The organism is Alkalitalea saponilacus, assembly GCF_900168165.1.
Lineage (GTDB): Bacteria > Bacteroidota > Bacteroidia > Bacteroidales > Marinilabiliaceae > Natronoflexus > Natronoflexus saponilacus.
Genome location: NZ_FUYV01000010.1, coordinates 1 through 57,671, shown reverse-complemented (window position 1 = coordinate 57,671; position 57,671 = coordinate 1). Strand labels below are relative to the sequence as shown.

The following is a 57,671-nucleotide window of genomic DNA, read 5'->3' as shown; positions in this document are numbered from 1 at the left end:
ATTCAACACCAAACCAACTGCGCTCCGATGACAGGTTTAGATAAATAATAACATGAGAATCATACCCACCATATTGCTTTTGATTTTGTGCATAACCGGCCATGCACAAAGAGTACGAATTGCTGCCGCGGCAGATTTGCGCTTTGCCATGGACGAGATTGTGGCTGCTTACAAAAGCGAACACCCCAATGTCAACCTGGAGGTTATTTACGGCTCATCCGGCAATGCTTACACTCAAATTTCCAACGGTGGTGCGCCTTATGATATATACTTCTCTGCTGACATATCATATCCACAAAGGCTTTATGAAGCGGGACTAACCGTTCATGAGCCAACGTTGTACGCCATTGGCCGAATTGCTCTGTGGAGCTCTTCAATTGATGTTAGTAAAGGCTTTTCTGTATTGTCAGAAAATTCCAGAGCCAGAATTGCAATCGCTAACCCATCACATGCTCCATACGGCGAAAGAGCTGTGGAAGCTTTAACATATATGGGACTTTATGACAAAGTTAAGTCGCAACTCATTTACGGTGAAAACATATCGCAGGCAGCTCAGTTTTGCCTTACAGGAAATGCACAGATAGGGATATTGGCGTTAGCACTCGTTATGTCACCAAACATGCAAACTAAAGGAAATTATTATTTAATAGATGATGGCACTCACAACTCTTTACAACAGGGGTTTGTGATTTTGAACCGTGCCAAAGATAACGCTTTGGCACATGATTTTGCCAGATACATATCATCACCACCTGCCATCACAATTTTAGAAAAGTATGGCTTTGAATTGCCGGAACGAACAACACGACGATATATAAATCGTGAAAAGAGGTCATCCGATGACTTTATGTAATGGACGTAAGTCATGGAATGACTGTAAATTATGGAATAGCAGTAAACACTAAATTTAAATTATTATTGTCCTAATCAAATATATAGATTTCTCCCGATGGTAGAAATGACAAGGGATTTGGGATGTTCTCTGTGGTTAGTATTTTATTTTTCACAACAGGAAAATTTAGATATCAGGGCTACGCCCCTAATGCTCTATAAATAATTGTTTTTCTACGAAGATTACAGGGCTAACGCCCCTTAGAATCTGTTTAATTTTAGTTTTTGGAGGGTGTTTTTAAAGAATTGAGTTTTTCCCGCTAGGTGGGATTCTAGGTCCAAGTCAAAATGGGCGATAATAGCACCGCTATTTGAAGAGATTTTGACGAAATAGAATGGCTCAAGACAAAAAAACAGCCCAAAGAATGAAACTTAAACAGTTGCTTAGTAAGCTCATCACGAAGAAATAGGGGCGTAGCCCTAATATCTTCGTAGAAATAGATAATGCTATTGTTTTAAGGGGTGTAGCCCTGACATCTTAGCAACTGTTTAAATTTAGTTTTAAAATACGTCCCGATAAAATCGGGGTTATAATATACACAGATAGAGACGTTGAGAAAGACGACTATACATGCCAGATTTTCAGTTTAATCTTGACTATCGGTTTATCCGATAGAATCCGAGATAAAAATATTTAAAACAGATTAAAATTAAACAGTCTCTTAAAATGAACTGATAGTCTTGCGTTAATCTAAAAATTGAAAAATGAACAAAATACCAGCAAAAATTATAAACATCACCACCTCAGGTGGCATCGCTCTGGTTGATTTAGAAACAGGAGGTTGTTCCTTATCGGCCCTGATTGTGGATGCTGAGGAGCTGCCCGTATGGCTTTCGCCGGGAGCCGATGTCCTCGCGGTATTTAAAGAGTCGGAGCTTTCCATCGCTGTTCGGTTATCCGGAAAAATCAGTTTAAGAAACCGATTCCCATGCAAAGTGACCAACATCAACCTCGGAGAACTGTTAAGCGTAGTCGAATTAAGATTTGGTAGTTTCACCATACATTCAGCCATTACCACCCGTTCGGTAAAATCACTGGAACTTGAGATTGGAACTGAAGTCACAGCCCTCATAAAAGCCAATGAAATATCGTTAATAAAACAAACGGAAAGCGGAAAACGGAAAGCGGAAAACGGAAAGCGGAAAACGGAAAGCGGAAAGCGGAAAGCGGAAAGCGGAAAGCGGAAAACGGAAAGCGGAAAGCGGAAAGCGGAGGACGGTAGAAAAGGGGGAAGGGTGACAAGGTAATGGGGTTGAGAGTTTTGAGTTGATAGTTGATAGTTCCATAGACAAACCATCAACCACAAACCATCAACCCAGAACCATAAACCATAAACTATCAACTTAAAACAAAAACACATGCCCACACCATTCATAGAAACTCTCATTCTCACAGCCAAACTGGCTACCTACACAACCTGCATACTGCTGATTGTTGGATTGCCGTTGAGTTATTTTATGGCATATTCGCGATTCAGACTAAAACCGGTGTTGGAGGCTCTGGTGAGCATGCCGCTGGTATTACCACCATCGGTTATTGGTTACTACATTTTGGTAGCATATAGTCCAAACCACTGGTTTGGCGGGTTTTTAGATACGGTGTTTGATGTTCGTCTGGCATTTACTTTTGAAGGAATATTGATTGCATCGGTTGTTTTTAGCGTACCGTTTATGGTGCAGCCCTTAATCAACGGTTTTAGAGCAATTCCTCAGAATTTACGGGAAGCTTCCTACACATTGGGGAAATCAAAAACAGCAACTTTTTTCAGAGTGTTGCTACCAAACATAAAGCCCTCGCTGGTTACAGCCATTGCTCTTACGTTTGCACACTGCATTGGCGAATTTGGCATCATCCTTATGGTAGGTGGCAATATGCCGGGAGAAACCCGGGTAGCCTCCATTGCCATTTATGACGAAGTACAGGCTCTTAACTTTGAAGCAGCCAACCAATATGCATTGATTCTCTTTTTAATCTCGTTTATCGTACTGACTCTAATTTATACAATTAACAGAAAGCAAAACTCATGGAGAATCGTGTGATTGAAATAAATGTTCAAAAAAAACTGGTGTCGGCGCACGGAACCATGCTCCTCCACATCAAAGCCAGCATTTGCCAGGGCGAACTGGCAGTGCTTTTTGGTGAATCCGGAGCAGGAAAAACCACGCTGCTGCGAATGATTGCCGGCCTCACATCTCCCGATTCCGGTGTTATAAAAGTCGGAGACTCCATCTGGTTCCATTCTGATGTAAACATCAACAAAACACCACAGCAGCGAAACATTGGTTTCGTTTTTCAGGACTACGCCCTGTTCCCAAATATGAGTGTATATGAAAATATTATTTTCGGACAAAAGCAAAAAAACAAAGCTCATGCATTAGACTTAATCAACAAATTCGGCCTTGCCGAATTTACTCATCGCATGCCTGAGAAATTATCCGGTGGACAAAAGCAGCGCGTGGCTCTGGCACGCGCTTTGGCACGTAAACCCGACTTTCTTCTACTTGATGAACCTTTGTCGGCACTGGATTCCAACTTCAGAACATCATTGCAAAACGAAATATTAAAAGCCCATTCCATCACCAATGCCACAACCCTGTTGGTTAGTCACGACCTCACAGAAGTTTTTCGTTTGGCACAAAAGGTGATAAAAATAGAAAACGGAAAAATTACTGCAATTGGTAAACCCGACGATATCTTCCTTAATAATCAGATAAGCGGAAAGGTTCAAATCACCGGGAACATTGTAAAAATTCAGAAACAGGACACCTTTTACCTTCTCACAGTGGTTACCGGCATGAACCAAATAGTAAAAGTAACGGCTTACGATAACGAAATTCATGATTTGGCCGAAGGCGACAAAATCATGGTATTCTCAAAGGCATTTAATCCGCTTATCATGAAAGTTCAGAATTAGTTTTAAAAACTTTGTTGCCTGGTAAAACTTTTGAGATTTCTCCCTTTGACCGAAACAATAAGTCTTTCGTGGGTGTTTGCTTTGAATGGGGTTAGCAGAGGAGCACAAATAACCATGCAAGCAACAAAAGGAAATGTTTACATTGTAAAAACCAACGTAAGAGCTGTGAAGGTAGTGTTATAGTGAGCTACCTTCGAAGCCTTTAAGAGCATAACATAGAAACTTCAATAAATAAACATAGCCCGGAGGAGATTCCTCCGGGCTATGTTTTTATTAAAACTTATTAATTCTAATTATAAAAGCTGCAATATAACTCTGAATCCTCAAGATTAATCTTTTACGTTGCAAATCATCGAGATAATTCTATAAAAAAAAGCAAAAATTGATAAGTAACGATTTAATTTAAACCTCTAAATTTACACAAAGAGAAGCAACCTGGGTTTTATGAAACGAGCCACGAGAATCATCAGATAGACCAAGTCAATGTTCTTCTCACACAGGAACATGATTATGCGACGAGTTCTCGCGAAGCATCGGGAGTTGCTGAAAATCAAATTATAGACAGATGAAACCAATAACCTTTAATCATTACCAAAACAGCTTAAACAAAGCGATTGATTTCATAAACACCAATCTAAAACATGCACCCGATTTAGATACCCTGTCAAGTATAGCAGGAATATCATCATTTCATTTCCATCGGATTTTTAAAGCATACATTGGTGAGAGCCCCGGTGCCTACATCACTCGCATTCGTTTAGAGAAAGCTGCTCAGCTTCTACAAGTAAGTAAAGAAAACTTAACCGAAATTGCAGAACTAACAGGATATCAAAATCAACATGCCTTATCAAAAGCTTTTAAAAACCACTTTGGTATTAATCCTTCATCGTTTCGTAACATCCACAACTTTTTCACTTCGCATATTGCTAAGGATGAGTATCCTATTATTGAGGTACATCCTGAATTCAAGTATGAAAGCAATAAAAAATTGCTTTATATCAGAATAATTGACCAGTATGGAGCAGAATCATATAATGATGCTTGGGGAAGGCTGTTGCAATACGCTTCGAAAAAAGGATACCTCGATGGAAGTAACGAATTTATAGGCTTATGCTACGATGACCCGAACATAACTTCGCACGATAAATGTCGATTTTATGCATGTATTACACACAATAAAGAGATTAAGCCTGAAGCAGAGTTCGGGACAATTGATTTAAAAGAGGGAAAATATGGAGTATTTACCTTAAAAGGCTGCTATTCGGGACTTGCAGCAATGTACAATACAATATATCGACATTGGTTGCCATCGGCAGAGATAGAATTACGTGATGCCATGTCGTTCGAGAAATATCTAAACTCCCCAAGTAACGTTAAGGTAGAAGATTTACTAACAGAGATTTACATCCCAATAAAATAAAACTCAACAACTACTACAATGGAAAAAAACTACAAATTCTGCCAAAGCTGCGGAATGCCAATGAAACAAGACCCACAAGGAGGCGGATTGAACGCCGATGGATCCATCAGCCACAAATTTTGCAGCTACTGCTATGTAGATGGCAGCTATACATTTAACGGTACAGCGGCCGAAATGCAGGCGATCTGCATAAACAAAATGCGCGAAATGGGAATGAACCGATTCTCGGCATGGCTGTTCACCAGAGGAATTCCAAGATTGGAGAGGTGGAAAACAGTGTCATAGAAGAGTACTAAAACCACAGTGATCAACAAATTACTAAAGAACCGAATGTATGTGTTGTTGCCTACCACATGGCGAACTTAGTGATACTTTGTGTTCTTCTGTGGTTAATTTTTCTGCATTATATATCTTTGAGGGCAATATTTTTAAAATGAAGATTAAAATTCTCTCAACACCATTACAAGGTTTTACCGATTTTCGCTTTCGAAACAATTTCGACAGGTTTTTTGGTGGCATAGACACCTATTACGCGCCTTACATCAGACTTCAAAATGATTTTCTGATAAAATCATCCCAGCAACGGGATGTACTGCCTGAAAACAATAAGGTAAAAGAATTGATTCCTCAAATCATGACCAATAACGCTGAGGAATTTCTTTTTACTGCCAAACATGTTCAACAATTGGGGTACAATGAGTTGAACTGGAACCTGGGGTGTCCCTACCCCATGGTTACAAAACGTGCTTTGGGTTCGGGTCTGATAAAGGAGAAAAATCGAATTGATGAAATCCTTAAAAGGATTTCATCTGAGTCGGACATCAATATTTCCATAAAATTGCGATTAGGTTATGAAAACAACCGGGAAATTTTAGACCTATTACCAATTTTGAACCGCTACAAACTCACAAACCTCATCATCCACCCCCGGATTGGAAAACAACTTTACAAAGGCACCGTGGATTTGGACACTTTCAGGCAATGCACCGAAGACACGGATCATGAAATATGCTACAATGGTGATATTGATTCAACGGAAAAATTTTTAATACTTCAGGAGAAATTCCCGAATGTAAGTCAATGGGCCATTGGAAGGGGTTTGATTGCCAACCCATTTTTACCGGCAATGATTCGGAATAACGATTTCAACAAACCAGAAAACTGGATTGAAACCTTTGACAGGTTTCATGATGCACTTTTTCGGGAATATGCGGAATCCTTGTCTGGTTCAACCCACATCTTATTAAAGATGAAAAGCTATTGGGAGTATTTTTCGCAGATATTTTCGAATCCGCATAAGGTTCACAAGGGCATTCGTAAAGCAAAAAATGTCAACACTTATCATGAGACCGTAAAGTCTATCTGTAGAGACTATATAGACTGATTGTTACAAATCAGTCCAATAAATCATACACCTAACAGGCCTTCAATCATCCTATGAATAGTCATAAAGGGACTGGCAGATAAGATCATGAGTGCTGACTGTTAAGACAGCATAACTAGCTACCTGTTTATATCTCGTGATAAATCAAGAAAACTTCATTTGTCAAAAAAGGAGCACATCCCAAACGCCTCCATTGTATTCTCATCAATTAAACAGTAAAAAGATAACCAAAAAACAGTAAAAATTTATTAAATTTAGATAGCTTATAAAAGAAAGAGCCAACAAGGTTTAGTTTGGTTTTGACCCTTATTATAAAAAGCGGAAAATTTTCTTATTGGAGTCACAACAACGAATAGTTTAAATAAGATAGTTCCATATGGCCATATAACCAGACTGTTTACTCATGAAAACCAAAATTCTGGACTTGATAGACTTTGAAAAATTGAACACCCTCTTGGAAGGTTTCAACAAAACAACCGGCTTTGTTACTGCTGTTTTAGACCTTGAAGGAAACATTTTATCCAAATCGGGCTGGAGAGAGATATGTACCGAATTTCACCGAATCCATCCGGAAACATCTAAAAAATGTACCCTAAGTGATACCGAACTGGCCAACAAATTATCCGATGGCAAGAAGTTTCATTCCTATAAATGCTTAAACGGTTTGGTTGATTTAGCAGTGCCAATAGTCATCAATGGAGAACATATTGCCAATTTGTTTACCGGACAATTCTTTTTTGAGGAACCCAACCGTGCTTTTTTTAAAAAGCAGGCTCAAAACCATGAATTTGATGAAATAAAATATCTGGAGGCTTTGGATAAAGTGCCGATTGTCTCAAAAGAAAAAGTACAGGTAGTTACTGACTTCCTGACTAACATGACCCTAATGATCAGTGAGATGGCGTTCCAGAAACTGGAGCAAACAAAACTCTATAATGAAATAAAGGAAAGAGAAAATCAATATAAAAACTTAGCGAATTCAGGAATCGCACTTATATGGAAATCAGGAACCGACAAACTGTGTAACTACTTTAACGACCCATGGCTAAAATTCACGGGACGCACCATGGAACAGGAAGTGGGAAACGGATGGACTGAAGGCATTCACCCCGATGATTATAAAAGATGTATTGAAACTTATGTTACAGCATTTGACAAACAGGAACCCTTTGAAATGGAATACCGCTTGCGCCATGCAAGCGGCGAATACAGAATGATTCTGGATATGGGAACTCCAAATTTTGACAACAAGGGGAAATTTACCGGGTACATTGGACATTGCTTCGATATTACCATACGCAAACGAGCCGAAGAATCGCTTTTAATTAGTAATAAGCAACTTGAGCATTCTCATTACTTAATGGATTATGTTATTAAGCACAATAGAAGCGCTATTGCAGTTCACGACAGGGATTTAAAATACATCTATGTTAGCCAGCGATACATTGAAGATTTCAAGGTAAAAGAGTCCGATTTGATTGGAAAGCATCATTATGATGTGTTTCCCGATCTGCCACAAAGGTGGAGAGAAATTCATAAGAAAGCGCTTGCCGGTGAAGTGTCCAGCGCAGAGAAAGATCCGTTTTATCGTGAAGACGGGAGCGTTGTATGGACACGCTGGGAGTGTCGTCCGTGGTACGAATCAGATGGCGGTATTGGCGGTATAATAATATATACGGAAGTTATTACTGAGCGTATAAAGGCAGATGAAGAATTAAAATCCAATTATGATCTTCTTCAGATTGCCGGAGAAACCGCACGATTTGGAGGTTGGAGCGTTGACCTTGAAAAAAACATCTGCATCTGGTCAAATGCAGTGGCAGATATTCATGAAATGCCACATGGTTATGCTCCAAATTTGGAGGAAGGCATTAATTTCTATGCTCCTGAATGGCATGATAAGATTACTAATGTTTTCTCAAAGTGCGCGCAAGATGGCATTCCTTATGATGAACAGATGGAGATCATTACAAAGAAAGGGAATCGTCTCTGGGTGCGGACTATTGGCCGAGCGGCGAAAAATGAGAAAGGCAAAATCATTAAAGTACATGGTTCGTTTCAGGATATTAGCGAAAATAAAAAAGCGGAAGAAGAACTGCGCCAAAGCGAAGAACGTTTTAAAGCATTGCACAATGCCTCTTTTGGAGGAATTGCCATTCACGACAAAGGCCTTATTTTGGAATGCAACCAGGGTCTTTCGGAAATAACGGGATATGCTTTGGACGAACTGATTGGAATGGACGGATTATTGCTAATCGCACCCGGGTCAAGAGATATGGTTATGGAAAAGATATTGCAGGGTTACGAAAAACCTTATGAGGCGGTTGGTTTACGTAAAAATGGTGAATTATATTCAATCAGGCTAGAAGCAAGAAATATCCCATATAAAGGAAAAAAAGTCAGGACTGTCGAATTTCGAGATATAACCGAAAGCAAAAAAGCTGAAGAGGCGCTAAGGCTAAGTGAAAACCGCTTTCGCAGTTTACTTCAAAACATCCCTTCCATATCGGTTCAAGGCTACCAGATGGATGGAACACTGATTTACTGGAATGAAGCATCCGAGAATCTATATGGATATACCCATGAGGAAGCAATCGGAAAAAACATCCTGGATCTCATTATCCCCCATGAAATGCAGGATAAAGTGGCAGCTGAAATAAGAAACATGTCCAAAACCCGAAAAGCGATACCTCCATCCGAGTTGTCTCTTTTACGAAAGGATGGCTTGCAGGTACCGGTCTTTTCCAGCCATACCATCCTTAACAGCGAGGGAGATAATCCAGAACTTTTTTGTGTGGATTTGGATCTTACTAAAATTAAAAAAGCGGAGAGTTTAAACAAGTTACAATACAACATTGCACGTGCAACCATTACCACAAAGAATCTTAAAGAGCTTTTTGATTCTGTAAAAAATGAACTGAATAACATTATTGACGCAAAAAACATTTTTATTGCATTTTATAATGAAGAGACCGGGGTTTTGAGCGCAAATATAGATAAAAATGAAAAAGAAGAAGTACCTGAATGGACAGCTAAAAAGTCGCTTACAAGATATCTTATTGCTCAAAACCAGACTGTGCTTTTGCGAAAAATGGAAATTTTGCGCTTACATGAAGAGGGAGTCATTGAGATATCCGGAACCGCTGCCGAAGCATGGCTCGGCGTTCCTTTAAAAGTAGAGGAAGAAATTTTGGGGGCTGTTGTTATTCAAAACTATGAGAATCCAGAAATTTATGACCAATCGAGCATAGAAGTTATGGAACTGGTAGCACATGAACTGAGCATGTTTATTGACAGGCAACGCAGTGAAGAGAAGTCCTATAAACTCTCAAGAGCAGTTGAGCAAAGTTCTGTGTCAATAGTGATTACCAACAAAGAGGGCACTATTGAATATGTAAATCCGTTTTTCACAGAATTAACTGGTTACCATTTTGATGAGGTCAGGGGCAAACATCCCAATATTTTAAAATCCGGTCATCATTCCTCCGCATTTTATATGGAACTTTGGGACACAATTCTTTCTGGAAAAGATTGGGAAGGAGAAATGCTCAACAAGAAAAAAAATGGATGTTTATACTGGGTAAATGCGATAATCTCTCCCATCCTAAATAGTGAGGGAGAGATTACAAACTTTGTAAGCATTATGGAAGACATTACCGAAAGAAAGAAGATGCTTGAAGAGTTGGTTTCAGCTAAAGAAAAAGCAGAGCAAAGCGATCGACTGAAAACGGAATTCCTCAATAACATGTCGCACGAGATACGCACCCCGATGAACGGCATTATTGGTTTTTCCGACATGCTAGATGAACCGAACTTACCTGAAGAAAGAAGAAGGTATTACTCCAAAATCATCCAAAACAGCAGCCATCAACTGTTACGAATCATTGATGACATACTGGAAATAGCGACTCTGGAAACCAAACAAGAAAAAACACATAAAACGGAGTTTAACCTCAACGATTTTCTAATGGAACTGTTTTCAATTTTCAATTTGAAATCTAAAGAACGAAACATCCCTCTTTACTTAAAAAAAGCACTGCATGATGACCAAAGCTACATCATTTCAGACAAAACAAAATTGAATAAAATCATAAGCAATCTTTTGGAGAATGCGTTGAAATTTACCAGCAATGGATTTATTGAATTTGGCTACTGTGTTGAAAATGAACTATTTAAAATCTTTGTTAAAGATACCGGCATTGGAATTGCACCTAAAAACCATCAAATGGTTTTTGAACGATTCTCGCAGGAAGACGAAGAGGTTTCCAATAAACATGGCGGTTTGGGTTTGGGACTATCCATATCAAAAGAAAACGCACAACTTTTAGGAGGAAATATTACACTGGAATCGGAAAAAAGCAAAGGCTCTACATTTATTGTATCAATACCTTATATCCCTGGCAGAAAAAATGAGATAACTAATAATTCTTATGAACACTCAAAAGCAATTAAAAAACAGACCATTCTAGTAGCAGAAGATGAAGAAGTTAACTATCTGTTTATTCAGGCTTTGTTTGAAGCAGAAACAGACGGGAATTACAACCTGATACATGCAAAAAATGGTCAGGAAGTATTAGACATATGTCTAAAAAATAAGAATATTGACATTGTTTTAATGGACATAAAAATGCCCGTTATGAATGGGCTCAAGGCTACAGAAAAAATAAAATCTAAATTACCGAAGCTTCCGATAATAGCACAAACTGCATATTCAACAGAATATGATAAGAAGTTAGCTTTAGAACACGGTTGCGATGACTTTATATCAAAGCCCATTGAAAAAGCAAAGTTGCTTGAATTGATTAGTAAATACATGCACATTAAGAAATAAATAGTCCTTCTTTGACAGAATAAATAAAAACCAAGATTCATTTTTTTACGGAATCAGTTATTCCGTAAAAAATGCCCCTATAAGGCGATGAACCATAATAAAGGGCAACATCCTATGCAGACAGCAGAAATAAGATGCCGCACTGATAAAGGCAGAATTATTTACAAAAAAGCTTGCAGCGTTTATCATTAATCATCGCACTCAAGCTCATGCCAAACTTTAGGGTTAATCCAAAACAATTTTCCAATGTAAGATTAATCTAAAAAAAACAAGGATATCCTCAAATAGTGTTTTCTCATCTCTAAAAACAATTACAAATCTTTTCACTTTGTTATCTGTAGATAATATCCTACATTTGCAACACAGTTGCATTTAAAACAAAGTTGCACCCATGAATCCATCAGAAATTTTATTCAGTCACAATTTAAAACGAACGAGCTGTCGCGAGGGCATAATACAAGTGATTGGCTCAAACGAAACAGCCTTATCAGAGCAGGAAATCCGCCAACAGCTCGAAGGCAATTACGACCGCACAACCTATTTCCGCTCTTTTAAAACGCTTGAAGACTCCGGCATCATTCACAAAATAGTTGTTGACAACCAAACGATTAAGTATGCCCTTGGAGCTTACAATAAAGAAAACAGAAAACATGCACATTTTTATTGCAGTAAATGCCAGAAAGTAAAGTGCATGACTACCGTTTTAACGCCGGAAGTTCCCATGCCCGAGGGATACAGGATTTCAGAAACCAATTTAATCATTAAAGGAACCTGCAACAATTGCAACTGCTAAGAGTAACGTACCATGAATGAGAACGCAACACCAATTCCTGTGACCATCGTCACAGGATTTTTAGGAGCCGGGAAAACGACATTTCTAAATGGTCTTCTTAAAAAACATCCAAAAAGTAAATTTCTGATTATTGAAAATGAAGCCGGTAATATTAACATTGACGGCATGCTGCTGGAAAAAAACGACAACAATGTTATTGAGTTAACAGATGGATGCATTTGCTGTTCGCTCAACGCAGAGCTTGGAACGCTTTTGAACAGTCTGATACTGGCCGGGGCAAAATATGATTACCTGATTATTGAAGCCACAGGCATGGCCGACCCATCGGAGGTCATTCAATTGTTTATGGGAAACCGGGCGCAGCAATATTTCAGGTTGGATGCAGTGGTTGCACTTGTGGATGCCGGATTGTTCCTGTCGCAATTTACAAAATATGAAGAGATACGCCGACAGTTGGCTCAAAGCGACATCATCCTTATTAATAAAACCGATTTGGCAACAGAAGCGGACATTAAAAAGATAACCGGTAAGATAAAAACGCTTAATCCATTTGCGCGTTTGTTCGAAACCAAATTTGGAGAAACGCCTGATATAAACATACTGGACAGTTGGTCCTACCAGCCCGGAAAAATTGAAAAGTCAATTATTGACTTTTCCTCTTTCAAACCTGTTGCATCCAACACAAAAAAACGCCATGGCATTAGTACGTTCGGGTTCACCATTGAAGGGAATCTCAATGCAAAAAGGTTCTCCTTCTGGCTGGAAGATTTCCTGTTCACCAACTCCGATAAAATCCTTAGGATAAAAGGCGTACTGAGCATTCATGATATGAAACAAAAGATAATTCTGCAATCCGTTTCGGGAAATTTCCAGGTTTTAAACGGGTCTGCCTGGAGTGAGCCGGAAGCACGGAAAAGTCGTATGGTATTTATTGGCACAGGAATAGACGAAGTGGCTTTAGAAGAGGCATTACAAGCATTAACAGTTTAAATAGTCTTTATAAGAAAACGCCAAATACTGCGTTATTCTCGTTTTTGAAACAGTCATTTACGAAAAGTAAACTCCTTGGTTTCAAAAACTTCGAAAGTCTTGTCTTTGACGCTTTCTTACTAAAGACTGAGAATTAACAGTTTTCTTATTGACACTAAATAATATTTAGCTATGGATAGTAACAAATTACCGGTAACAGTGTTGAGTGGATTTTTGGGAGCGGGGAAAACCACTTTGTTAAATCATATCCTGCACAATAGAAATGGTCTGAGGGCCGCAGTCATCGTTAACGATATGAGCGAAGTCAACGTAGATGCTGCATTTATAGAGAACCAGGGAGGGTTATCGAGGACGGAAGAAAAACTGGTTGAAATGAGCAATGGCTGCATCTGTTGCACTTTGCGGGAAGATTTGGTGAAAGAAGTTGAGAATTTGGCCCGCCAAAATCGATTTGACTACCTCTTAATTGAGAGCTCGGGAATATCTGAACCCATTCCGGTTGCACAAACTTTCACTTATACCTTTGATGAACTGGGAATAGACCTGTCACGATGGGCAAAACTGGACACCATGGTAACAGTGGTTGATGCGGCCAATTTTGAGAAAGATTTTGAAAGCCTTCAAACCATTGCTGATTTGCAAACGGAGGAGGATGCCGATTATGACGACCGCTCCATAGTAAATTTGCTGACCGACCAGATTGAGTTTGCCAATGTGATTATTATAAACAAGATTGATCTGGTGTCGGCGTCAAAAACGGAGCAGTTGAAGGCCATTATCAAAAAACTCAATCCTGAAGCACGAATTATCACCTCAAATGAAGCCCGTGTAGATATCAATGAAATTGTAAATACCGGCCTTTTCGATTTTAACAAAGCTTCTTCGGCAGCCGGATGGATTAAAGAACTGGAAGGTGAGCATACACCGGAAACCGAAGAGTATGGCATATCCTCATTCGTGTTTCGTGACAGAAGACCATTTCATCCCTCCCGTTTTTGGAAATATGTAAATCAGGAATGGGACTCATCCATTCTGAGAAGCAAAGGTCTTTTCTGGATTGCTTCACGCCCGGCAGATGCACTGAACTGGAGCCAGGCCGGTGGCTCCTTAAGGGCCGACAAGGCCGGGGTATGGTGGGCTTCGCTCGGGATAAAAGAGAGAAATCAGAATCCGGTGTTTCAGCAAAATGAAGAACTCATTTTGCAAAAATGGGACAAAGAATTTGGCGACCGCATGAATGAATTGGTGTTCATTGGCCAAAACATGGATGAAAAAGAGATAAGAAAAGAGCTAGAGGCTTGCCTGTGCACGGAAAAAGAGATTATTGGCGTGCAGCTGGGGAATTACGAGTTTCTGGACAACTGGCCGATTTAACACTACCTGATTAAAACTTTTACCACCAATGATTATAACCAAAGAACTGAAATTCACATACCCCGGAACTGCCACTCTCAGCTTTAAAGACTTTTCTCTGACGGCAGGGCAGCAGATTCTTATAAAAGGGGAATCGGGTTCAGGAAAAACCACCTTGCTGCATCTGTTATCGGGCATTCTCACTCCTGATTCCGGGATAATAGAGGTTGATGAAGTGCGTGTTGACCAGCTTCGGGCTCATCAAAGAGACTCATTCAGAGCCAACCACATTGGGCTTATTTTTCAGCGAAATTTGTTTATCAAATCGATCAGCATGTATAAAAACATGCTGCTGGCTCAACACATTGCACAGAGCAAGGAAGACAGAGAAATACTTATGGAAATCCTTGAAGAACTCGGCATCAGCAATCTTTCCGGGAAAAAACCTCATCACCTCAGTCAGGGCGAACAGCAGCGATTCTCAATTGCCCGAGCACTGGTTAATAATCCAAAAGTGGTTCTTGCCGATGAACCAACATCCAGTCTTGATGATGTAAACTGCCATAGATTTTCACAAATGCTGAAAAGCATTTGTGAAAAATACAACATCACACTCTTAATAGCCACCCACGATTCTCGACTGGAACAACAATTCAACTGCGTCATAGAATTAAACGAAAGCAAATGAACATCATAAAATTAGCCTTTGCACAACTATCCGGAAAACCGCTTCAATCATTATTAAGCATCGCCCTTTTTGCTTTGGGCTTGTCGGTTGTTTCGGCGCTGTTGCATTTCGAACGACAAACGCAACTTCAGTTTCACAACAATCTGGCCGGAATTGATTTAGTCGTGGGAGCCAAAGGCAGTCCTATGCAATTGATTCTTTCGTCGGTATTGCATGCCGACAATCCAACCGGAAACATTCCTTTGCACGAAGCGGAAAAAATATCGCGCAATCCCATGGTGAGGGCAACGATTCCTATAGCCCTGGGCGACAATTATCTTGGATACAGAATTGTAGGTACTTCTTTGGATTATGCCGCACTTTATGATGCCGAATTGCAAAACGGAGATTGGTATCAACTCTCAATGGAAGTGGTGATGGGAGCCGTTGCAGCACAACGAACGGGACAAAAAACCGGCGATGTTTTTACCGGGGTGCACGGTTTTATGGAACACGGGCATAGTCACGATGACCACCCATACACAGTAACCGGTGTGCTAAAACCCACCGGCACCATCATCGACCGGCTGATTCTGACCCCCGTTGAAAGCGTATGGGAAGTGCACGAACACAATCATGATGAATGTGAAGATCCTCACTGCGAACATCATCATGAACATGGGCATGGGCATCATCATGAACATGATGAAGAAAAAGATGAAATGGCGATTATTCTGGGAAAGGTTGAAAATCAAAAGGAACTCTCAGCGCGTGAGCTCAACCTATACAACCAACATATGGGAGAACTCAGCATTGCAACCGATTCAGAACAAAAAATTACCTCTTTGCTTGTTTTTTATAACACTCCAATGGCCGCCGTAATGTTGCCGCGCATGATAAACGATAACACGTCCATGCAGGCAGCATCACCCGCCATAGAACTTAACCGGTTAATGGGACTTTTGGGTTTCGGGATGGATGTAATAAGAGGATTGGCCTGGATCATCACCCTCTTTTCGGGTATCAATATAATGATACTGCTTTGGAGCAGTTTAAGCCGGGAAGTGCACGAACTGGCTCTTCTAAGAAGTCTGGGAACATCCAGAACAAAAGCATTTATGCTTTTGTTAACTGAGGGTACCATGCTTGCAACCTGCGGATGGATAGTCAGCATGTTAATAACCCGCATTACAGGCATAATTGTTGCTGCAAATTCCGACTGGCTTGCATTGAGTGCAATGCAAACCATTTTGCCGGAAGAGATGTTGATGTTGATTTATGCAATTTTAGTGGGCATAACGGCAGCACTCCTACCAGCCATTAAGGCATACAGAACAGATATTCATTACCTATTGCAAAAATTATGAAACAAGCATGATTTATCAAACACGCGCAAAACTTGTCATCGTCCTCTTGTTAACAATCATACTGGGCAGCACTCCCGCATTCGTCCAGGCGCAGGACATGGCCTACCGCAAAGAGAACCTTTGGGACTTTTTAATGTACGATGTTAGGGTCAGATATGGCTATGCAGTAAACTACAATGCCTATTTTCCCCGCCCGCGTTTTGGCAGAGATTTGAAAACCATGGATGGAGAACCCGTTACTCTAAAAGGGTTTTTCCTGCCGGTTGATGTTACCGGTTCGGCATTTGTATTGTCCTATTATCCCATGAACATGTGTTTTTTCTGCGGAGATGCAGGCATTGAAACCGTTGTGGAAATACTCCCAAAGCAGGATCAGGTCAGGAGATTTCAACGCTTGCGCACAGACAACTACATCAGTGTCAAAGGAAAACTAATGCTCAATGAAAGAAATTACAATCATTTGATTTATATTATTAAGGATGCTGAATTGGTGGAGGTTTTAAAATAACCTCCATCATGTCGCACCATTCAAAGGATTCGACCACAGGAGGATCAACATATTTACACAAGGCCTCCTACCATTTGATGAGAATAATTTTCACATCGTTATTATTAGGTATTACCTGAGATAACTTACTGCACGCTAAATTACCTATCGTCTTATAAAAGACCTCATCCTCACCAAAAGGGATAAACTCCTGAATGGCATTGGCAAGCGTAAGCTGTGATATTTTTTCGACAATTACATCGTTATAACCGCAATCTTTAGCCAATTGCGCTGCAAAGGATGCATTGAAAGACGATACTGCACTGTGGGTGTTCAGATGCCCCTCGGCAAGCTTAATGGCTTTTCCGGGCATTATGCCAATGGTTATTTTATTGATGCCGTTTTTGATAGCCAACTTTACCGTATCGCCAATAAAGTTACCGTGATGAATAAATGCTTGCTGCGGAAGATGTGAGAACCTCTTCTTTATTACCTTTTCGCTGCGCAAGCCTGCTGTAGAAACAACCTCATCTATTCCCATTGCTGCCACTACTTTTATTTGCTGTTCAATGGCATTTATAAAAGCTGAATGCGATAAGGGTTTAACTTCACCTGATGTACCTATGATACTGATACCTCCAACCACTCCCACTCGTGGATTGAAAGTTTTTTGAGCCAACTCCTCGCCACATGGAACAAAGGGGGTAATGATAACTCCTCCATGGTAATCGTAGAAGAGTGATAGTTCTTCAATAACTTTTCTAATCATTTGTCGAGGCGTTTCGTTTATGGCGGGCTCGCCCGGACTAACCTTTAGTCCGGGTAATGTAACAACACCAACCCCAATGCCCTTGTCGAACGAAATGCCCGGCTCTTCAGTCAACTCAACGTTACATCCCATCAGTGCAGCATGAGTCACATCGGGGTCGTCGCCGGCATCTTTCACCACCAAACATGATGCTCTGTTTTCTGATAATCCATCAGAATATGTCGCCAGTTTAATGGTTTTCCCCGATGGAATTACAATCTCCACATCTGTAGGAAATCTGCCTGTGAGCAGCGCTTCAAAAGCAGCTTTGGCAGCAGCCGTTATACAAGTGCCGGAGGTATATCCCGACTTAAGATTGTTTTCATCTTTCCACACTTCTTTGCGGAATTTCAGTAACAATTGATGCAGGTCACGAATTTCATCTACGGTATGCGAATATTCTGGCATTTCAGGTTTAGTCACTACCCATAGCTTAATTCCGCACTCTTTGGCAATTTTTTGCTTTAAGTTGAAATAACCACTCTCTCCACTCTCTTTGGTTATTATTATTTTGGGATTTGTTTTTTCTATAAGATGAAGCATTGACTCTTCAGTGATATGAGCCGGCGAGGGATGAATAAACTCCTGGCTTATACCGGTTTTCAATGCCGATTGCATTGAAAGCTCTGTATTAAGAATCCTGAAATGCATGGGCATTTTATCCCACAATGATGGAAAATACTTTATTGTTTGAACACCTGTTAAAGCCAAAATCGGCATTGGTGATAGTGAATTGAGATGTTCTGACAACATTTCAAACGAATCAAAACGCTTTACTAGTGCCTCGTCTATTTTCGGGAATTTCCTCTCGAAACGAATTGAGGCGATTCTGCTAATAACCGATGCTTTAGCAACATTTCTGTGAAGCTCCTGTGCAAAAGGGTGGCCTGCATCAATAATTAGTTTAACAGATTGCTGCCTGCAAAAATTAACGATGCCTTCGGCTGTTAAAGTTCCATGCAGATGTTTACCTTCAACTTTTTGCGATGTTGATGTTTTGGTGTGGTATATATATGGTTCGTTGAGGATGTTCAACAACTTTGCCACCAACAGACCTTCTGTGGTTCCGCCAAAAATTAGTATCATTATTAAGTGATTTCGCCCCGTTGGGGCTTTGTTTTATTTATACGTTATATCCCGGGGCTACACCCCGGGCTGATGGATTACGCCCCTTTGGGGCTTATGCAATATCGCATGTTATTCTCTCTTTTACAATTACGTTTGAGACATCAAGCTACAAAAGTACGCAATAACATATCCCAAAGATAATTCTCTGGCATACAATAGACTCTGACCATCAAGCCCCAACGGGGCGCAATCACTTTATACGAAAAAACACTATTCCCCCTTGGGGCTTTATGCGATATCGCAGGGTGTTTTCTCTTTTGTAATTACGTTTGACACATCAAGCGCAAAAATAGCACAATCTCATAACTCTGGGATTGATTTCGCCCCGTTGGGGCTTTGTTATATTTATACGTTGCTCACAATTTGACGAAAATTACAAAAGCAGTAAACTGAATTAATTATATTTCCGAAATACGGAAACTTTGCATATCTTTGTTGAATGAGAATTATTGAGACATCGACTAAGAAGAAATATTCGGTAGAGATTCTACCTGTTGAGTCCGATGATTATAAGAACATAAAAAAGGATAGATACTTCTTTAATTGGAAAACTGAGAAAGAGGAGGAAGTTTACAAATTACGAATTATTGGGTCGAACGACATCTTAGGTCTTGTTTCAATTGAAAGAATTCCTCAAGAGTGGAGATTACATATTAGACTTCTTTCAGTTTCAAAAGAGAACAAGGGGAAAGAAAAAGAATTTGATAATATCACGGGCAACCTGATTGCGCACATTGCGAAAATTGCTGTTAGAGAATACGGAGAACTTGCGTGTGTATCTCTGAAACCAAAAATTCAAATAGCTAAACATTATATCGAAAAGTACAATATGAATGTAACAGGTGTAACATTGAGTATTGAAGTACCAGAGATAATTGATTTGATAAATAAGTATGATAAAGACTAAAAATTCAAATATTATGATAGTAGATACTGAATACGGTGTAGATTCAAGATATACATCGAAAAACGAACAAGAGAATCAGGCTACAGCACTAATGGAGGCACGTTTGAAGAGAATGAAAAATCTATCGAACGAGCAGATTGTGAAGGCAAAACTCATGCAGTTGAAACTAAAAATGGAAGAGTATCTTAAAAAACCTGTTTACGATAAACAAAACTATTTTTCTGAGTTCTTAAAATTATATATTGATTCGATTTATAGCAAGAGAAGTAATTTTGCACAAGATATTGATATTGCGCCGGTAAGTTTAAGCCAAGTGATAAATAAGCACAGGGAGCCGAAAGAGGAATTCTTAATGAAATTGATGATTCATTCTGAGAAGGCATATAAAAATGTATGCGAATTTCATAAAAAGACTTGGTATCAAGTTTATTACCACGAAAAGATTTGCGAAACAATGTCAAATCAAGAGAAATGGAGACCAGAAATTGAGAAGAAAGTAAAATTAAGTGCCGCTATATGATAAAAAAATGTGAGTTATGTCCCGGGGCTACACCCGGCGCTGATGGATTACGCCCCCTTGAGGCTTATGCAATATCGCATGTTATTCCCTCTTATACAATTACGTTTGATACATCAACTCCAAAGTAACTAAATCTCATAACCTATGGCAGAAAACCACTCCCCTACCTATATAAATGCTTAAACTCAGGTGCATATAATCTCGACAACCCTTCACGGTTATTAATTGCTTTGCCAACAACTATTAAAGTTGTGAGGGTTAGTTTGTTTTGTGCTACAGTAGCAGCCAGATTAATTAATTCGCAATGCCATATCTTTTCATCTTTCCATGTAAGTTTATGGCAGATAGCTACCGGTGTGTTAGCCGGATAGTGCTCTAGCAATTGTTGTTGCACTTTTTCGGCAAGGGTGGCGCTCAAAAATATGCATAGCGTACTTTGCGACTGAGCCAGTTTATTTAATTGCTCTCGTTCGGGCACGGGAGTTCGTCCTTCTCCTCGCGTAAGAATAATGGTTTGCGTTTCGTCGGGGATTGTAAACTGCGACTTAAGCGCAGCGGCGGCAGCCTGGAAGGATGAAACCCCCGGAGTTATGCGGTATGGTATTTTATGCTTATCAAGTTCGGCCATTTGCTCTTGTATGGCACCATAAATGCAAGGGTCGCCGGTATGCAGACGTGCCACAAGCAGGCCACGGTCGGTGAATGATTTCATCAGCTCTATTTGATGAGGCAAATCCATGGCAGCAGAACTTCTAACAGTGCATCCCGGTTTTGCATAATGGGTAAGCTCAATGGGAACCAGACTGCCTGCATATAATATTAAATCTGCTGTTTGCAGTATCATTTTACCTCTAACGGTGATAAACAGAGGGTCGCCCGGACCGGCTCCCACAATCTCTATAAAACCCTTACGTTCTCTATCGTTACAAATCGATAAAGAAATGGTTGCAAACTTATCGTTAACTTTTAAGGTATGTTTTGTAATTACAGGAAAATTGTTGCCGAGTTTAAAAGCCGCAGCCTCTGATACCGAAGGAGTTCCTGTAACGTCGTTTACAAAATCTGATGGTGAATTACTATCGTAACAGGCAAGTTCCTCAGCAGAAAAAATGGTTAGTTTGGTACCAAATGAATCTGCCAAATAATTAAGCGCCATTTCATCCTTCTTAAGTTCAACAGTACCTACCGATGCTACTGACAATGGTGAAAAACCACTCTCTTTTAAAAAGCTGTCAACACTATTTTTCAGCACCTCAGAGTTTATATCTTTTTGACATCCCATCCCCAGATGCAGCATCTTTGGGCGATAATAAATAACTTTATCACCCAATGGTCGCAGATAGGGTGTTACTGCGATTATAACCTCAAATTTGTTAACATCAACATCCTTATAATCGAAAAAACAAGTAACATGCTCAGGTAAGCTCTCCTCCAAAAATAAAGTTCCATTGTCACGAGCCTCGAGTAACAACGCCGTGGACTGCTCGTTAACAAAAGCAGCCATTAACTTAGTAAGGGAAGAGCGCGATTCCATTTTCCAGCCGTAACGCTGCGAAAACATGTCAAGCGACCATAACGAAGTTGTATCGCTAACGGTTGTAATAACTGGTATTGCACCAAGCAGAGCGGCAATTTCATTGGCAAGTTGATTTGCTCCTCCTCGGTGACCTCCTGTTACCGGCTGCACATAGTGGCCATTAACATCAACATTTATAATAGCCGGGTCGGTAATCTTATTCTTTAGAAATGGTGCAATTTGCCTCACGCATATACCTAAAGCCCCTATAAAAACTATTGCATTTCGCGAGTTAAACAGCTCACCAACATTTACCTCTTTCGACGAAAAGCAATCAGCCTTTAACCCGTAAGAACATAAACGAAGAGCCAGGTCGCTACCGGCATTTGAAAATGATATGATGGCAATTTTACTTTGCATTGGTTAAGCTTTTTGAGCGGTTAGTATATTTATGGTGTTATGATTATCGACAGTGATTTCTGTTATATTTAAACATTCGTAGTTGTTTAACTCAACCCATTCGACAAACTGAGACTTACTCTCTTCAGATACAGCATTAAATGCCAGCACACCATTTTTTTTCAGATAAATGTTACAATGATTCAGAACGCCATGCATATTACCTCCATAGCCTCCAACAAAAATGGCATCTGGTTGAGTAAGGTTTTCGTGTGAGTTGGCAGAAAAATCGCCTTGCACCAAAGTAATTCCCGGAGTGCCAAACTTTCGGCAGTTGGCAGGGATTATCTTAGCGCTTTCGGGTCTTTTTTCAAATGCGGTAACCTCCAAATGGGGTGCTTGCAGCCTGGCTTCAATGGCCACGCTTCCGGTACAGCTACCCACATCCCAAAACACTTCACGGCGGTGCAATTCCATCAAAGCCAGCGTGGTTATGCGAATGGGCATTTTAGTCATCATTTTTGGTCGTCCCGGCAAAATATTAAATAAGTTATCGGGAATCCCTTTAAGCCTTTTTGCACTTGATATTTTCTCAATTAAAATGCAATTGGGATGATTAAACTCTTTATCAATGATTTCGGAAACTGTTGCAGTGGATATTTTTTCGTTGACACCGCCAAGGCGTTCACCTACGTGCATAGTGTAGTTTATATATCCATATTCGCACATTCGTTGTGCTATTGCGGATGGAGTTTTAGTTTTATCGGTTAAAACAGCCATGTGAGTTTCTCCGTTAATAAGAAATTGGTCGAAAAGATGCCAGCTACGCCCTGTTAGCGACAACGTGCGATAAAGACCGTAGTTAACCTGAAGTTTATTTGCCAACAATTGCAGCGAGTTTGCAACCGGAAAAGATTCTATTTGGGCATCGGGTAATTGTCTTTTTATGGTATTGCCAATTCCAAAAAAGAGTGGGTCGCCCGAGGCAAAAACAATTACATTTTGTGAACAATTTTCAAGCTGAGATAAAAAATCATCTAGTGGCACACTAACCATTAGCCATTTTGCATTACCTGGCAGCAAATGCGAAACCAGATTATAATGTCTGGAAGCACCTGCAAAGATGGTACCTTCAGATATTACCTCCTTTATTTGATTGGAGAATTCGGGCTTATTGTCGCTAATGCCAATTAATGTTATGTGCATGAATGAATAATGTTAGTTATTACGCCCCGTTGGGGCTTTGATTTGCATTACTTGTACTATCTCGGGGCGTTACCCCGGGTTAATGGATATCGCCCCGTTGGGGCTTTATGAAGCCCTGCTTAAAGCGTAAAGTGATAACTTCAATAAATGCTAAACGCAACTTACATACCCTCTCCGGGGTTCATGTTTTCGGCTTCATCCCAGCTTAAAATTGCGTTAATTATTGTGGCCGCAAGATTGCTTCCTCCACGTCCACCTTTAATAATCACTTGCGGAACATCGGGTAAACCATACTTAAGCATGTGTTTACTTTCTTTCACGTTTACAAAACCTACCGGTACGCCAATCACACCTGTTGGGCTTGCATATCCTTTCCTACTCAAGCGAATAAGCTCCATTAGTCCGGTAGGAGCATTGCCAAACACAAAAATGGCATCGGGGTGCTCTTTAATAGCCACATGAACAGCCGCCTGTGCTCGGGTAATATTCTTTTCATTTGCCAGAGCCAAAGTTTCTTCATGATTAATATAGCACTTAACCGTTAAGCCAAGCTTATCAATCATACCTTTGCGAATACCTTCGGCACCCATGTTTGAATCGGTGATAATGGCAGGAGCTTTACTGCTTTTCAATTTGTTGTGCAAAACATCCACACTATCCGGTTTAACATCAATTAAAGATGATATTGAAAAATCGGCAGTGGTATGAATACAATATAGAGCCACCCACAAATGTTCAGGTGAAAGGTTGGACACATCGCCCATTTCATCCAAAATTTGATGAAAACTACGATGCATTATTTGTCGTCCGGGTTTAATGTCGGTTTTCTCCACTCCATATTTGTTGCTGTAACCGCGGGGAGTGATTAGCTTTCCGTTAAACGATTGCGTTTGCGAATTACCAATAATAACCATCGACAGCATATCTATTGACGAAGCATCCAACAGCTCCAACGTAGTAACATAAGCCTCCTCTTCGGGTCGTCCAACCTGACGTGCTATGCCAACCGGTGTTTGAGGATTGCGATGTTGCAGAAAAATCTCTCTCAGGCGCATTAACTGCCAGTATCGGTCGTTACTCACCGGATTATAAACAGCAGTTACAAAATCGCCCTTGGCCGCGGCTTCAATACGGTTTTCGATGGTTTCCCACGGTGTTAGCAAATCGGACATAGAAATGGCGCAAAAATCGTGTCCCAGCGGCGCCCCCAAAAGAGCAGCCGCAGCAAACATGCTGCTTATGCCCGGAATAACCTCCAGTTCAACCGGCGAGTTGTTGTTCATCTTCATTTCCCACAATAGAGAAGCCATGCCGTAAACCCCGGCATCGCCACTGCTTATTACAGCTACAGTTTTCCCCTCTTCGGCCAGCCGAAATGCCTCTTCAGCCCGGTTGGTTTCCTGCTTCATGCCCGAAGAGAAAGTCTCTTTACCCTCGGTTAATGGCGTAATCAGTTGCAGATACATCTTGTATCCTACAAAAGCATCGCATCGATTTAATGCATGAAATGCCTGCGGAGTTAAATATTGGAGGTCGCCAGGGCCAATGCCGGTTATGAATATTTTATTAGTCACACTATTAAGTTTTATTGGAACACGCAATGATTCTAAAGAAGCTAAGAAGCTGTTTAAATTTATATTAAATCTGTTTTAAAGATTATTAGTCCCGATGAATCGGGATTAGACCGATAGACAAGATTAAACAGAAAATCAGAAACATCTAATCGTCTTTCTCAACTATTCTATCTGTCTAAAATCTAACACTCTTCTTATCTATTGCATATATTACAAACTAAATTTAAACAGTTACTAAACACTTTTCGACGTAAAAATCACCAAAGAGAAATATGGTATTTCCCGATTTTCTAATTCTGAAGCGTTGGAGGTTGTGAATTGTTCCGACGTGCCGGCCTTTTCAATATAAAAGAACGGCCTATTGCAGTTTTTAAGAAATAGAACCCAATCATCTTTAAGAATGCTCATTTTCATTACAACCACGGTGCTGTGCTCTTCTATAGCTCGTTCTACTTGCGAAAACGAATCAGGCCGTGCAATAACAGTAATATCTTCCTGCTCTTCAACCAATGGTATTTGTCCTATTGATGCCGAATGAATAAATGCGGGGATACCGGGGATTAGTTCACATTCAATAGAATCGGCCTTAGCCAAAGGAAGCAGATAACCAAAAGTGCTGTAAAAGAGCAAATCGCCTTCGCTAACCACTGCCACTTTTAACCCCTTCAATGCATCTGTCCTGATGGCCTTATATGCAAAATCATAATATTCAATACGCCGTTTTGATTTCATAGGAAAAAGCATCGGCTTGAGATGCGCTTTGAGATGATAGTTTTCTAGAATTTTTAACGAATAGCTGGTTAATTTACCCTCATTTTTGCTGGTGGCCGGATAATAAACCACATCTGCCTGCTGCAAAGCTTTTAGACCTTTTACAGTAATTAACTCCGCATCGCCCGGGCCCAATCCAACGCCAGTTATGGGAAAAATCTGTTGATTTGACTCAATACTCATTTTATTGTCTTAATTGATAAAACATTTAGTAACTCACTCATTTTGTGCTTCTCACCGCAATAAAGATGCATGTATGAAGCCAAACAATTCTTATTTCTATAAATAGGCATTTCAACCTCAGGACCTCGTGCATTTTTCATTATAAAACTTGTTGTTTCAGGAGTTATAGTAAGATTACTGTAATGAAATTCGTGACCAGAAAATGAAACTCCATTAATCTCAACACTTCTGTATCCAAGCGTTAGTTTTGCATTGTTCATTGAAGCAACATGCTCAAAAACTCCGGTCATCTTATACTCTATGCCATTGTTATGCAAAAACTCTCCGAGATAAATAAAGCCACCACATTCGGCAATTAAGGCCTTATTATTTTTAACATGATTGCGAATAGATGCGTGCATGCTCCTCAGCAGCCATTTGGCAATCGAGGTTATATGATGGCCGACCCGTTACTTCTCGATGATACATGGGGTCAATAAAATCGGGTCCGCATTTAAAAGGTTGCACAAGATGTCCTTTTGTTTTCAATGCATGCATTAGCCCAAGAGCTATGGTTGTTTTGCCTGACCCCGATGAAGGAGCAGCAAGAAGAAAAGCATGTTTTATATTCAGCATAAGCTATAACTGTATCTTCTCCACCCATACATCTACCACCTCATCGATTAAACCTAACGCTGTCCGATTTATCTTCACTTCAAAGCTGTCCGATTCCAACACTGATTTCCAGCTGCCTTCTTTTTCGCCGGCCATATCATTTATTACATGGTCTCCGGCACTGGTGAGCAGTGGCATCAACCAGACCCGTTTATAGCCTTTCCTTTTCAATTGAGGTATTACATCCTCAATGGCCGGAAATGCTTCAATGGTTCCCACGAAAATAGAAGAATCAATATGCCTGATGTACTCCTGCAAACCCGCATAGCAGATATTGGCCGAATGCTTTGTTCCATGGCCCATTAAAACAAGCGCCTCATCGTCAGGCTTAAATGTTTTGGAAAATCTGTGCAGAGCCTCGGAAACTCTTACATAGTCATCATGTTCTGTTAATAAGGGATTCCCTACAGCAACTTGTTTTAGCCCTTTTGGCAAGCCGTTTACGCCTCTTACAATATGCAAGAGGTCATGAAATTCGTAGCCCGGAATAACATGCAACGATTGAACAAACACGCAGGTAAAACCATCATCGGCCATTTTGGTGAGAGCCGCCGCGGGAGACAATATATCCTGACCTCGTTCTATCAGTTTCTTTCGCACAATGGTTGATGTGTATGCCCTTCGGACTTCTAATTCGGGATATACGGCCTGCACCCGCTGATGAATGAAATCATACGCTGTGTGCGCATCAATTACTGAAGTTCCAAAAGCTACCAGCAATATTCCTGTTTTTTCCTTTTGTTTTGTCATACCTCAAATTTTATATCACAGAACAACTTTCATTTGTCCATGTTTCAATTCTGTTATTAAATACCCATATATGTCGCCAATTCTCAAATGTCGGGAAAGGCATCTATAAATTCAGGGTTTTACCACTCATTATATACTTCATATTTCTATTGTTAGCGCGGCAACATAATTTCGTACAGTTGCATACAATAACGTAAGCACAATGTGAAGGTCAACAGATTTCTTCATCTGACCTTACATGACAATTGACTCCAAACAAATAATACCCGGTAATGCGTATAAACAAACAACAAAAAAAGGTAACAGAAAGATTACATTTTGTCTGAATACTCACTTCAAATCCCGGAAGTAGTTAATTCGAATGGGTCTGATTACAGCAGGTCTTCTGACTTTCCCGGCTTTTAACGCCTTCCCTACGGACATTTCCGAAAGTGGCTTGTAGTGTTAAAAGCTTTTATGCAAAGCATAACGGGATTACAGCAGCGGGTACTGTTGCCGATTCTCACGGCATTCCCTTGCAAACTGTTTTGGATCAAAACAGCTTTACCATAATCAATAAACAAAGATAAGAGATTTTTTCATTCAGCTTTATCATAATGCAATTGTTGATACAAGAAAACGCAAAAAAGTCAGCTGCTCTTTAAAAAAAGAAAGCAGCTGACTCAAGGTAAAAAAAAGAAACAAGCCATGAAACCAGCTATAAAACAGAAAAATGAAATGTTGAGAAGTTCATGAAATGTTTTTGCGGCGAATCAGTTCAGCGCTAAATCCTGCTCTACCAATGTGCTGTTTTTAATTAAACAGGGTTTCCTTTTTAAGGATAGCAGGGTTTTCAATTCTAAAAACTCTGAGGGATTCAGGCAAAAGAACGCTTTTCGGGTGCCAATGTTAAGCAATAATTTGCGCCTGTTAAACGAATCTTTATTGAGGTGCAGATAATACTTATGGTCGATGGAACAAACATAACAATGCATCTGCTTCAGCTCTTCGTAACTGAGAGTGAGTAACAAATTTCCAAACTCCAGATGAAATAAATTGGCGCACGGGCAAAAAGTAACTTGTCCGTTGGATGACTTACAAATGAGTTTCATGTGAATGTCTTTTGTTAAGGTTGGTGGCTCTGAATTATGCACGTGGTGCATAATTCAATCTATTGGTTTGATCGTTATTTAGATTCTTTCTATGCAAAGTAAAAATTAATACTCCTCATCATCAATCGCATATAGTTGGTATTTTTCTTACTTTTAATTTATCAACAAAAGTCTTCAATCCAGCTTAACAGCACAATTCCAAGCCATTACGAACATCCCCATTTATGGGAGTATTGTAAATTCAATTCGTTTTGTACAGTCATTTACTTTTCAGTATCTTTACGGTTCAGAAACATGGAGTATTAGAATATCTGCTCCTACTTCCTGAAAAAATCAAAATAGAAAAATTCTACACTATGAAGATTGATAATTTACGCGGCTCCATTGTCGCTATTGTAACACCTTTTAAAGAAAACGGTGACATTGATTTTGAAACCTACGATTCGCTCATAGAGTGGCATATTGAACAGGGAACCGATGGCCTTGTAGTTTGCGGCACCACAGGAGAAACTCCTGCTCTTTCGGAAGATGAAGATGCCATGATGATTGAGCGCACTGTAAAAAAAGTCAATGGTCGCATACCTGTTATCGCGGGAACAGGAAGCAACTCCACTAAAGATTGTATTAAATATTCAACCACTGCGAAAAAAGCTGGTGTAGATGCTCTTCTTGTAGTTGCTCCATATTACAACAAACCATCTGACAAAGGGATGTATCAACACTTTTCGGGTGTTGCAAAAGCAGTTGACTTGCCAATTATTTTATACAACGTTCCCGGACGAACAGGCAGTTGTATTTCAGCAAAACTGGCCATCCGCCTGGCTAATGACCATAAAAACATTGTAGCTGTAAAAGAGGCCGGTGGTAGCATGAGCGTATTCGCCGAATTACTGGCCAACCGTCCGGAAGGATTCAAAGTTTATAGTGGTGATGATTTTCTGGCTACCTCTGCAAACCTTTTGGGTGCCGATGGTTGTATTTCGGTTATAGCCAACCTGATTCCTAAAGATTTTCATGAACTAATGGTTTCATCATTGGATGGAGATGTGAGAAAATCGAAAAGCTTATTCTTCAAATACAAGGCTTTAATGGAGCATATGTTTGCTGAATCAAATCCATTGCCTGTAAAAACAGCTTTAGCGCTGATGGGAAAAGTGAATGAAACATTCAGGTTGCCTCTTTGCACCATGGAGGATGACACCAGAAAAGCGCTGGAAAATGAACTAAAAACACTTGGACTGATTTAAATCTCTTTGAGATTTAAACTACGCATATTGAAAAAGAGCCTATGTGGCTCTTTTTTCAACTCTCACAAAACCTAAAACCATGGAAACACTTCAAACACTCAACTCCCACCGCTCCATCAGAAAATACAAAAATCTGAAAGTTGAACAGAATCTTCTCAACACCATACTCGAAGCCGGATGCCGTGCATCAACCACCGGCAACATGCAGGTGTACAGCATCGTGGTAACCACCAACGAAGGGATAAAAGAAAAATTGGCTCCGGCTCATTTCAATCAGCCGGGAGTTGTTCAGGCTCCTGTAATTTTAACATTCTGCGCAGATTTTAACCGGTTTAACAAATGGTGCAAACTGAGTAAAGCAGAACCGGGATACGACAATTTTCTCTCGTTCATGACAGCGGCCATTGATGCCTTACTGGTGGCGCAAAATGTATGTGTGGCTGCTGAAGACAAGGGGCTTGGAATTTGCTATTATGGAACCACCACCTACAATGCTCAAAAAATAATAGATACGCTGAATCTGCCAAAAGGAGTCGTTCCCATTACCACCGTCACACTGGGGTATGCTGATGAGCAACCCGATCTCACCGATCGTCTTCCGCTTGAAGCTGTAGTACATCAAGATACCTACAAAGATTATTCTCCTGATGATATTGACCGCATTTACAAAGAAAAAGAGAGCAGTCCTCTGTATCAACAGTTTGTAAAAGAGAATAACAAAGAAACCCTGGCACAGGTATTTACAGATGTTCGCTATAAAAAGGCAGATAATGAACACTTTTCCAATGAGCTGATGAAGGTGCTTAAAAATCAGGGATTTTTATAAGATGTTACCGGCATTAAATTTCGAAAAACCTGGGAGATTTTTCGAAAAGAATTCATAAAATAGTTGTAAACGCCAAAAGATTCTCAGTAAATTAGATTTCGCATAATTTACATATACTCACAGTTGTGGCCGACAAAAAAATAGCGGTAATCGGACTGGGACAGTTGGGTTCCGCAATTGCTAAAAAACTGGCAAAAAGAGGAATAGAGGTTTTAGCAATAGATAGAAACGAACACTTCATCGACGAGATTGCTGACAGCGTGGCTGTCGCCGTTGCACTTGATGCCACAGAGAAAAAAGCCTTGCTCTCGGTTGACATACAATCTTTTGATGCTGTGGTTGTTGCCATTGGCGAAGATTTTGAACAATTGCTGCTCACAACCACCTTGTTGATGGATTTAGGAGTAAAAAGAATCATGGCCAGAGCTCGTGGCAAAAACCAGCAACTCATCCTTCAAAAAATTGGAATAAATGAAGTTTTCCTTCCTGAGGAAGAAGTTGGAATCAACGTGGCTGAACACCTGATAAACCCTTCCATTGTCTCTTTTCTGGACCTGCCTGAAAATTTCTGTATCATGGAAATTCATGCACCGGAAGGAATCATCGGGCAAAGTCTTGCAGAAATTAAAATGCGAAGGCTTCATTCCATCAATCTGGTAACCACCATGAAATCACGCAAAAACTCTCACAAAACAATCTCAGGTATCCCCACAGGAGATACCATTATTGAAAAAGAAGATGTTCTTGTTCTTTTTGGCAAAAGAACAAACATTGAGCGGTTTATTGAAACTAATCAGCGATGAATTTCATGCGCTTCCGAGAAAATGCAACCCTTTTCATCTACGATAACAGGGAGATTGCAGGACTTATAATTAACAGGTTAGCTTTGTTTTTCTGCCTGTTTGGGGCAGTTCTGCTGATTTATTATCATGGGTATTCGCACTCGTTTGAAAAAAACATCATGTTGATGTGGATTTTTAGACGTACTCTCGATTTCTTTATCATTTCATTTATATTCAAGCTATTTTTATCACTCTCTTACAAGAAAACAATCCGAAAAAAGATTAGTCAGTTTCTGGTTGTATCATTTCTATTTCTTGAACTCATTTACTATTGGATTTCAGGCTCCAATCTGATATTAGATTGGTTTGTTTTTCTCGACATGAAGGATTATTTCTCTCTCCTCCAGTTTTTTTTCATCATTCTCATTTTCAGCACTCTTAAAGACACTTCGGTCCGTTTGCGAGCCATTCCTTTAAATCCGGCAGCGTTGCTAGCCTTTTCATTTTTAAGCTTAATAATCATTGGGACGATTCTTTTGCATCTTCCGGAAATGACAACAGAAGGCTCCATTTCATGGATCGATGCATTATTTACTTCAACCAGTGCCGCATGTGTTACAGGACTTACCGTTGTTGATACAGGAACGTACTTTTCCTTTAAAGGACAAGTGGTTATATTAGGTCTTGTTTTCGCTGGAGGCTTAAATATGCTAACCATTGCCACCTTTATTGGCAGTTTGTACCATAAAGCCGGGAGCTTACACGCTGCAGGTGTTATTAAGGGATTTCTGGACACCGACCAGACGGCCAACCTACAGGCAATTTTAAGAAATGTAGTAATATACGCCTGTATCATACAGTTTGCAGGGATATGGTTGGTTTATTTCTCATGGGGTCATGAAGTACAATTCGCAAATTTCACCGATAAGTTTTACTACTCATTGTTTCATGCCATGTCAGCATTCAATAATGCCGGCTTTTCTTTATTTCCTGAGAATCTATATCAGGAAGGCATTCAGCATCAATACCCTTTACATATGGCCATTGCAGTTCTGATTGTAATCGGAGGTTTGGGTTTTTTGGTATTACAGGACATTTTCGCACGTAAAAACAGGCTGGACAGAAAAAAGCACCCATGGAAAAAACTACTGGTAAATACACGACTCGTGCTATATGTAACAGCCACATTAATCTTATCAGGTGCCATCCTATTCTTTCTTCTGGAATATAATAACACCCTAAAGGAATATTCGCTCACCGGAAAAATAGTAACCTCCCTGTTTCAATCCATCACCACCCGAACCGCTGGATTTAACACGTTAGAAACCAATTTACTCTCGTCACCAACAATATTTCTATTCATGTTCCTGATGTTTATTGGTGCCTCCCCCGGCTCAACGGGAGGAGGAGTTAAAACCACCACATTTGCTGTAGCTCTTAAATCGGCATGGGCCAACCTCAGAGGCAAAGAGCATGTGGAGTTTTTCAACCGGAACATTTCATGGGTATATGTCAATAAAACCTATACCGTACTTTTCACTGCTGTTTCATTAATCGTTTTGTTCACCTTTCTTCTGTTAATTGCCGAACCTCAATATAATTTTAAAGTCGTTTTCTTCGAGCTAGTTTCTGCATTCGGAACCGTGGGACTCTCCTTGGGCATTACTCCAGAACTAACAACAACGGGAAAAACCATCTTAGTTTTTGCCATGTTCATTGGTCGCATTGGTTCGTTAACATTAGGTCTGGCGCTTACCCGGCGGGTAATTTATACCAAATACCGATATCCAAACGCGCGGTTGATGATTGGATAAGCTTTTCTAAAATAATGCTCAGGGTACGCAACCTTTAAACTTTCTGACATCTTAGTTTCAAGAAACCTGATTAATTCATTAATTATGAAAACGACCATAGCATTATCATTCATTGCATTGTTGCTTACAGGTGCATCCTGCGAGAAAAGCGAAAACGAGCCAACTCCCATCAGGGACAAAGTTGAATTCACCACCAAATCTCTTCAGGTTATAGAAGAGGGAGAAGCCTTTGGGTGGAATATATTCAGGAAACTCAACGAAATGGCCGAACCGGGTGAGAATGTAGTCATTTCTCCCTTGAGTATTAATCAGGCTTTTGGAATGGCCATTAATGGTGCTACAGGCGAAAATCTGGTTGAAATGCTGGATGTTCTTGGTTACCAAACATCAACTGAACTCAACGGAGCTTTTAAAAATCTGCGTGAAGCGCTGGAAACCGCCGACCCAAAAGTTGAGTTGGGCATAGCAAATTCAGCCTGGTACAGAAACAACTATTCCATTAAGGATGATTTTTTCCAAAGTTTAAAGGATTACTACAACGCTGAAGTAACAGGATTGGATTTTAACAATGTATCCAATTCTCTTAATGTGATTAACAATTGGGTAAAGAATAAAACAAAAGGAAAAATACCCACCATCGTTGAAGATATTTCACCCGACCACATCCTGTTTCTCATCAATGCGGTTTATTTTAATGGCGAATGGGCATCCCGGTTCGACAAAAAACAGACTGCCAATGCACCTTTTTATCTTTCAAATGGAGAAACTGTTTCGGTAAAGATGATGCATCAAAAAGAGGATTTTGAAATTTTCCATCAGGAAAATTTCAGCGGCATTAAATTGCCTTATGGGAACGAGGCCTATTACATGGCCATATTGTTACCAAATGAAGGAGTTACAGCAAATGATGTTGTTTCAGGATTGAATAAACAAACAGCAGAAATTTTCAGAAATAATTACGGAAAAATGGAAGTGAAAGTTTTCCTTCCGCGATTTAAAACCGAATGTGAATTCGGTTTAATTCCAGCCTTGCAAGCATTGGGTATGGAACGTGCTTTTTCTGATGCAACCGGCTTTCACAACATTGCTATCGACGATATCATCATCAGTGATGTAATACACAAAACGTTTATAGAAGTGGATGAAAGAGGAACCGAAGCAGCAGCTGCCACCAGTATTGGATTTATAACAACCAGCATGCCTCCGGCAACTCCTGAATTCAGAGTTGACCGTCCGTTTGTGTTTACCATTAACGAAAAATCCAGTGGAGCAGTTCTTTTTGCCGGAAAAATAGAGAACCCGCTAAAATAACAGTAAACTACCGTCTTCACAATGATAACGGTTATTGAAAAAAAATGAGACTGTCTCAAAAGTCTATTAATAATAGTCAACACCTAGAATCTATAAATCAGCCTTGTTTCCACCTCTCCAAACCTCCCCCAAGTGGAAGGCTTAAAGTTTCCCTCGGGGGATTTAGGGGTGAATTATAAATGTGGAATTTAATGATTTGAAAGACAAGGATAATTAAAATTTACTTTTTAGATAACCCAATTCTGGGACAAATTCATTCTTATCAAATCTATCAGCTATCAGAATCAATCACAGCTATAATTCACAGGTAAGGGTTTGCATTTCGGAAGATCTAAAATAGGCAATCACCTCCTTTAAATGTGCCGCCTGGTTAGCAAGTTCTTCAGCACTTGAAGAGAGCTCCTCACTTGAAGCAGCATTTTCCTGCGAAATATCATTGAACTGAGCCATTACTTCGTTCACCTGCGCCACACCTGAGCTTTGCTCAACGCTTGCTGCACTTATTTCCTGAACCAGCTGTGTGGTTTCCAGTATTTTTGGAATGGCCTGACCCATTAAGCCACCGGCACCCTGTGCCAGTTCCAGGCTCAGGTTACTCTTTTCTACAATCTCTACTGCTGCCAATTTACTTCTTTCAGCCAGTTTCCGGACTTCTGCCGCCACAACAGCAAAACCACGGCCATTTTCTCCGGCGCGAGCCGCTTCCACAGCTGCGTTCAGAGCCAATATATTGGTTTGAAATGCAATGTCATTGATAATGGTGATGCGCTCTGCTATATCGGCACTGGCGTCCATGGCTTTTTTTGCTCGTTCAGCCACTTCAGAAATCAACTTGCTTGCATCTGACGAAACCTTCTCTGTATTTTTGGCATTGTAGGAGTTCTGGTCAATATTAGAGGATATTTCCTCCATGGTTGAAGAGACCTCTTCAACCGAGGAAGCCTGTTCATTGGCCGTCTGAGAAAGCTGTTCGGAAGAACTGCTTAATTGATGGCTGGCGGATAAAAGCGAAGTAGAGTAACCATCAATTTTTAAAATAATCTCTTTTAATTTATCCACCAAAATAGCAATGGAATTATTCATCTCCCCCAATTCATCGCTTCTGTCGGTTTTCTCAATTTCCACATCCAAATTCCCTGATGTTAAAGAAACTATCTGACCAATGGCTTTATCCAAAGGTTTACGGATGGTTTTATTGATATTGGCAAACACCAAAAACCCCAAAATCACATTCACCGGTGTGACAAACATGGCCGCCGTGTCACTCAACATGTGCTTTACAGAAGAGATGTATCCTACATAAATAATAAACACCACCAACTTAAATCCCATGGAAAACATGATGGATTTTCCAAACAACCAACGCAACAAAAACCATGCAACAGGAATAACTGCTATACTTGTCAATCCCTCTTTTAAAAACTCATTCATATCCAAACAATTATTTCAATATTTATATAACGATTATAAACACAAACAGCGATCAGTGCAATAACTAATCGCTGTTTTTACGAATACAACTTCATCGCAGTTCCCCAATAAAAAGCAAAAACACTTAAAACATCTAAAATAATAGATATATAGAATTTTTAAATCATGAAATCTGGTTCTTAGTCCTCTTCATCAAATCATAAAAACAATGAGAATAGAGCACTTTTCACTATATTTGTATATACCTGAGCTTGCTAAACAACCAAAATTTATTGCCATGATTGTAAAAATTTACCCGGAAAATCCCAGTCCACGTGAAATTCAAAAAGTAGTGGAAGTTTTAAGAGGTGGAGGCCTTGTTATTTACCCAACCGATACGGTGTATGGATTGGGATGCGATATAAACAACGCCAAGGCTGTTGAGCAAATAGCAAGGATAAAGGGGCTAAATCTGAAAAAAGATCATCTCTCATTTATTTGTCACGACATGAGCCACCTCTCAGTATACACCAAAGCACTGGATACCAACATATTTAAAGCACTCAAAAAGAATCTGCCGGGCCCTTTCACTTTTATTCTTCCCGCCAACAACAATGTGCCGAAACTTTTTAAAAACAACAAGAAAACCATAGGTTTTCGAATTCCAAATAATCCAATCATTCTGGAAATCGTAAAAGAGCTTGGAAATCCGGTTTTAAGCACTTCCATTCGCGATGAAGATGAAATTCTGGAATACACCACCGATCCGGAGTTGATTCATGAAAAATATGCCAATTTGGTAGACATTGTCGTTGATGGCGGATATGGAGATAATGAAGCATCCACAATTGTGGATTGTACCACCTTCCCTTTTGAAATCATTCGCCAGGGGAAAGGTGAATTGCAGGAGTAATCACTTCTTTATCAAATAAACGATTACGATATGTCGCAGCCGTTAACCACGGCTGCCAGAAAGTCAATTTATAAAAAAAAACTTCTAATTATTGCATGAACTTTTGCTTATACCATTGCACCTGTTTCTCAAGACCTTCCCGTAATGTGGTGGATGGCTTATAGCTCAAAATATCCTTTGCCAACTGAATGTTGGCATGAGTTCGAAGTTGGTCGCCACTGCGAGGCGACATTTTCTTGATCAGAATCTTTTGATGCAGAATTTTTTCAACCGTTTCAATCCCTTCTGCGGTAGACCTCTCCTCTTCGCTTCCAAGGTTGATGATTTTACCGTTTACCTGCTTCATATTTTCAATGGCAGCAACCATTCCATCCACAATATCACCCACATAAGTAAAACTTCTCAGGTGTGTTTCACTGCCTTCAAAAAGAGTAAAATCTTTTTTATTCAATCCAGAATCGATCAGTCGGGTAAAAAGTTTATCGGGACGTTCCCGGGGTCCATAAACAGAGTACAATCTTAAGGAGCAGGCATTGAGTTTTCCAAGCCGGTATTGAGTCATTACAAGCTGTTCGGCCGCTAGTTTTGTGACCCCATACCATGAAACGGGCTCAGTAGCCTCATGTTCCTGCCGGGTGGCTACCGATCCATAAACCGATGAGGTTGATATATTTACAAACATCTCAAGTTTTTCCATTTCCAATGCAAAATCCAGAAGATTTTGCGTTGCCACAACATTGTTGCTAAGGTAATCCTCAAAAGTAACGGTTGGAGATATTCCGGGCTGTGCTGCCGAATGGAAAACACAGTCGAAATCACGTGGCATTTTTTTAAAATCATCAGGAACCCGCAAGTCCCCTTCAATGATTGAGATACCGGAAGATTCGAGATCGTTTTGATTTAATCTTTTTAATGAAATGGGGTAGTAATCCGAAAAATTATCAATCCCCACTACTTCATGACCATGGGAAAGAAGTCTTTCGGCCAGATGAGATCCAATGAATCCTGCAATACCTGTAACCAGAATTTTCACAAGTTGTTTCGATTATATTCTGCTATCTAAATTATAAAGAGATTTTTATCCGAATAAATTTGCGACTATAAACAATAACAAAGAAGTTTTGCGTTAGAAAATGATTTATCAAAAACCATATTGAAAACAAAATTATAATTAATATTCCAAAACCTCACGAATAAATTAAATTGTTTTCATAATTATTCAATAATGTGGAAATACTCTACATACTGTTGCCCGGATCAACAGATCCAATAACTCAAAACCATCACATATCAACCTGACTACATGACATTTAAATACTAATGAAAATTCTGGCACAATTCTTCCAATAACGTTCATCACACACACAAATATCAAATTAAGTTTAACTAAAAAATTATTCGTCATGAAAAAATTTAAAGCTTCATTACTTGTAGGATTACTTAGTTTATTTGCTGTATCTGTTTTTGCTGCACCAGCAGTTACCATGCAGGACACCGACAAAAGTATAGTATCTGTTGAAGTTACTGAACTTCCTGATGCAGTGCAAGAAACACTTGCCAGCGAAAAAGCTGACTGGACAGTTACCAAAGCCGTACTTGTTTCAAAAGACGGTAAGAGTTATTACAAAATCACCCTTTCCAAAGACGGTGAGACAAAAGAGGTTAAAGTGACTCCCGAAGGAGAATTAAAGCATAAATAACCTTTAATCTTAACTCTTTCATAATATACCTGTGATACCTGAGATAGTAAGGGGGCTTCGAACGTAGAGGTCCCCTTTCTTATTATTTTATTTTGGGTTCCAACTTGAAACCTCAATTTTTTATATCTTTATTCCATAATTTGAAATTATGGAAAACATTCTCATTGTCGAAGACGATATTGCTTTTGCCAAAATGCTTGAAACCTTTTTAACAAAAAAAGGTTACATAATCACACATACATCCTCCATAAAGAACTCCACACAATTACTAAACAACCAGCGTTTTGATCTTTGTTTGCTGGATTACAGACTACCCGATGGATCTGCTCTTGATTTTCTTCAGACACGTCGCGATTTGAAAGCAACTTTTCCGGTAATTATTATGACCGCGTTTAGCGATGTGCGAACTGTAGTAAAATCGATGAAAATGGGTGCCGCAGAATACATCACCAAACCGGTAAATCCGGAAGAACTGATGATGGTATTAAAACTAGTATCTGAACAGGAAAAGACACCCTCGCAAACCAAAGAGAAAAAATCCAAAACGACTCAGTTCGTGCAAGGCAAAAGTCACCATGCTCAAAAGCTTCAGGAGTTTATAGACTTGGTAGCTCCAACCGACATCTCCGTGATTATTCAGGGAGAAAGTGGTACTGGAAAAGAATATGTAGCCCGCAAAATCCACCAACAGAGCCGACGCGCAAAAAAGCCTTTTATACCCATCGATTGTGGCGTTCTCTCAAAAGATTTGGCTGCCGGAGAACTGTTTGGTTACGTAAAAGGAGCTTTTACCGGTGCCCTGATAAACAGAACGGGGCAGTTTGAAAAAGCTTCAGGTGGCACCCTGTTTTTGGATGAGATCGGGAATCTTTCCTACGATGTACAAGTGAAACTTTTAAGAGCGCTACAGGAAAAAACCATCCAGCCATTAGGCAGTGACGCTCTGGTGGAAGTGGATATCCGTATCATTGTGGCGACAAACGAAAGCCTGATCACTCTGGTAAAAAATGGAGTTTTCAGAGAAGACTTGTACCATAGGTTGAATGAGTTTAAAATAGATGTTCCTCCATTAAGAGAAAGGGTTGATGACATGGAGCTTTTCATTGGCCATTTTATTGAGGAAGCGAATAAAGATCTTCAGCGGGACGTGAGATCTCTTGCAGAGGAAGCCATGCAAGTATTTAGAGAATATGAATGGCCGGGCAACCTCAGGGAACTTCGAAACACCATTCGAAGAATGGTGTTGTTAACGCAGGAAAAAATAGCAGAAGCAGACAAGCTTCCTTCAGAAATGTTGTCGCACATCCGTGTTGCATCATCTACCCCTTCAGGATCAAATTTAAAAGCCATACAGGCGGAAACGGAAAAAGAACACATCATAAAAGTGTTGGAGTCGGTGCAGGGTAATAAATCGAAAGCTGCACGTATTTTAAACATCGATAGAAAAACCCTATACAATAAGCTTGAAAGATATGACTTAACCTGAGTTAATAACTATCCGACATCGATTCTTGATGTGAAAGAGTTTCCACATGTTCTATGAAATTCTCTATCGGTGGGATAACCTCATCAATCATAGCATAAAACTGGTCAGGATCTGATTCATCACTGCGTATAACCCTCTCCACCTCTCTTAGTCTTGCAGCCAGATTCATTGCGCCGGTCTGACCTGCGCGCCCGGCTAACCGATGAATAACAAGTGCGCTTGCATCCCAATTCTTCTCAATCCTACAATTCAATATTTCTGATAAATCCTTTCTGCTTTCTGATGCCACAGCATCAAGTATAGCAATAAGGTGCTCCTTCTCATCCCCTGCCATTGCTTTAAGGACATCAATCTTCATGGAAGTTTCTTCGATGCTTGCCTGAAAATCACCTGACAGATATTGAACAAGATCCTTCTCTCTGAATGGTTTCTTGATTAAGTTATCGAAACCGGCGGTTTTGATAATGTGTTGCTCCTCGGGTAATACTTGCGCAGTAAGAGCATAAATGTATATGTGCTCTCCGTTTTTGATGCGTTTACGAATCTTCTGACACACCTCTGCTCCAGTTATTCCAGGCATCCGCATATCTATGAAAATAATATTTGGTCGCTCCTGATCAAAAGCTTTGAGCAAACTGTTTCCATCGGGAAATGTGCGAACATTTTCCAGGTATTTTTTCAAAATGGTTTCGGCCAGATTAAGAATTAATGGGTCATCATCGGCCACCCAAACTGTTGTTTTTTCAGAATCTTTAATAGTAACGTCGTCGGAAAAATTGTCTTCATACGCCTTCTTGTTTTTTTCATAGGGGATGGAGATAACGAACCCCGTTCCCTGACCTAAAGTGCTTTCCACATCAATTCTACCTCCCTGCAACTCAACAATCTGTTTTACTATGCTTAAGCCTAATCCGGTTCCTCCGTATTTCCTTACAGTTTCAGCTGAAGATTGAGAAAACGCCATAAATAGTTCGGGTAACTTTTCGGAAGCAATTCCAATTCCGGTGTCTTCAACATATATATCCAACCAGGGCTTTCCTGATAAAAAACGCAAATTGGCAGTGATCAGAACATGTCCCTCCTCGGTAAATTTCAGAGCATTACCAACCAGATTAAACAAAATTTGCTGCAGTCTGAATGGATCGCCAAGCAGGATGTCTTCATCAAAAAAACCAAATTCGGTTTCAAGCTTCAGGTTCTTTTTCTCAGCCATTGGTTTCATGGCTTTAACGACATTCATAATGGTTTCATGAGGCGAAAAGGCTTTCTTCTCGAAAGTCATTTTACCCGATGTAACTCTTGAATAATCAAGCACCTCGTTTACAACGTTCAAAAGATGTTCAGCCGGATAAAAAAGGGTTTCCACATCAATTTGCGAGTTATTACTGAGCTTGGCCTGCTCAAGATAACCATATATGGATTGAAGAGGAGTTCGAATTTCGTGACTCATGTTTGAAAGGAATTTCTGCCTTGCATCAGCCTCATTTCGTGCTTCCTCATGAGCCTTCTCCAATTCTTTTCTGTATTTGTTACTTTTAGAAATATCAATGATGATTAGCAATATCAAAACAACAAAACCTGCAATGGCCAGAACCGAAACAACATTAAGCACACGTATGGTATTACCTGCAATGGATAAAGCAGTTTGAGTCTCAGCATTCATTCTGCCTATTTCTTCCTGTTCCACAGCGTTGATGATGCTGATGATTTCATTTATAAGTCCGGTATTAACATTAACCAATTGCAGCTCCTGGCTCTGTAGGCGCGCAGCCTCCTGCAAACGGGCAGTTTCCAAACTATCCAATGACTTTTCCAGTAGTGTAAACAACGACTCGTCTGACCGCTGAATATATATGGTATCTACCGATACAATGACTTCTTCATCAACCCTGGTTTCAGCCTTAACAACCTCACCTTCTACGTCATGATCACTTCGTCCAAAAAGACGACGAAAAAAACCGGTTCGCTCCTCACCCGAAGCACGACTGATGGTATCCGCCACAACTGTAGTGGTTGTTACCCTTTCACGAACTTCACGAATTTTTGCTGTATCCTGCTCAATCCTAAGTGAAACAGAGTCGGAAAATCCAGCAAAAAAAGAGAAGAAGTCCTTGTCGACAATTGATTGTGACTTCATTTCAAGAAACCGTGTAAACAGATCTTCGCGCAAATTCAGCAAAGACGAAATTTCATCAATCCTCTCAAGCTGAATGGAATCACCATGAAAAAGAATTCGCAGAGTATCGATGATCTGATTTGCTGACCGGGATTCGCTCAAAAAAGCTACTGAAGGATACGACCGACCGCTCACCACCTCTTTTTGTTCCAGGTGACTTAATTGTGAAACAGTCCTAAATAAGTGATTGAGTGAATGAAGACGATGGTTTGGATGAGCCATCCGATCTATGTTGCTGATGATATCATCAAATGCACGATCGGTGGTTTTATATAGAGCAATTATGGAAATGACCCCTACAACAGTTGCAAGAATTACTTTCCCTTTAAGTGAGGCAATTTTTTGCATTGGATGTTTTTTTGGGTAAATTTTCTACAAAAATAACGCTACGATCATAATTCTGATGATCGTAAAACATTTCGGATTAAGCTGACAAACAACATCAAACAAAACTGCTTAAGCCTTAAATGACCTGTTCTACTCCAAAATCCATTCCAAATAATGCGGGTGTATGTGTACTACAGGAACATTCTCTCCACCTTCTTGATACCTGAAGGAAGAGCAAATACAACCACCCTGTCATCGGGCAAAATTCGCGTGGCTCCATTCGGGATGATGGCCTCGCCGTTCCTGATCACTCCACCAATGTTCATATCCTTTGGCAGATCAAGGTCCTTTAATGTTGCTTTGGTTATTTTGGAACCTTCCTGTGCAATAAGCTCTAAAACATCTGCATCAGTAGCTGTTAAGCATTTCACATACGACACATTGGCTTTAAAAGTGTATCGGTAAATATAACTGGCGGCAATCAACTTTTTATTGATGATGGTTCCAATGCCAATGTTTTCTGCCAGATCAATGTAGTCCATATTCTCAACCTCAGCAACGGTTTTCTTTACCCCCATTTTTTTTGCCAGCTGGCAAGCCAAAATGTTGACTTCAGAGTTATCTGTTACCGCAATAAAAGCATCAGTTTTACCAATTCCCTCATCCTTCAGCAAATTTAAGTTACGTCCGTCACCATTAATCACTAAAGTGTTCTCAAGCATGTTTGCCAGGCGGTTACTCTTATCCCGATCAATCTCTATCAGTTTGATGTAATATTCGTGCTCAAGCTCTTTCGCAACCTTCTTCCCGATTCTGCTTCCACCCAGAATCATAACATTCTTCACCTCGTACTTAATTTTACCGGCATCTTTCAGAAGTTGCTCCGCACCGGATTTGGTGGTAACCACATAAGCAAGATCGTTGTGCTGAAAGGTATCCTTTCCTCGTGGTATGATGGTTTTACCATCCCTGTTAATGGCCACGGTGAAGTACTCATTGGTTTCATGTAAAGCAGAAGCCTCCGAAAGCGAAAGACCAACAATGGGTGCATTGTTTCTGATTTTTACTGCGTAAAGCAGTAAACGGCCATCACTGAATTCAAACATCTGCCGGATTCCAACCTGCTTGAGTGATGCCATGATCTCTCTGGCTCCAAGGTGCTCAGGAAAAATCACCTCATCAACCCCCAGCTGTCTGAAATACTCCTTATTCTCAGATTGGAGGTACTCGAAATTGTTGATTCGCGCTATGGTTTTGGCCGCTCCAAGCTTTTTTGCCAACATGGCCGACAAAATACTAACCTCCTCATAAGGTGGCACGGCAATAAAAAGATCACAGCTTTTTACCTGCGCATTTTTCAGGTCATCAATAGAAGTCCCGGATCCAACCACAGTAATCAAATCAAGGTGATCTTCGGCTTTTCGCAATTTTGCCGGACTTTCATCCATGAGAATCACGTCGTGATCCTCATTGCAAAACAAGGTAGCCAAATGATTACCAACTTCACCCGCACCGGAGATTAAAATTTTCATTTTTAAATAGAACTATATTTATGGACGAAACTACAATTCAAAATAATCAGGTCGGGGTTTAATTAAAACAAGACGGCAAAATAATGTAATAAAAATCAAATGACGAAACATTTTGGCCAAATCCGAAAACAATCCACATAACTGCAATCGTTTCTATTTAAATTTCAATGCCTTGCAACATAAGCTCCCTGAGTCCTGATAAAATGAACATCTATATTATTTTCTGCCATATATTCCCCAATTCTGTCAGCCATCCAGGCAGGAACTGAGCCTGTAACAACCACGTTGTGACAGGTTATACGATCAAACAATCTGACAGGTTCGCCAATAATTGTAGCAGCTAGCACAACCACATCTGCATAGTAACTACCTGAAACCTCCATACCACTAGTAAACCGACCAGATATGATCAAATATTGTACTCCATTTAAATTAACTGGCGTGAACTTCAAAGGAGTTCCTTCATCATTTGCGGCAAAAAGCATGCTGTTTTCACTATTTCTTAAAGAAATCCTCCGCATCAAGGCATCTCTGGCAAAAGATGCAGACCTCTCATCCAGGCTCTCCTGTTTTAAATTCAACACTTCTCCTGCCGAGACGAAATCAACCATCCAGTTTCGTCCCACGTCATAAACCACGGCATAATTACCATTTAATTTGCCCATTTGCTGAACATTTGCAAACAGGAGTATCATAACCAGCGAAACAGTGGTTAAAACCCATTTTGAACCTCGTGGAACCTGATACAGCTGATACAGCATGATCACGAATAAGTATAGTGCAACAAGCATCGGCCATGAAATCCATAAATCAGACCTGTATGCTCCCGAAATGCCTTGTATATAAGAAACCATTTCAATCATAAAAAGGATGAGATCATTCAGAGCTCCACCTGCCATTTGAGCAATAAAAGGAACCCATGAAAAAATCAAAACAACAAAGGCAAGAATCAACACCGGTGCCACAACGGGTAATATAAAAAGGTTGGCCAGCAAGAAATAAACCGGAAATGCTCCAAAGGTATATATTGAAAATGGGAATGTGGTAATTTGTGCTGCAACCGATACTGAGATAATGGACCACGCCCATCGCCAACCAACAAAACGGAATGTTAACATTCCGTTTATAATGGGATAAAATGCAACAATACCAGCAACTGCCATATGACTTAACCAGAATCCGGCATGAAACAAAAACATGGGATTTATCAGCAACAGCAACGTGGCTGAAACACACAACAAATTGTACATATTGACGTCCCTGCGAAACAGTTTTCCGGCCTGCAGTATGATAAACATCAAAACAGCACGGGATACAGAAGGCGAAAAGCCTGTAATAAAAGCATAAGCCACCAAAACAATGGAAGAAATAATAAACCGTGCAGGATGCACCGGCTTAAAGAAAAGAGAAAGCAAATAATTCAACATCAAATATATAATCCCAACATGTAAACCGGAAACGGCAAGTATGTGAACCGCCCCACTTCTTACAAACTTCTCATTTACATCACGATCCACTCCGGCCCGATCTCCAAGTAGCAGAGCATTTATAATTGAAAGAGCATCATCATCAAGTCCACTTTGGGAGAATGATTGTAAAGCGTAAGCCCTGACTTTTTGAGAGATCAACATCGGAGAGAAACCCTTACGCGCGCTGATGTTCAACACATCATTTGCATCGAGGAACATCTGACCTGAAAATCCATTCCTCCTGAGGTATTGACCATAGTTGAAGGCATATGGGTTTGTTGATTCCTGTAAAGGCATCAACGTTCCGGAAACACCGATTACTCCTCCGGCATAAACGCCCTCTTTCAATGGCCCTTTAACCATTATCATCCATTTATCGCCTCGGGAAAAACAGGAAAGATCATCAACAATGTCAGGCTTCATAACAATTCGAACCCAGTGGTTCGGTCTCTTTTCCAGAGACATCACTCTTCCATTGGCTTGAACATCAACAGGGTTTTCTATAACCGAAGGCTGACTATTGATGTTAAGAAGTATTCCGGAGTTAAAAAGGAAAAGCATTAGAAAAGTGCCGGATAGCCAACGATATTTATAACTTCGGTACCACCAGCTATACCATAAAACAAAGCACCCTGCAAACGCTAATGCAGAAAAGGATAAAAACAATTGATAAAACTGCAAGCCGGTAAAGAACTCACCGGCATAAATTCCCGCTATTAAAGCAATCAATAAACGGGAGAAGGGTTGGTAACGGAAAAGGTTCATAAATATTCAGCATTGGAAATCAACGAAAATCAAGTTATGCTAATAATATGATAAATACAAGGAAACGAACAAAAACTATCAAGGACAGACGTTATTTGACCAAATTCAAATATCCATTGATTAAACTATGAATATAAGAGTACTACATTAAATCCAAATTACTAACTTGCACTGTTATTTTGCAGCGACGAATATTCGTTCAATTGATGACATAAAAATTGGCCGAATCTGGTTAATTCAGTATAAATTTAGATGTACAGATCATATTCTTTGATCAAAGATAAAACCTAATGGTTTACAGTAATGTTTAACTATAAGAAGAAATTCTGAAAAATCTGATGTGTGAAAGTTTAAAGGGGAATCTGACAGAACTTTTTTTAAGCAAACTCAACCAACTATGCATAGATTTATTACACCTTTTGTATTTGTAGTAGGGATATTAGCTCTTTTTTCATCTTGCGTTCCGCTTAAGGATTCGATATATTTACAAGGTGATATGGCTGTAAAACTTGAAGACATTGAAGGCCAATACAAAACAGAAAAAGAAGATTATCTGGTAAAACCCCATGATTTACTATACATCAGGGTTACCAGTCTGGACGAGCGCTCTTCTGCATTTTTAAACAACGATGCAGGCTTTAACCAAATAGCCAACAACCCAATGTCGGCCAGCCTTTTAGGATACAGGGTAGGTTTGGACGGATCTATAGATTATCCTTTTCTTGGTAAGATCTATGTTGCCGGATTAACTCTTCCGGAAATTGCCCGCAAGGTTGAACTTGCCGCCAGCAAATATATTGATCAGAGTGGAGCCATCGTAAAACTTCTCAACGACAATATCACCATTATGGGAGAAGTTCGCGGACCGGGTCGATTCCTGTTAAACAGTGAAGAAATTTCCATTCTTGAAGCTCTGGCTTTGGCAGGAGACGTAACTGATTACGCGAACAGACGAAGAGTCCGATTGATAAGAAAGGACGGAGACACGCCAAAAATGCTGATCATTGATACTACTGATGAAAGAATTATGTATTCCCCGTTTTACTATGTAAAACCGGGCGATGTTATCTACGTTGAACCCCACCGACTCAAACAATGGAGTTTATCCACCATCCCACTTGGTTTCTCAATGAGCCTCGTTAGTGCATCACTATTGATTTTCTCAATATTCTCAACCAACTAACATCAAATTACTGAAGTCATGAAAAGTTACGAAGAAGTTGATCAAGAGCGGAACATAGACATAAAAAAGCTTTTCTTCAGAGCTTTAAATTATTGGTATCTCTGGCCAATCTTTTTAGGAGTTGCCCTTATCATCGCTTATATATCGTGGGAAACCACACCGCCAATGCACCGGGTAAGTGCCCGCATCATGATTTCAGATGCTCAGGAAGGTAGCGCTCCGCGTGTTGGGATGGGTCAAAACATGCTTCCCGGAATATCATTGGGAAATCAAAGTCACATCGAAAATCAGGCCATCATACTCAGATCCAGAAGACAGATTGAGCGTGCATTACGTCAATTAGATTTTGGTATTTCCTATTATGAAGTTGGAAGATTTAGAAAACAGGAAATTTACCGATCGTCTCCCTTTCGTGTGTTGATTGATTCGTCAGAAGTGAGTCCTCCAAATGCAACTTTTAATATTGAATTTAAATCCTTGGATCGCTTTGTGCTTACCATGGAAAACGACAAATCGTTTTCCAAAGAGGCGGGCTTTTATGAAAGAATCACACATCCTAGATTTTCTTTCTCAGTTTTACCAATTGAGGAAAACATGCCGGGATCCAACTATGAAAACAAAACCTACAGCTTTACCATAAACAACATAAACCAACTAATTGGTCATTATCAAGCCAATACGCGTCTTGAGCCGGTTCATTATGGTTCCACTATTGTAGATTTATCCATTTTGGAAAACAACCCTCAAAAGGGAGTTGATTTTTTAAATGCGCTTTCGAGCATAGCTGTTAACTATACATTGGAACGAAAAAACCAGGTGGCCTTAAACACCATCCAGTTTATAGAAAGTCAACTTGAAGGAGTTGCCGACTCTCTGAGTGCAGCAGAAAATGTATTGGAAAATTTCCGGTCACGACATGAGATTATGGATGTTTCTCATCAGGGACAAATGATTATAACCCGATCACGTGAGCTTGAAGATCAGCGCTCTGCCATAATGGCAAAGCTGGACTACTATTCGTACCTGGTTGATTATATTGACAGTAACAGAGATGTAAATGAAATCATTGCGCCATCATCGGCCGGAATTGATGATCCTATGCTGAGTCAGTTAATCCGACAACTTTCCGACATGAGTGCAGAAAGATCTGCAATGATGTTTAATGCCACCAGTGAAAACCCAAACATTACAAGAATCAATGCCAGTATAGAAAACCTTAAATCCAACATACAGGAAACCATTAAAAGCGTGGTTGCCACCACAAACCTAACCCTGGAAGACATCAACAGAAGGTTATATAATCTGAGTACACAAATAAGAATGCTTCCCCGCACTGAGCAACGGCTTTTAAATATTGAAAGAAGCCGTCAGATGAACAATGAAACCTACACCTTCTTATTAAACCGTCTCACAGAAGCTCAACTGGCTAAGGCTTCCAATCAGGCCGACAACGAAATTATTGAAGAGGCCATGATTAGAGGGATGGTTCAACCAAACAGCAAGCAATACATGATAATGATACTTTTGGGTGGATTGCTTTTGCCTACCGTTGTTGTGTTCCTTCTGGTTTTCACCAATGATAAAGTATTGGAAGCAGAGGACATTAAAGATATTTCACCACTGCCAATCATTGGTGAAATCCCTTTCAACAAACCTCAGAAAAAGAAAAATATGGTTACAGAAAAACCTGATAACACGTTGCTCTCTGAATCTTTTAGAAGCATCAGGACATCTTTGGGGTATTATAAGCATAAAAACTTTGGCAAAACCATTCTCATTACCAGCATTCTACCGGGGGAAGGAAAGAGTTTTTGCGCAATAAACCTGGCCCGATCATTTGCTATGCTCGACAAAAAAACTCTGTTGATAGAGTTTGACATGCGGCGGCCATCATTAACCAAACACTCGGGTATTTCCGTTAATGGCAATGGTCTGAGTAAATTCTATACCGGTGACGCCACCACAGAAGAGATCATTCACACCGATACAAACACCCCTAATCTACACATTATCTTTTCAGGTCAAATACCGCCCAATCCATCTGAATTAATCGCGAGCGATTCCACAAAGGGTTTGCTAGAAAAATATCAGGAACAATACGATGTTGTCATTTTAGACACCCCTCCGTTAGGATTAGTGGCAGATGCACATCTGTTAACAGAATACGCTGATGCCAACATTTTGGTGGTAAGGCATAATTCCACACCAAAACCTGTTTTGAAGATTAATCTGCGGGATGAGAAAGTAAAAAACATCCCACATTTAAGTGTTTTGATGAATGGAATACCATTTCAAAAGAAAGAGTACAGTTATAAATACGGTTATAATGTAACCAACAATAAGTATTTTGCAAATTAAACTTTGATAGTAAGAACTCTGAAATTTTAAAAATACCACCACCATAGTTCTTAAAGCATTTTGCAGAGCTCACAAAGAACACAATGTCCACATTGTGTTCTTTGTGGTTTATTTGGTTTATTTCCCGACAGGATATAAAATATTAACACCATTAAGAACCTTTACTCAAAGTCATACAGAGATGCCTATTCTCCAATACCTAAACATTTATTGTCATACAGGCGTATTATAACTAGGTCTGCTGAAAATGTCAACAGACCAAAATAATAATTCTTTTGTCCTCAAGCAGGACGGGCTCTTACTTTTTTTACTCATGTTGTGTTAATCTTTTAAAGGTATTGCGTGATCCGCTTCGCTCCACAACAGCAAAAAAAGTAAGCAAAAAATGCCGCCGCTGCTGAAAAATTGCCTAAATAACAATCTGCCAGGCTAAAATCTGCGAACTCGCTACGCTCAAACAACGCATATTTTTACGCCTGTCACATTGTTATTCTTAACGGCATTTTTCAAAGGCGGAAGTTTCCATTATTTCTAGCCTTTTCAATGTTCGAAAATTCTATAGTTATATTAAAAATGCTTGCACTTTAATGACTAAAACCAAGGATATATCACACATTATTAACTATGTAAGAGTTTTTCAGCAATCCCTAAATAGTTTATTCACAATACCCCAATTCAACAATTGAAGAAGGGTATATGGTTTTAGTAATAGATAGTTGTAGCTTCAACTTCAATTTTCCGTGAAATTGTTTGAGATATTAAAGAATCGTTAAGAAATATTTGTCGCAGCCAAGCACTGAAAGCGAAAGCTAAATTAATTCCAAATTGAAGACGGAAACCAAATAGCTGTTTCTTCTTAACGATGGCCGAATAATACAGCCAGGCCACAACACTCATTATTGCACCTAATCAAAATTCTCGCGATCCTGATCACTCTCATCATCAACCTTCACCCCGCCTCCCGAGTTCATATTCAAAACAAAATCACGCTTTAAAACTTTGCATTCGCTTTTCTGACCTGATGTTCCGGACAGAGATATGATGTATACCCCCCCAGACAGTGATGCCAGATTCAGAATAAGGGTGTTGTCCCCAAAAGTTGCACGATACTCCTCATGATGCATCAATCTTCCTGCTTCATCAAAAACCTCAGCCTTCAATATATCTCTTGAGGGAGCATAGAAATCAACAGCTAAAATGTCCACTGTTGGGTTAGGGTAACACTTCCTGATTTTCATTGGCAAAACTTCGGAAACCTCAGGTCCAGTTGCGTAACCGTCTTTAACCGGAAGAACCAGAAATATCCCAAATTCTGGTGAGGTATGTACTAACTCATCCTTAAAACTGTCTTCAAGAAACGGAAGTTCAATATCTGTCAACCGCATTGGAAGTTGAATTGTACCACCCTTGTAAACACCACTCAACACCGGATTACCTGATAAATTCTGAACGTCAAAAATCTGAAACTCTTGTCCAACACTCAATACAGGGGATAGATTTACTGATACAAACTCCTGATTTCCCCAATTAAACACAGCAATTTGCCCACGACCTTTCTCATACCTGTTAACAGATATCTCATAAGTGGAAATTACAGGTACTCTTGACTGAAAAGTACTGTTTTGATCCTGGTTACTTTTGATTTGCCATTCGGAGAAACTGTCAAAGTTCAATGTTCCTGCAAAATATTGGTTATTATTAATTACCGGGTTATTGATTAAAGAGAAATCCTCAAATGCAATGAGAGGAGTTTCCGGGTTTCTTGCAAAAAAACGATTTCTCACTATTTGTAGGGAATTCCATCCCTTTATCACATGTAATGTCCCGTCAACAATAATATTATCAGAGAACTCAGCATTCCTGTTTTCAACGCCATATCCCAGCTGCACACTAGCCTTTGATGAGTATTGCGGGCGATTGTAAATTATGTTGTTACGAATGGATATGCGGTCTGCCGGTTGGAGGCCTCCCACAAGAATGTTGCGATCTATGGCACGGTTTCCGGGAATGCCGCTGTTAAAAATAATATTTCCCTCCAGAACAAATCCTTCAATGGCTCCCTCCTCGGTATATATTTGAATCCCAATTCCAAATGAATTAAAGAGGACATTATCTCTTATCAGTTTGGTACCAGTTTGGTTTTGACCATAAATTCCGTGTCCATGACCTCGTCGGGATCCGCGGAACCCGTTATGATAAATAATTGTACCGTAAATCTCGCTGCTGGTTGCTGGTCGCCAAAAACCAACTCCATTTCCGCCATTGTTGTGAATATAGCAATTAATGACTTTGTTGGAATGACCTATAAAGTAGATTCCATCCCGGTAATAATTCTCGCCGGTTATATCACTGTTGGTAATGGTTAACCCCCAATACCATGTATACTGTCCCATGATATTGAGCACTCCTAATTCATCTCCATCTGAATTACCGTCAATGACCACTGTCTCTCCGGGAATGGATCTCAAAATTATCGGAGCACCCTCTCTTCCTCTCAGATGTGAAGTAAAAACTCCAGTATAAAGTCCGCCATGTATCCAGATGGTATCACCTGGCTGAACATCTTCAGGATGATCAAGCGCTGTTTGTAAATCCCAGGGATGATTATGTGTGCCAATCCCATCAGCAGTTCCATCCACAGTAACAAAAAAGCTGGCTGCATTAACAATAGCAACCATGACAACAAAAACTACGACACAAACAACACGCTTCATAAATTGAATGTTAGACTATTAGGCATTTAACATATATAGGACAATCTTTTTTATCAAATCCCCAAATCAGGTTAGGGCAGACTCTTCGTGTATTACACTTTTAAATCTTCCGTTTTGCGGAACAAACTCAGGAACCATGGCTTTCATATGAGCAATCAAGAGACCCTCGCCTTCACCATAAAGTAACTCGAGAATGTTTAAAACATTCGCGTTAACCTCACTGTAATTAAATGATTTAACCTTACCAATCATAATTTTGTCATGATGTGTAGGTTTTGTGTTTTCAGCAGAAGCCAGCAACTCTTCATAAAGCTTTTCACCGGGTCTAAGACCGGTGAAAACAATATCAATATCTTCACCAAGATTCAACCCGGAGAGCTTAACCATTTTTTCTGCCAGATCAACAATCTTCACTGGCTCTCCCATGTCAAACACAAATATTTCCCCTCCATTACCCATAAACGAAGCCTCCAATACTAGCTGACAAGCCTCGGGAATGGTCATAAAGTAACGGGTAATCTCGGGATGGGTCACGGTAATTGGTCCTCCTTGTTCTATTTGACGTTTAAACAAAGGAACCACTGAACCATTTGAACCCAGAACATTTCCAAAACGAGTGGTGATGAATGCGGTTTTTATACCCGGTACCTGCGACATGGATTGGATATAAATCTCACAGATCCGTTTAGAAGTTCCCATTACGTTTGTCGGGTTTACTGCTTTGTCGGTGCTAACCATCACAAACTTTTCCACCCCAAATTCAACCGATAAATCTGCCAAAATTTTGGTACCTCCTACATTTACCCGAATGGCTTCGTAAGGAGCATCCTCCATCAATGGTACATGTTTATAAGCTGCGGCATTATAAACCACATGGGGACGATGGGTTTCAAAAACCTGTCGCATAGATTTATAATTGGTTATATCCGCCAAGACAATCTTAAAAGGAGCATCAAAGTGCCGTAGAATAATCTCTTGTTGCAGATCATACAAAGCTGATTCAGCCTGATCCAGCATGATGATCTGACGAACAGGAAACCGTAACAATTGTCGGACTATTTCAGAACCGATAGACCCGGCAGCACCTGAAACCAGGATTGTTTTATTCTCCAACCCTTCCTGAATCCGAAGTAGATTGAGATGAATTTCGTCACGTCCCAGTAAATCCTCGATTCTAACATCCCGAATCTGTCCCGTATTTGAGATACCATTCACCCAGTTCCCCACCGATGGCATCACTTTAAGTTTCCATCCTTTCTTCAAACACTCATCAGCAATTTTCTGTTTACGCTTTACTGAGATATCCGAAACAGCCAGAATTACTTCTTCAATATGCTTTAGTTTTCCATCAGACTCCAAAAGTTTTTCCCAACTGAAAACAGGCAAAGAGTGTAAAGTCATGTTCCACTTTGAAGGTTCATCATCAACAAATCCTACTACTTCATATGGACTCTCCTTGTCGTTTTTAATAGCCTCCAATGTAATAAGTCCCAAATCATCGGTCCCAAAGATCACAACATGCTCTGTACCTCGCGTGTGCGTTAAATACGCGTATGTTTCCCGAACCAGAAGCCTGAACCCAAAGCAAAAGAAAACGGCCAACATAAAGTGCAGCAATATGACCAGTCGAGGTACCAATCCTATATCCAGATTTAATAAACGAAGGATGGTAGCAAATGATAACATGATTCCAGCAGCAACAACAGATGCCAAAACCAGCTTTCGCAATTCAGCAAAGTTGGTATGACGAATGACACCTTTATGAACCCGAAAAACGTAAAAGACAAAACCATAAACCAGAGTAACATATGCACCTCCCTTGGCAAAATCCCAAACGCTATACGCCGGAAGCAAAACATTCAATCGAACAATATATGAAACAACAAATGCATTGGCAACCAACATAATATCAATGAGAAGAATCCACCACGGTGAAATAATTCTTCTTGTTATAGCTTTAAGCAAAAAATCCTTCATAGCAAATAAAATTTTTCTTCAACAGCACATTTATTCTGTCTCGTCTTCAAGTGATAAGGTTTATAAACGCTATGCTATTTAAACAACTTTATGGTTCAAATTTCAGCTAATAATGGACTATTTACAATTCATTTTTTACGAATCAATCAGAATCTTACACCAATATACATATACCAACTACGAGCAGATTTTAGATTGCAAAGAACTCTTTCTCCAAACAAAAACTTTTAAATAAAAAAGACCATTGGCCTATGGGTTGATTTTTTTGATGGTGTTTTCTTTCATCAATAAAAACGATTGATATATCAGAATTAATGTTCAGTCTATAAAAACAGTAAAGACAATGAGCAACAAGTTTAATAACTTGTTGTTGTTTTTTTAACTGAAAACTCAATAAATTAATAAATATGAGACCTAACAACTACCTTCTAAAAAACCTTTTATTGACAATGGCCTTATTAGCCATCGCATTGAGCACCTCTGCGCAAAGCCGGCAAAGACCGGCTGAAGCTAACCTCAACAATCAATTAATGCAACTGAGTTCACCGGCTGAGGATTTGCTTGAAACAGATGAAAACATTGATATCCGCTTTTATCATTTACACATTGATGTTGATATAGAAAATGAAAAGATATATGGTGATGTTTACATAGAACTTACAGCAGTTAACAACCTGAACCAGGTTGTACTAAATCTCCACAGTGATTTTGAGATCACTTCAGTAGGAGAAGATGCAACCTCGTGGACTTTGGAAAATAATCTGCTCACCCTGGGGCTAAACAGTTCATTTAATGTAGGAGAAACCGTAAAACTCAGAATTGTCTACAATGGTAACCCTCCATTGGCACCGGGACGCTTTATTAATAAAGGATTTCGTTTCGATAGGCATTCCAACCAAACAGTGCCGGCCATCGCCAATTATAGCACGCCATACTTGTCGCATTACTGGTTTCCTTGTAAAGACGGGCCAACTGATAAAGCCGACCGTGTTTGGGTGGACATTACAATTCCCGATGAATCATATAACGGACAACCTCTCATGGCGGTTTCTAATGGAGTTCTTCTAAATGATAACCCTCCAGTAGAAAATGGAAAAAGAACCTTTCAATGGAGACATGAACATCCCATTGTGCCATATTATATCCTGGTGGCAGTATCAAACTATGTTTTGATTGAAGATCAATACGAAAATACCGTAAACGGGAATTCATTCCCGTTAGAGTTTTATGCATATCCTCAAGATATTGTTGATGCTAATAGTGCGATGGTGAAGATGCATGACATAATGGATGCCTTCATTCACTACTTTGGTGATTATCCGTTTGCCGATGAAAAATTTGGAATGACACAGGTGCCCTTAAGCTGGGCCATTGAAAATCAAACCAACCCAATTATCGGGGGTTTTGGAGAAAATTGGGCTGATATCATTGTTCACGAAACTTCACACATGTGGTTTGGAGCTTCCATTACCAATCAAACATGGCAACATGTTTGGTTGAACGAAGGGTTTGCCACTTATGCAGAAGCTCTTTATAAGGAGTTTTCATCTGATTTTAATATTGAAGAGTATCATACCCGCATGAGAGCGATGGAGAAAAGATTCAACGACTTTCCTAATCTGTATCTTAGTGACGACTCTAATTATGATTACATTTTTGAAGAAATTTACTACGAAAAAGGAGCTTGGCTTCTGCATATGCTAAGAGGGCAATTGGGGGATGAACTCTTTTTTGACTGCATCAAATCATATGCACAAAACCCAAACTTCAGGTTTGGGCATGCCACCACTGAGGATTTCAGAGACCATTGCCAAGCCATCAGTGGAAAAGATTTAACAACCTTCTTCCAACAGTGGGTATACGATTTCGCGTTCCCTATATACAGCTATGACTATCTAACAGACGATGTTAGCGGTGAAACAACATTCACCCTGTTTCAAAGACAAAATGCCATTTGGGGCGACCGTGAAGTTTTTGAAATGGAAGTGGATATTAAGTTCAATTTTGATGATGGAACTTCTGTCATCGAAAGAGTTGTTAATAACGCTGTTGAACAACAATTCACATTCAACTTTGGAAAAGCAATTCAACAAATTGAAATAGACCCTGATGAGTGGATCATCAGAGAAATCAGGAGCCATAAAAAAGAGATTTTAGCCTTTAACGTTCCAGAACAAATAAGTTCAGAAATCAATCAGGAAGAGCAGACCATTACCATAACTGTTCCTTTTGGAACAGACTTGTCGCAAATTACCCCAACCATCGAACTGTCTGAAAAAGCATCTGTTGCTCCGGAATCCGGAACACCGGTGGATTTTTCTGAAGGGAACGTTGTTTTTACAGTCAGAGCCGAAGACAGAACCACAAAGGAGTATACAGTAATAATTGAGATGGCTCCAAATAGTGAAAACAGAATCTTATCATTTGCCATAGAAGGGCAAATCGAAGAGACTGTGATTAACGATGAGACATTTGAAATATTTGTCACCATGCCTTATGGTGCCGATTTAAGTGACCTGTCACCGGATATCCAGATTTCAGAAGAGGCGACAGTGAATCCACAGTCAGGATCTTCGGTAGATTTTTCTGAAGGATCAGTAATATTTACCGTTACAGCACAAAATGAAGATACACAAGAATATTCAGTTACAGTAAACACCTCATCCGAAAACGACCTAAGAATCATTAGTTTTACCATTACAGATCAGTTGGATGAAACTTTAATTGATCATGAGGAATCAACCATTCATGTAACGATGCCAACAGGTTACGATTTAACGGATCTTGCTCCGGTAATAAGTTTAGCAGGCAATACAACGGTAGATCCTGAATCTGAGGTTTCTGTTGATTTCTCAACAGGGCCTGTTGAATATACTGTAAAAACTCAGGATGAGTCAGAACAAAAAGTATATACTGTGACTGTTGAAAATCTTTTAAGAGATGGCGACCTGATTATCGAATTCTCTGTTCCTGATCAAATCGGAGAAACATCCATCGATGATGAGGAGAACACCATTTTGGTGATCATGCCAACGGGAGCTGACATTACAGAGATTACTCCGGAGATAACCATTTC

45 protein-coding genes and 1 riboswitch (1 of these 46 running past the window's edge) are annotated in these 57,671 nt (G+C 39.9%); of the genes, 29 read left to right on the top strand and 16 right to left on the bottom strand.

The annotated features are described in order from the left end of the window. From tsaA to B5X70_RS09265, 15 genes are all read left to right on the top strand, one after another. Positions 1-44 carry the final stretch of a tRNA (N6-threonylcarbamoyladenosine(37)-N6)-methyltransferase TrmO gene (gene tsaA / locus B5X70_RS09335; protein WP_079557641.1) on the top strand. 442 nt of this gene lie to the left of the window's left edge, so the window shows 44 of its 486 coding nt (coding positions 443-486); the start codon falls outside the window, past its left edge; the stop codon is at positions 42-44. An 8-nt stretch (positions 45-52) separates the two neighbouring features. Further along, positions 53-853, top strand: coding sequence for a molybdate ABC transporter substrate-binding protein (gene modA / locus B5X70_RS09330; RefSeq protein ID WP_079557640.1), 801 nt, complete (start codon positions 53-55; stop codon positions 851-853). A 743-nt stretch (positions 854-1,596) separates the two neighbouring features. After that, positions 1,597-2,139: a TOBE domain-containing protein gene (locus B5X70_RS09325; RefSeq protein ID WP_079557639.1), complete on the top strand. Its 543-nt coding sequence runs from the start codon at positions 1,597-1,599 to the stop codon at positions 2,137-2,139. A gap of 111 nt (positions 2,140-2,250) precedes the next feature. Further along, positions 2,251-2,931 (top strand): molybdate ABC transporter permease subunit, encoded by a 681-nt coding sequence (gene modB, locus B5X70_RS09320; protein ID WP_079557638.1) that lies wholly within the window; start codon positions 2,251-2,253, stop codon positions 2,929-2,931. Beyond that, a complete protein-coding gene (locus B5X70_RS09315) occupies positions 2,916-3,806 on the top strand; it encodes a sulfate/molybdate ABC transporter ATP-binding protein (RefSeq protein ID WP_198314221.1) in 891 nt (296 codons plus the stop codon). Before modB ends, B5X70_RS09315 begins: the two co-directional genes overlap by 16 nt. 565 nt (positions 3,807-4,371) lie before the next feature. Further along, positions 4,372-5,226: an AraC family transcriptional regulator gene (locus B5X70_RS09310; protein WP_079557637.1), complete on the top strand. Its 855-nt coding sequence runs from the start codon at positions 4,372-4,374 to the stop codon at positions 5,224-5,226. Between the two features lie 18 nt (positions 5,227-5,244). Further along, complete coding sequence (locus tag B5X70_RS09305; RefSeq protein ID WP_079557636.1) at positions 5,245-5,511, top strand: zinc ribbon domain-containing protein; 267 nt, start codon at positions 5,245-5,247, stop codon at positions 5,509-5,511. 148 nt (positions 5,512-5,659) lie between these two features. After that, a complete protein-coding gene (locus B5X70_RS09300) occupies positions 5,660-6,610 on the top strand; it encodes a tRNA dihydrouridine synthase (RefSeq protein ID WP_079557635.1) in 951 nt (316 codons plus the stop codon). 403 nt (positions 6,611-7,013) lie between these two features. Then, positions 7,014-11,441: a PAS domain S-box protein gene (locus B5X70_RS09295; RefSeq protein ID WP_079557634.1), complete on the top strand. Its 4,428-nt coding sequence runs from the start codon at positions 7,014-7,016 to the stop codon at positions 11,439-11,441. A gap of 391 nt (positions 11,442-11,832) precedes the next feature. After that, the gene (locus B5X70_RS09290; protein WP_079557633.1) at positions 11,833-12,234 is read left to right on the top strand and encodes a Fur family transcriptional regulator; all 402 of its coding nucleotides are present in this window, start codon (positions 11,833-11,835) and stop codon (positions 12,232-12,234) included. 12 nt (positions 12,235-12,246) lie between these two features. Then, on the top strand, positions 12,247-13,224 hold the full coding sequence (locus B5X70_RS09285; protein WP_079557632.1) for a CobW family GTP-binding protein: 978 nt from the start codon (positions 12,247-12,249) through the stop codon (positions 13,222-13,224). A gap of 171 nt (positions 13,225-13,395) precedes the next feature. Then, a complete protein-coding gene (locus B5X70_RS09280) occupies positions 13,396-14,598 on the top strand; it encodes a GTP-binding protein (RefSeq protein WP_079557631.1) in 1,203 nt (400 codons plus the stop codon). Between the two features lie 28 nt (positions 14,599-14,626). After that, a complete protein-coding gene (locus tag B5X70_RS09275; RefSeq protein WP_079557630.1) occupies positions 14,627-15,265 on the top strand; it encodes an ABC transporter ATP-binding protein in 639 nt (212 codons plus the stop codon). After that, on the top strand, positions 15,262-16,611 hold the full coding sequence (locus B5X70_RS09270) for an ABC transporter permease (protein WP_079557629.1): 1,350 nt from the start codon (positions 15,262-15,264) through the stop codon (positions 16,609-16,611). The genes B5X70_RS09275 and B5X70_RS09270 overlap by 4 nt, the downstream gene beginning before the upstream one ends. Before the next feature lie 7 nt (positions 16,612-16,618). Next, the gene (locus B5X70_RS09265) at positions 16,619-17,119 is read left to right on the top strand and encodes a hypothetical protein (RefSeq protein WP_079557628.1); all 501 of its coding nucleotides are present in this window, start codon (positions 16,619-16,621) and stop codon (positions 17,117-17,119) included. 67 nt (positions 17,120-17,186) lie between these two features. Here the strand turns inward: B5X70_RS09265 and cbiD are convergent, their stop codons facing one another. After that, positions 17,187-18,992, bottom strand: a complete 1,806-nt coding sequence (cbiD, locus tag B5X70_RS09260) for a cobalt-precorrin-5B (C(1))-methyltransferase CbiD (protein ID WP_079557627.1) — start codon at positions 18,990-18,992, stop codon at positions 17,187-17,189. Between the two features lie 481 nt (positions 18,993-19,473). On the opposite strand from cbiD, the gene B5X70_RS09255 reads away from it, so the two are divergent. The 3 genes from B5X70_RS09255 to B5X70_RS18510 are packed head-to-tail and all read left to right on the top strand — an operon-like array spanning position 19,474 to position 20,589. Next, positions 19,474-19,941, top strand: a complete 468-nt coding sequence (locus B5X70_RS09255) for an N-acetyltransferase (protein ID WP_079557626.1) — start codon at positions 19,474-19,476, stop codon at positions 19,939-19,941. Positions 19,942-19,954: 13 nt separating this feature from the next. Beyond that, positions 19,955-20,461 (top strand): hypothetical protein, encoded by a 507-nt coding sequence (locus B5X70_RS09250; protein ID WP_198314222.1) that lies wholly within the window; start codon positions 19,955-19,957, stop codon positions 20,459-20,461. Further along, complete coding sequence (locus tag B5X70_RS18510) at positions 20,458-20,589, top strand: hypothetical protein (protein WP_262481303.1); 132 nt, start codon at positions 20,458-20,460, stop codon at positions 20,587-20,589. Before B5X70_RS09250 ends, B5X70_RS18510 begins: the two co-directional genes overlap by 4 nt. 35 nt (positions 20,590-20,624) lie before the next feature. On the opposite strand, the gene cobM is transcribed toward B5X70_RS18510, so the two are convergent. From cobM to B5X70_RS09210, 8 genes are all read right to left on the bottom strand, one after another. Further along, a complete protein-coding gene (gene cobM, locus B5X70_RS09245) occupies positions 20,625-22,397 on the bottom strand; it encodes a precorrin-4 C(11)-methyltransferase (protein ID WP_079557624.1) in 1,773 nt (590 codons plus the stop codon). A 3-nt stretch (positions 22,398-22,400) separates the two neighbouring features. Continuing rightward, positions 22,401-23,582 carry a precorrin-6y C5,15-methyltransferase (decarboxylating) subunit CbiE gene (gene cbiE, locus B5X70_RS09240; RefSeq protein ID WP_079557623.1) on the bottom strand — a complete coding sequence of 394 codons (1,182 nt, stop codon included), beginning with the start codon at positions 23,580-23,582 and terminating at the stop codon, positions 22,401-22,403. 161 nt (positions 23,583-23,743) lie between these two features. After that, complete coding sequence (gene cobJ / locus B5X70_RS09235) at positions 23,744-25,156, bottom strand: precorrin-3B C(17)-methyltransferase (RefSeq protein ID WP_079557622.1); 1,413 nt, start codon at positions 25,154-25,156, stop codon at positions 23,744-23,746. Between the two features lie 234 nt (positions 25,157-25,390). Then, positions 25,391-26,110 (bottom strand): precorrin-2 C(20)-methyltransferase, encoded by a 720-nt coding sequence (gene cobI / locus B5X70_RS09230; protein ID WP_079557621.1) that lies wholly within the window; start codon positions 26,108-26,110, stop codon positions 25,391-25,393. Further along, entirely contained in the window at positions 26,107-26,511 is a 405-nt protein-coding gene (locus B5X70_RS09225) for a hypothetical protein (RefSeq protein WP_079557620.1), read from the bottom strand. Before B5X70_RS09225 ends, cobI begins: the two co-directional genes overlap by 4 nt. Then, entirely contained in the window at positions 26,483-26,725 is a 243-nt protein-coding gene (locus tag B5X70_RS09220; RefSeq protein ID WP_088328541.1) for a nucleotide-binding protein, read from the bottom strand. Before B5X70_RS09220 ends, B5X70_RS09225 begins: the two co-directional genes overlap by 29 nt. Before the next feature lie 3 nt (positions 26,726-26,728). Continuing rightward, the gene (locus tag B5X70_RS09215) at positions 26,729-27,514 is read right to left on the bottom strand and encodes a sirohydrochlorin cobaltochelatase (RefSeq protein WP_079557619.1); all 786 of its coding nucleotides are present in this window, start codon (positions 27,512-27,514) and stop codon (positions 26,729-26,731) included. A 358-nt stretch (positions 27,515-27,872) separates the two neighbouring features. Further along, a riboswitch (cobalamin riboswitch) is annotated at positions 27,873-28,080 on the bottom strand. A 186-nt stretch (positions 28,081-28,266) separates the two neighbouring features. Beyond that, positions 28,267-28,605 (bottom strand): DUF6686 family protein, encoded by a 339-nt coding sequence (locus tag B5X70_RS09210; RefSeq protein WP_143255057.1) that lies wholly within the window; start codon positions 28,603-28,605, stop codon positions 28,267-28,269. Positions 28,606-28,961: 356 nt separating this feature from the next. Between B5X70_RS09210 and dapA the strand changes: the two genes are divergently transcribed. The 5 genes from dapA to B5X70_RS09185 all read left to right on the top strand — a co-directional run bounded on the left by dapA (position 28,962) and on the right by B5X70_RS09185 (position 34,585). Continuing rightward, positions 28,962-29,852 (top strand): 4-hydroxy-tetrahydrodipicolinate synthase, encoded by an 891-nt coding sequence (dapA, locus tag B5X70_RS09205; protein WP_079557617.1) that lies wholly within the window; start codon positions 28,962-28,964, stop codon positions 29,850-29,852. A 79-nt stretch (positions 29,853-29,931) separates the two neighbouring features. Beyond that, on the top strand, positions 29,932-30,678 hold the full coding sequence (locus tag B5X70_RS09200) for a nitroreductase family protein (protein WP_079557616.1): 747 nt from the start codon (positions 29,932-29,934) through the stop codon (positions 30,676-30,678). A gap of 125 nt (positions 30,679-30,803) precedes the next feature. Next, a complete protein-coding gene (locus B5X70_RS09195) occupies positions 30,804-31,481 on the top strand; it encodes a potassium channel family protein (RefSeq protein ID WP_079557615.1) in 678 nt (225 codons plus the stop codon). Between the two features lie 5 nt (positions 31,482-31,486). Further along, a complete protein-coding gene (locus B5X70_RS09190) occupies positions 31,487-33,274 on the top strand; it encodes a TrkH family potassium uptake protein (RefSeq protein WP_232468388.1) in 1,788 nt (595 codons plus the stop codon). An 84-nt stretch (positions 33,275-33,358) separates the two neighbouring features. Further along, entirely contained in the window at positions 33,359-34,585 is a 1,227-nt protein-coding gene (locus B5X70_RS09185) for a serpin family protein (RefSeq protein ID WP_079557613.1), read from the top strand. A 294-nt stretch (positions 34,586-34,879) separates the two neighbouring features. Here the strand turns inward: B5X70_RS09185 and B5X70_RS09180 are convergent, their stop codons facing one another. Then, positions 34,880-36,016, bottom strand: a complete 1,137-nt coding sequence (locus tag B5X70_RS09180) for a methyl-accepting chemotaxis protein (RefSeq protein ID WP_079557612.1) — start codon at positions 36,014-36,016, stop codon at positions 34,880-34,882. A gap of 277 nt (positions 36,017-36,293) precedes the next feature. Here B5X70_RS09180 and B5X70_RS09175 point away from each other — a divergent pair, with 277 nt between their 5' ends. Then, a complete protein-coding gene (locus tag B5X70_RS09175) occupies positions 36,294-36,908 on the top strand; it encodes an L-threonylcarbamoyladenylate synthase (protein WP_198314223.1) in 615 nt (204 codons plus the stop codon). An 88-nt stretch (positions 36,909-36,996) separates the two neighbouring features. Here the strand turns inward: B5X70_RS09175 and B5X70_RS09170 are convergent, their stop codons facing one another. Next, positions 36,997-37,941, bottom strand: a complete 945-nt coding sequence (locus tag B5X70_RS09170) for an NAD-dependent epimerase/dehydratase family protein (RefSeq protein ID WP_079557611.1) — start codon at positions 37,939-37,941, stop codon at positions 36,997-36,999. Between the two features lie 370 nt (positions 37,942-38,311). Here B5X70_RS09170 and B5X70_RS09165 point away from each other — a divergent pair, with 370 nt between their 5' ends. Both B5X70_RS09165 and B5X70_RS09160 read left to right on the top strand, forming a co-directional pair. Continuing rightward, positions 38,312-38,608, top strand: coding sequence for a hypothetical protein (locus B5X70_RS09165; RefSeq protein ID WP_079557610.1), 297 nt, complete (start codon positions 38,312-38,314; stop codon positions 38,606-38,608). Positions 38,609-38,756: 148 nt separating this feature from the next. Beyond that, positions 38,757-40,094 (top strand): sigma-54-dependent transcriptional regulator, encoded by a 1,338-nt coding sequence (locus B5X70_RS09160; RefSeq protein WP_079557609.1) that lies wholly within the window; start codon positions 38,757-38,759, stop codon positions 40,092-40,094. Between the two features lies 1 nt (position 40,095). On the opposite strand, the gene B5X70_RS09155 is transcribed toward B5X70_RS09160, so the two are convergent. The 3 genes from B5X70_RS09155 to B5X70_RS09145 form a co-directional block, all read right to left on the bottom strand. After that, on the bottom strand, positions 40,096-42,618 hold the full coding sequence (locus tag B5X70_RS09155) for a hybrid sensor histidine kinase/response regulator (protein WP_079557608.1): 2,523 nt from the start codon (positions 42,616-42,618) through the stop codon (positions 40,096-40,098). A 170-nt stretch (positions 42,619-42,788) separates the two neighbouring features. Beyond that, positions 42,789-44,129, bottom strand: coding sequence for a Trk system potassium transporter TrkA (trkA, locus tag B5X70_RS09150; RefSeq protein WP_079557607.1), 1,341 nt, complete (start codon positions 44,127-44,129; stop codon positions 42,789-42,791). Positions 44,130-44,293: 164 nt separating this feature from the next. Further along, on the bottom strand, positions 44,294-46,363 hold the full coding sequence (locus B5X70_RS09145; protein WP_079557606.1) for a ComEC/Rec2 family competence protein: 2,070 nt from the start codon (positions 46,361-46,363) through the stop codon (positions 44,294-44,296). A 397-nt stretch (positions 46,364-46,760) separates the two neighbouring features. Here B5X70_RS09145 and B5X70_RS09140 point away from each other — a divergent pair, with 397 nt between their 5' ends. Together B5X70_RS09140 and B5X70_RS09135 are read left to right on the top strand one after the other, a co-directional pair. Continuing rightward, positions 46,761-47,546, top strand: a complete 786-nt coding sequence (locus B5X70_RS09140; RefSeq protein WP_079557605.1) for a polysaccharide biosynthesis/export family protein — start codon at positions 46,761-46,763, stop codon at positions 47,544-47,546. A gap of 18 nt (positions 47,547-47,564) precedes the next feature. Next, complete coding sequence (locus B5X70_RS09135; RefSeq protein ID WP_079557604.1) at positions 47,565-49,904, top strand: GumC family protein; 2,340 nt, start codon at positions 47,565-47,567, stop codon at positions 49,902-49,904. Positions 49,905-50,809: 905 nt separating this feature from the next. Here the strand turns inward: B5X70_RS09135 and B5X70_RS09125 are convergent. After that, positions 50,810-52,618 carry a T9SS type A sorting domain-containing protein gene (locus B5X70_RS09125; RefSeq protein ID WP_079557602.1) on the bottom strand — a complete coding sequence of 603 codons (1,809 nt, stop codon included), beginning with the start codon at positions 52,616-52,618 and terminating at the stop codon, positions 50,810-50,812. A 66-nt stretch (positions 52,619-52,684) separates the two neighbouring features. Beyond that, on the bottom strand, positions 52,685-54,595 hold the full coding sequence (locus B5X70_RS09120; protein WP_079557601.1) for a polysaccharide biosynthesis protein: 1,911 nt from the start codon (positions 54,593-54,595) through the stop codon (positions 52,685-52,687). 407 nt (positions 54,596-55,002) lie between these two features. On the opposite strand from B5X70_RS09120, the gene B5X70_RS09115 reads away from it, so the two are divergent. Next, positions 55,003-57,671 (top strand): M1 family aminopeptidase (locus tag B5X70_RS09115; protein ID WP_079557600.1); only part of this gene is annotated, 2,669 nt, incomplete at its 3' end.

What these genes read in the sequence shown, in the direction of transcription:
- modA (WP_079557640.1), top strand. Translation starts at nt 53, where the DNA reads ATGAGAATCATACCCACCATATTGCTTTTGATTTTGTGCATAACCGGC.
- B5X70_RS09325 (WP_079557639.1), top strand. Translation starts at nt 1,597, where the DNA reads ATGAACAAAATACCAGCAAAAATTATAAACATCACCACCTCAGGTGGC.
- modB (WP_079557638.1), top strand. Translation starts at nt 2,251, where the DNA reads ATGCCCACACCATTCATAGAAACTCTCATTCTCACAGCCAAACTGGCT.
- B5X70_RS09315 (WP_198314221.1), top strand. Translation starts at nt 2,916, where the DNA reads ATGGAGAATCGTGTGATTGAAATAAATGTTCAAAAAAAACTGGTGTCG.
- B5X70_RS09310 (WP_079557637.1), top strand. Translation starts at nt 4,372, where the DNA reads ATGAAACCAATAACCTTTAATCATTACCAAAACAGCTTAAACAAAGCG.
- B5X70_RS09305 (WP_079557636.1), top strand. Translation starts at nt 5,245, where the DNA reads ATGGAAAAAAACTACAAATTCTGCCAAAGCTGCGGAATGCCAATGAAA.
- B5X70_RS09300 (WP_079557635.1), top strand. Translation starts at nt 5,660, where the DNA reads ATGAAGATTAAAATTCTCTCAACACCATTACAAGGTTTTACCGATTTT.
- B5X70_RS09295 (WP_079557634.1), top strand. Translation starts at nt 7,014, where the DNA reads ATGAAAACCAAAATTCTGGACTTGATAGACTTTGAAAAATTGAACACC.
- B5X70_RS09290 (WP_079557633.1), top strand. Translation starts at nt 11,833, where the DNA reads ATGAATCCATCAGAAATTTTATTCAGTCACAATTTAAAACGAACGAGC.
- B5X70_RS09285 (WP_079557632.1), top strand. Translation starts at nt 12,247, where the DNA reads ATGAATGAGAACGCAACACCAATTCCTGTGACCATCGTCACAGGATTT.
- B5X70_RS09280 (WP_079557631.1), top strand. Translation starts at nt 13,396, where the DNA reads ATGGATAGTAACAAATTACCGGTAACAGTGTTGAGTGGATTTTTGGGA.
- B5X70_RS09275 (WP_079557630.1), top strand. Translation starts at nt 14,627, where the DNA reads ATGATTATAACCAAAGAACTGAAATTCACATACCCCGGAACTGCCACT.
- B5X70_RS09270 (WP_079557629.1), top strand. Translation starts at nt 15,262, where the DNA reads ATGAACATCATAAAATTAGCCTTTGCACAACTATCCGGAAAACCGCTT.
- B5X70_RS09265 (WP_079557628.1), top strand. Translation starts at nt 16,619, where the DNA reads ATGATTTATCAAACACGCGCAAAACTTGTCATCGTCCTCTTGTTAACA.
- cbiD (WP_079557627.1), bottom strand. Translation starts at nt 18,992, where the DNA reads ATGATACTAATTTTTGGCGGAACCACAGAAGGTCTGTTGGTGGCAAAG.
- B5X70_RS09255 (WP_079557626.1), top strand. Translation starts at nt 19,474, where the DNA reads ATGAGAATTATTGAGACATCGACTAAGAAGAAATATTCGGTAGAGATT.
- B5X70_RS09250 (WP_198314222.1), top strand. Translation starts at nt 19,955, where the DNA reads ATGATAGTAGATACTGAATACGGTGTAGATTCAAGATATACATCGAAA.
- B5X70_RS18510 (WP_262481303.1), top strand. Translation starts at nt 20,458, where the DNA reads ATGATAAAAAAATGTGAGTTATGTCCCGGGGCTACACCCGGCGCTGAT.
- cobM (WP_079557624.1), bottom strand. Translation starts at nt 22,397, where the DNA reads ATGCAAAGTAAAATTGCCATCATATCATTTTCAAATGCCGGTAGCGAC.
- cbiE (WP_079557623.1), bottom strand. Translation starts at nt 23,582, where the DNA reads ATGCACATAACATTAATTGGCATTAGCGACAATAAGCCCGAATTCTCC.
- cobI (WP_079557621.1), bottom strand. Translation starts at nt 26,110, where the DNA reads ATGAGTATTGAGTCAAATCAACAGATTTTTCCCATAACTGGCGTTGGA.
- B5X70_RS09225 (WP_079557620.1), bottom strand. Translation starts at nt 26,511, where the DNA reads ATGCACGCATCTATTCGCAATCATGTTAAAAATAATAAGGCCTTAATT.
- B5X70_RS09220 (WP_088328541.1), bottom strand. Translation starts at nt 26,725, where the DNA reads ATGCTGAATATAAAACATGCTTTTCTTCTTGCTGCTCCTTCATCGGGG.
- B5X70_RS09215 (WP_079557619.1), bottom strand. Translation starts at nt 27,514, where the DNA reads ATGACAAAACAAAAGGAAAAAACAGGAATATTGCTGGTAGCTTTTGGA.
- B5X70_RS09210 (WP_143255057.1), bottom strand. Translation starts at nt 28,605, where the DNA reads ATGAAACTCATTTGTAAGTCATCCAACGGACAAGTTACTTTTTGCCCG.
- dapA (WP_079557617.1), top strand. Translation starts at nt 28,962, where the DNA reads ATGAAGATTGATAATTTACGCGGCTCCATTGTCGCTATTGTAACACCT.
- B5X70_RS09200 (WP_079557616.1), top strand. Translation starts at nt 29,932, where the DNA reads ATGGAAACACTTCAAACACTCAACTCCCACCGCTCCATCAGAAAATAC.
- B5X70_RS09190 (WP_232468388.1), top strand. Translation starts at nt 31,487, where the DNA reads ATGCGCTTCCGAGAAAATGCAACCCTTTTCATCTACGATAACAGGGAG.
- B5X70_RS09185 (WP_079557613.1), top strand. Translation starts at nt 33,359, where the DNA reads ATGAAAACGACCATAGCATTATCATTCATTGCATTGTTGCTTACAGGT.
- B5X70_RS09180 (WP_079557612.1), bottom strand. Translation starts at nt 36,016, where the DNA reads ATGAATGAGTTTTTAAAAGAGGGATTGACAAGTATAGCAGTTATTCCT.
- B5X70_RS09175 (WP_198314223.1), top strand. Translation starts at nt 36,294, where the DNA reads ATGATTGTAAAAATTTACCCGGAAAATCCCAGTCCACGTGAAATTCAA.
- B5X70_RS09165 (WP_079557610.1), top strand. Translation starts at nt 38,312, where the DNA reads ATGAAAAAATTTAAAGCTTCATTACTTGTAGGATTACTTAGTTTATTT.
- B5X70_RS09160 (WP_079557609.1), top strand. Translation starts at nt 38,757, where the DNA reads ATGGAAAACATTCTCATTGTCGAAGACGATATTGCTTTTGCCAAAATG.
- B5X70_RS09155 (WP_079557608.1), bottom strand. Translation starts at nt 42,618, where the DNA reads ATGCAAAAAATTGCCTCACTTAAAGGGAAAGTAATTCTTGCAACTGTT.
- trkA (WP_079557607.1), bottom strand. Translation starts at nt 44,129, where the DNA reads ATGAAAATTTTAATCTCCGGTGCGGGTGAAGTTGGTAATCATTTGGCT.
- B5X70_RS09145 (WP_079557606.1), bottom strand. Translation starts at nt 46,363, where the DNA reads ATGAACCTTTTCCGTTACCAACCCTTCTCCCGTTTATTGATTGCTTTA.
- B5X70_RS09140 (WP_079557605.1), top strand. Translation starts at nt 46,761, where the DNA reads ATGCATAGATTTATTACACCTTTTGTATTTGTAGTAGGGATATTAGCT.
- B5X70_RS09135 (WP_079557604.1), top strand. Translation starts at nt 47,565, where the DNA reads ATGAAAAGTTACGAAGAAGTTGATCAAGAGCGGAACATAGACATAAAA.
- B5X70_RS09125 (WP_079557602.1), bottom strand. Translation starts at nt 52,618, where the DNA reads ATGAAGCGTGTTGTTTGTGTCGTAGTTTTTGTTGTCATGGTTGCTATT.
- B5X70_RS09120 (WP_079557601.1), bottom strand. Translation starts at nt 54,595, where the DNA reads ATGAAGGATTTTTTGCTTAAAGCTATAACAAGAAGAATTATTTCACCG.